We start from the raw sequence: 56,286 nt of genomic DNA on the forward strand, positions 1-56,286 counted from the left end.
CTCGCCGACGAACTGGCCACCGTCGCCACCGTCGAATCGGCCGGCGCCGCGATGGTGTACCGCATCAGCGAGCAGTCGATCCGCCACGCGCTCGATGTCGGCAGGACCCGCGACTGGATGCAGAGTTTTTTCACGCAGCACTCCAAAACCCCCGTACCGCAAGGGCTGACGTACCTGATCGACGACGTCGCGCGCCGGCATGGCCAGCTGCGGATCGGGATGGCCGCGTCGTTCGTGCGCTGCGAGGACCCGGCGCTGCTGGCCCAGGCGCTGGCGGCGCCCGCCGTCGAAGGGGTTCAGTTGCGCGCCCTGGCGCCGACGGTGGCGGTGTCGCCGGTGCCGATCGCCGACGTGCTCGCCGCGTTGCGGACCGCCGGCTTCGCCCCGGCCGCCGAGGATTCCTCCGGCTCCATCGTCGACGTCAGGCCGCGCGGGGCGCGGGTGGCCACACCGCAGCGGCGCCGGCCGTACCGCCCCGCGCCGCGGCCCAGCGCCGAGACGCTGGACGCCGTCGTGTCGGTGCTGCGCAAGGTGACCGCCGCACCGTTCGGGAACATCCGCGTCGACCCGACCGTTGCGATGTCGCTGCTGCAGCGCGCGGCAAAGGATCAGGAGACGCTGGTGATCGGCTACCTCGACGCCGCCGGCGTGGCCACCCAGCGGGTGGTGTCGCCGATCACCGTCCGGGGCGGTCAGCTGGTGGCGTTCGACTCGGGCTCCGGGCGGCTGCGTGACTTCGCCATTCACCGCATCACGTCGGTGGTGTCGGCCCACGGCCGATAATGGATCACGTGACAAAACAGAGGAGGAGCGGCTGTTGTGACTGACGGACCTTTGATCGTGCAGTCCGACAAGACACTGCTGCTGGAAGTGGACCACGAGCAGGCCGGCGCGGCGCGCGCCGCCATCGCGCCGTTCGCCGAACTCGAGCGCGCGCCCGAACACGTGCACACCTACCGGATCACGCCGCTGGCGCTGTGGAACGCACGCGCCGCCGGGCACGACGCCGAGCAGGTCGTCGACGCGCTGGTGTCGCACTCGCGGTACGCGGTGCCGCAGCCGCTGCTGGTCGACATCGTCGACACCATGGCCCGCTACGGCCGCCTGCAGCTGGTCAAGCACCCGGCGCACGGTCTGACCCTGGTGAGCCTGGACCGCGCGGTGCTCGAGGAGGTGCTGCGCAACAAGAAGATCGCGCCGATGCTGGGCGCGCGCATTGACGACGACACCGTCGTCGTGCATCCCAGCGAGCGCGGCCGCGTCAAGCAGATGCTCCTCAAAATCGGTTGGCCCGCAGAGGATCTCGCCGGTTACGTCGACGGCGAGGCGCATCCGATCAGTCTGCAGCAGGACGGCTGGGCGCTGCGCGACTATCAGCAGCTGGCCGCGGACTCGTTCTGGGACGGCGGCTCGGGGGTGGTGGTGCTGCCGTGCGGCGCGGGCAAGACCCTGGTCGGGGCGGCGGCGATGGCCAAAGCCAGTGCCACAACGCTGATCCTGGTGACCAACATCGTCGCCGCCAGGCAGTGGAAGCGCGAACTGGTCGCCCGCACGTCGTTGACCGAGGACGAGATCGGCGAATACTCGGGCGAGCGCAAGGAGATCCGGCCGGTCACCATCTCGACGTATCAGATGGTCACCCGCCGCACCAAGGGCGAGTATCGCCATCTGGAGCTTTTCGACAGCCGCGACTGGGGGCTGATCGTCTACGACGAGGTGCACCTGCTGCCGGCGCCGGTGTTCCGCATGACCGCCGACCTGCAGTCCAGGCGGCGGCTGGGCCTGACTGCCACCCTGGTCCGCGAGGACGGCCGTGAGGGCGACGTGTTCTCCCTGATCGGGCCCAAACGCTATGACGCGCCGTGGAAGGACATCGAGGCGCAGGGCTGGATCGCGCCGGCGGAGTGCGTCGAGGTCCGGGTGACGATGACCGAGAGCGAGCGGATGGCATACGCGACCGCCGAACCCGAGGAGCGCTACAAGCTGTGCTCGACCGTGCACACCAAGATCGCGGTGGTCAAGTCGATTTTGGCGAAACACCCCGGCGAGCAGACCCTGGTGATCGGCGCCTATCTTGACCAGCTCGACGAACTCGGCGCCGAGCTCGACGCGCCGGTGATCCAGGGATCCACCAGGACCAAGGAGCGCGAAGCACTGTTCGACGCCTTCCGGCGCGGCGAGGTGTCCACACTGGTGGTGTCCAAGGTCGCCAACTTCTCCATCGACCTGCCGGAAGCCTCGGTGGCGGTGCAGGTTTCGGGGACATTCGGATCGCGCCAGGAGGAGGCCCAGCGGCTGGGCCGGCTGCTGCGGCCGAAGTCCGACGGCGGTGGCGCCGTCTTCTACTCGGTGGTGGCGCGCGACAGCTTGGACGCCGAGTACGCCGCACACCGGCAGCGCTTCCTCGCCGAGCAGGGCTACGGCTACATCATCCGCGACGCCGACGACCTGCTCGGACCGGCGATTTAGATGGTAGCGAGATCGCCGCTGAGCACACCGGCCGCGATATTGTTCACTTCGAAGCGATCGTCGCGTTGGTCGTTGTCGTAGACCCGAACCGGGCACGGCATCCAAGTGCCGATGGCGCCCTAGTGCAACTATTGCATAGTGCTATCGTAGCCCTTAGGGACTGCGCCAACGAAGATGCAGTCGCACGGATGTTCTTGGTTGTTGGCTGTGCGGTAGGGCCACAAGCCAACCCTGATACCCGAGTACGCCGTGTAAGCCGGCCCCGACGATCGCCGAGGCTCTCCTCCAAGCCATGTGGCTCTCGTCAAATCTGATATCACCCGTGGCATCAAATCTGAGATTCAAGCACGGCCCTGGCCTGGACAGCGACGATCTCGAATTTACAGCGACAGGATCGTGGCCGACGCGGTGCCCGGTGCGCCGTAGACCTGGGCCAGGCCGACGCGCGGGTCGCCCGGCACCTGACGCTCGCCGGCCTCGCCGCGCAGTTGTCGCACCAGCTCGTGCATCTGCCGCAGCCCCGACGCGCCGATCGGCTCGCCGTTGGCGATCAGTCCCCCGTCGGTGTTGACCGGGATCGAGCCGTGGATCTCGGTGGCGCCGTCGGCCACCAGCTTCTCCTGTTCACCGTCGGCGCACAGGCCCGTCTCGGCCATGTGGATGACCTCGGCGCCGGCGTCGGTGTCCTGCAGTTGGGCCACGTCGACGTCCTCGGGCCCGATGCCCGCGGCCTCGTAGGCGGCCCGGGCCGCGTAGACGGTCGGCGCGGCATCGCCGTCCAGCGGTGCCGAGGTGGCGTGCACCTCGTAGGCGCCGTAGCGGCGCGTGCGAATCTCGCACGCGCGCACATACACCGGCTTGTCGGTGAACCTGTGCGCGATGTCGGCGCGGCACATGATGACCGCGGCGGCGCCCTCGTCGGGCGCGCAGAACATGTACTGGGTCAGCGGGTAGTTGAGCACCGCCGAGTTGAGGATCTCCTGCTCGGGGATCGGCTTGCGCCGGAACGCGTTCGGGTTGAGCGCACCGTTGCGGAAGTTCTTGGCGGCCACCTTGGCCAGCGTGGCCTGGGAGACGTTGTGATCGTGCAGGTACTTGTTGGCCTTCATGCCGAAGAACTTCGTGGTGACGAACTGCCCGTTCTGGGCATACCACTGCGGCAGCGCCAGCTTGGCCGGGTCGTCGGTGAACGCCCCGCGCGGGTGCTTGTCCATGCCGATGGCGATGCCGATGTCGTACTTGCCCAACCGGATGGTGTCGGCGGTCTGCTGGATCGCACTGGCCGAGGTCGCGCAGGCGTTGAACACGTTGGTGAACGTGATGCCGGTCAGCCCGACCAGTCGGGTGACGGCGTCGGGGTTGGACACCTCGTAGCTGCCGCCGAAGCCGAACTGGATGTCCTTCCAGTCCATGCCGGCGTCGGTCAGCGCGGACTGGATCGCCTCGGCGCCCATCTGCATCGCGGTCTTGTCGAACCTGCCGAACGGGTGCAGGCCCACGCCCACGATGGCTACGTCGTTGCTCATTTCAGGCCCCCTCTGCGATCGGCCGGAACGCGAACGTCACCACTTCGGCGCCTTCCTCGTCGGTGGTGAACGGCACCATGGTCAACTCGACCTCCTGACCGAACCGGATCTTGGCCGGGTCGTTCTCGGTCAGCCGGCCCTCGACCCGGATCACGTCATCGAGCTGGACCAGTCCGACGCCGAACGGAACGAAGTCCTTGCCGGACGGACCGGCGTAGGGCGCCCCGGGCGGGAAGCCCTGCGTGGTCCAGGCCACCAGGGTGCCGCGGCGCGGCAGCAGCACCTCGCTCATCTCCCCGGCGCTGCAGCGCGGGCACCACTGCTGCACGGGAAACGTTGTGGCGCCGCAACTGCCGCACCTGCTGCCGATCAGCTGCGGGTTTTCGTCGGGCCAGGTGGAGATTTCGGGGGCGAGTGCTCGTTGCATCGAGAGTCCTCCAGCGATCATCCGCGCGCGAGAATGCGCTCACGCAAAGGTACAACAGCATTAAACGAAAACGGAAATTACATTCTCGCCGATACGACGGTCGCGTGCCGGGCCACCGGGCGACGCGTCGAATCGTCGGCGACTATTTTCAGAGAGCCGCCACAGCAAGGGAGACGACATGCCGGTCACCGTCATACTGGAACTGAGATTCAGGCCCGACGCGGTTCCCGCGGCGCGCGACGTGATGGGCCGTGCGCTGCAGGACACCCGGGCGTTTGCGGGAAACCTCGGCACCCACGTGCTCGTCGACGAGGACGACGAGGCACACTGGCTCATCTACGAGATCTGGGCGACGGTCGAGGACGACGAGGCCTACCGCGCGTTTCGCTCCGGCGAAGGAAAGCTGACCGAGCTGCCTCCCCTGCTGGCCGCGCCTCCGGTCAAGACGCGGTACCGCACCAGCGATATCTAGCTCAGCGCGGGGATCACTTCGCGTTCGAACAACTCGATACCGGAGCGGTCGTAGGCCGCCTCGGGGAAATAGCAGATCGCGTACTCGCACCCGAGGTCGCGAATCCGGGTGATCCGCTCGATCACCTTGTCCGGTGTGCCCGTCGCCGAATCCGGACCGCTGGTGCCCGCGATCATCGCGTCGGCCGCGGCCTCGGGGAGGTGACGCACCAGGCGGTCGCGGACGCGTCGCGTCCGGTCGGCGACGTCGGCGGCGGACGCGCCGACCACGGCGTTGATGTTGACCGAACGCACGATTGCGCCGAAGTCGGTGCCCACCTCGCGGCAGTGCTGCGCCAGCACCTCGGACTTGTGGGCGAACGCCTCGGGCTCCGGCGTGAAGTTGGTGTACCGGGCGTACTGCGCGGCGATGCGCAACGTCACCTTCTCGCCGCCGCCGGCGATCCACAGCGGTATCCCGTTGTCCTGCAATGGCTTCGGCGCGACGATCGCACCGTCAACCTGGTAGTGCCGGCCGTCGAAGCTGACTTTGCCGTCGCGCCAGGCGGCACGCATGATCTGCACGCCTTCGTCCAATCGGCCCAGCCGCACCCCGGCCGACGGGAACCCGTAGCCGTAAGCCCGCCACTCGTGTTCGTACCAGCCGCCGCCGATGCCCATCTGGATGCGGCCCCCGGAGATGATGTCGGCCGTGGCGGCCACCTTGGCCAGGTACACCGGGTTGCGGTAGCTCATCGCCGTGCACATCTGCCCCAGCTTGATCCGCGACGTGATGGCCGCGTAGGCCGCCATCAGCGACCACGCCTCGTGGGTGGCCTCGTCCGTCGGCAGCGGGACGGTGTGGAAGTGGTCATAGACCCACAGTGAGTCCCATGCGCCGCCACCGTCGGCGTAAGCGGCCAGATCGCGCATCACCGGCCAGTGCTCGCCGGGTGCGATGTCGACCAGATCCATCCGCCAGCCTTGCGGGATGAAAAGCCCAAAGCGCATGGCGCCGACTCTAGCCTGGACCGAGTAGGCTGCGCGCGATGCGAATCCTCATCTCCGGTGCCAGCATCGCCGGGCCGGTCCTGGCGTACTGGCTGAACCGGTACGGCTTCGACGTCACCGTCGTCGAGCGCGCACCGGCCCTGCGCAAGGCCGGCGGCCACGCCGTCGACCTGTTCCGACCGGCGATGGAGATCTCGGCGAAAATGGGCGTCCTGCCGCGCATCGAGCACCGCGCCACCGGAACCGACCGGCTCACGATGCACCGCGAGGGACGCACGCCGCCCACCGAGATCGACCTCGCCAAGATCTACGGCGCCACCTCCGACCGGCACGTGGAGATCATGCGCGACGACCTCAGCGAGATCTACTACGCCGCAGGCCGCGACGACGTCGAGTACCTGTTCGACGACTCGATCACATCGATCGACGTCGACGGCGACGTGACCTTCGAGCACGCGCCCGCCCGCGCGTTCGACGTCGTCGTCGGCGCCGACGGGTTGCACTCCAACGTGCGGCGCCTGACGTTCGGCGAGGAGGGTGAACTCACCCGCTTCCTCGGGGGATATCTGGCCGTGCTGTCGGTGCCCAAGGCGCTGGCCGACGCGGGGCGCATGATCGGTCACGTCGGCGTCGGTCGCCTCGCGGCGCTCTACACCGCAGCCCACCTGGACGACGCGCGCGCGGCCTTTCTGTTTCGCAGCAAGGCAGAACTGGCTTGCGGGCATCGGGATTTGCCGCGGCAGCAGCAGATTCTGCGCGACAGGTTCGCGGGCATGCATGCGCAGGTGGACCGCTGGCTCGACGAACTCGAGGCGACGCCGGCGTTCTACTTCGATGCGATAACCCAGCTGCGACTGGACAGGTGGTCGCGCCGGCGGGTCACGCTGGTCGGCGACGCCGGCTACTGCCCGGGCCCCGCGGTCGGCGGCAGCACCAGCCTCGCGGTGCTCGGCGCCTACGTGCTGGCCGGCGAACTGGCCCGCGCGGACGGCGACCAACTGCGCGCGTTCGCCGCGTACGAACTGGCGATGCGCGAGCCGGTGCTGCGCAGCCGGGCCTTCGCCCGCGGCGCCGCCAAGAGCATCATTCCCGGCTCGCCGGCCGGCGTCTGGGCACTCACCCGCGGTGCCCGGCTCGTCTCGCGGATGCCCGCGCCGCTTTCCCGCGCGCTGGCCGCACTCAACACCAAGGGTCTGCGACTCTTCGACTCGATGCAGGTGCCCGACTACTCCCAAGTCGACGTCTGACAGCATGGCCGTAAACCCCTGACGGAAGGAATGACCTGCATGGAACTCACCGGTGTCGGGATCTGGAGTAGCCAGCTGCGTTACGGCGACGCATCCGAATCCGCGGAGGCGGCAGCGGAATTGGACGAACTCGGCTTCCCGGCGCTGTGGATCCCCGACGTCGGCGGGCCGTTGTTCGACGCGGTCGGCCGGCTGCTCGCCGCGACCAGGCGCACGGTGATCGCCACCGGGATCCTGAACCTGTGGATGCACTCGCCCGGCGACGTCGCCGAATCCCATGCGGAGCTGACCGCCGAGCACGGGAATCGGTTCCTGCTGGGCATCGGGGTCAGCCATGCGCCGCTGATCGACGCCAAACAGCCCGGCCGCTACCGCAAGCCGCTGGCCGCGACGGCGTCGTTCCTGGACGGCCTGGACGCCGCGCCGCGCCCGGTGCCCGTCGAGAGCCGGGTGCTTGCCGCGCTGGGCCCCAAGATGCTGGAGTTGTCGGCGATCCGCTCCCGCGGGGCCCATCCCTACCTCGTCACCCCCGACCACACCGCCTTCGCCCGCGAGACTTTGGGCGAGGGCCCGCTGCTGGCGCCCGAGCAGACCGTGATCTTGTCCGACGACGCCGACGAGGCACGCCGCATCGGTGCCGGCATGCTGCGGTCGTATCTCTCGATGCCGAACTACGCGAACAACATGCTGCGCAGCGGCTTCTCCGAGGAGGACGTGACGCAGGTGAGCGACCGGCTCTTGGACGCGGTCATCGCCTGGGGCGACGAAGAGGCGATCCTGCGCCGGGTCGCCGAGCACCACTCGGCCGGCGCCGACCACGTCTGCGTCCAGGTGCTCACCGACGACCCGACGGCCTTCCCCCGGGAGGAATGGCGCCGGATCGCCGCCGCCCTCTGACCGCGAGCAGTCGCAAAAGCCCCCGAACACAGCGTGTTTCGGGGGCTTTTGCGTCTGGTCGCGCGGCCGTTAGGTCAGCGAGGCCGGCGGCAGGAAACGCTCGCCGTACTTCGCGGCCAGCTCCTTGGCCCGCGCGACGAACCCGGCCTTGCCGCCGTGCGGGTAACCGGCGATCAACTGCGCGGCGCCACCGGTCCAGGGCGGGAAGCCGATGCCCATGATCGAGCCGATGTTGGCGTCCGCGGTCGAGGTGATGACGCCCTCGTCGATGCACTTCTGCGTCTCGAGCGCCTCGGCGAACAGCATCCGGTCGATCATGTCCTGCAGCGGCGGCTCCGAGGTGCCCGACTTGAAGGTCTCCCGCAGGCCCGGCCACAGCCGGGTGCGCTTGCCGTCGACGTACTCGTAGAAGCCGGCGCCGGAAAGCCTTGACGGGCGGCCGATCTCGATCATCTTCTCCACGACGGCCTCGGCCGGGTGCGGCTCGTATGTGCCGCCGGCGTCCTCGACGCCCTTGCGGGTGGCGAGCGCGATCTTGTGCATCAGCTCCAGGTTGAGCTCGTCGGAGAGCTGCAGCGGCGGTGCCGGGTATCCGGCCTGCGAACCGGCATGCTCGATCGAGGCCGGCTCCACCCCCTCGCCGAGCATCGCCAGCGCCTCGTTGACGAACGTGCCGATGACCCGGGAGGTGTAGAAGCCGCGGCTGTCGTTGACCACGATCGGGGTCTTGCCGATGGCCAGGGTGTAGTCGAACACGCGGGCCAGCGCCTCGTCGGAGGTCTTCTCGCCCTTGATGATCTCGACCAGCGGCATCTTGTCGACCGGCGAGAAGAAGTGGATCCCGATGAAGTCCTCCTGCCGCTTGACGCCGGTGGCCAGACCGGTGATCGGCAGCGTGGAGGTGTTCGACCCGAGGATCGCGTTCGGCTCGACGACGTCCTCGATCTCCTGGAAGACCTTGTGCTTGAGGTCCTGGTTCTCGAACACCGCCTCGACGACGAAGTCGACGCCCTTGAGGTCCTGCGGGTCGGCGGTCGGGGTGATGCGCGCCAGCAGCGCATCGGAGCGCTCCTTGGTGGTCTTGCCCCGCTCCAGCGCCTTGGCCTCGATCTTCTCGGAGTAGCCCTTGCCTTTTTGCGCCGCCTCGAGGCTGACGTCCTTGAGCACGACGTCGAAGCCGGCCTTGGCCGAGACGTAGGCGATGCCGGCGCCCATCATGCCCGCACCCAGCACACCGATCTTGTTGATCTTGACCGGCTCGATGCCGTCGGGCCGCGAGCCCCCGGAGTTGATGGTCTGCAGGTCGAAGAAGAACGCCTGGATCATGTTCTTGGCGATCGGGCCGGTGACCAGCTCGGTGAAGTAGCGGCTCTCGATGCGGGTCGCGGTGTCGAAGTCCACCTGCGCGCCCTCGACCGCGGCGGCCAGGATGGCCCGCGGCGCGGGCATCGGCGCGCCCTTGAGCTGCTTGCGCAGCAGCGACGGGAACGACGGCAGGATCGCCGCCAGTCCCGGCGACGACGGGGTGCCGCCGGGCATCTTGTAGCCCTTGGCATCCCACGGCTGGGTGCAGGCCTCGGGGTTGGCCTTGATCCACGCCTTGGCCGCCGGCACCAATTCCTCGACGCCGGAGACCAATTCGTCGACCAGTCCGTTGTCCTTGGCCGCGGCCGGCTTGAAGCGGGTGCCCTGGCTCAGCACGTTGACGAAGGCGTTCTGGATGCCCAGCATCCGCACCGTGCGGGTCACCCCGCCGCCGCCGGGCAGCAGGCCCAGCGTGACCTCGGGCAGGCCGATCTGCACACCCTTGACGTCGGCGACGATGCGGTGGTGACAGGCCAGCGCGATCTCCAGCCCGCCGCCCAGCGCCGCGCCGTTGATGGCGGCCACCACCGGCTTGCCCAGGGTCTCCAGCGTGCGCAGGTCGCGCTTGATGTCCTCGACCTCGGCGAAGATCTCGCCGGCGTTCTCCGGGCCCGCGGTGATCATGCTCTTGAGGTCGCCGCCGGCGAAGAAGGTCTTCTTACCGCTGGTGATCACCACGCCGGTGATCGAGTCCTTTTCGGACACAAGGCGTTCGACGGCCTTGTGCATGGACTCCTTGTAGTGCTCGTTCATCACGTTGGCCGACCCGGTCGGGTCGTCCAACGTGAGCGTGACGATGCCGTCGGCGTCCTTGTCCCACTGAATGGTGTTCTCTGCCATGGTTTTTCCTTAGACTCGCTCGATGATGGTGGCCACGCCCATGCCGCCGCCGATGCACAGTGTGATCAGCGCGCGACGGGCGTCGCGGCGCTCGAGCTCGTCGACCATGGTGCCCAGGATCATGGCGCCGGTGGCGCCCAGCGGGTGGCCCATCGCGATGGCGCCGCCGTTGACGTTGAGCTTCTCGTCGGGGATGTTCAGGTCCTTCTGGAACTTCAGGACGACCGACGCGAACGCCTCGTTCAGCTCGAAGAGGTCGATGTCGTCGACGGTCAGCCCGGCCCGGTCCAGCGCCTTGACGGTGGCGGGGGTCGGCCCGGTCAGCATGATGGTCGGGTCGGCGCCGGTGGTGGCGGTGGCCACGATGCGGGCGCGCGGGGTCAGGCCCTGCGACGTGCCGGCCGCCTCGTTGCCGACCAGCACCAGCGCGGCGCCGTCGACGATGCCCGAGCTGTTGCCGCCGGTGTGCACGTGGTTGATCGATTCGACCCAGTGGTACTTCTGCAGCGCCACGTCGTCGAAGCCGGCCATGGCGGCCAGGCCCTCGAAGGCGGGCTTCAGCTTGCCGAGCCCCTCCTTGGTGGTGTCGGGGCGCATGTGCTCGTCGTGGTCGAGGATCAGCAGGCCGTTCTGGTCGCGCACCGGCACCACGGACTTGGCGAAGTAGCCGCCCGACCACGCCGCGGCCGCGAGCTCCTGGGAGCGCAGCGCGTAGGCGTCGACGTCCTCGCGGGAGAAGCCCTCCATGGTGGCGATCAGGTCCGCACCGATGCCCTGCGGGACGATGTAGTGGTCGTAGGAGGTGGCCGGGTCGGCCATCATCGCGCCGCCGTCGGAGCCCATCGGGATGCGGCTCATCGACTCCACGCCACCGGCGAGCACCAGGTCGTCCCAGCCGGAGCGGACCTTCTGGGCGGCGATGTTGACCGCTTCCAGCCCGGAGGCGCAGAAGCGGTTGAGCTGTACGCCGCCGACGGTGTCGGGCATGCCGGAGGCGATCACCGCGGTGCGGGCGATGTCGCCGCCCTGGTCACCCACGGGCGAGACGCACCCCAGGATGACGTCGCTGATCAGGTTCTCGTCGATGTCGGGGTTGCGCCTGCGCAGCTCCTCGATCAGCCCCACGACCAGGTTCAGCGGCTTGACCTCGGTCAACGATCCGTTCTTCTGCTTGCCGCGCGGGGTGCGGATGGCCTCGTAGATGAAGGCTTCTTCGGACATGACGAACTTCCTCTTCGCAGTTGGCTTCGGGGGTCAGTGTTCAGGTTAGGCCGGGCTACCAGCACCCTAACAGGGCTCCCGTCCAACCTGTTGGTTGGGCCGACGGCGCACGGCCGTCCCCCGAGCCACCGAGCAGCACGCTCGAAGCCCCGCGCCGCCGGGCCTCAGGCCGCCGACTTCTCCAGGATGTGCACGCCGCAGGCCGACCCCAGGCCGATCACGTGGGCCAGTCCGACCTTGGCGCCGGCGATCTGGCGGTCGCCGGCCTCCCCCCGCAGGTGGTGGCAGATTTCCCAGATGTTGGCGATGCCGGTGGCCGCGATGGGATGGCCTTTGGACTGCAGCCCGCCGGACACGTTGACCGGGGTGGAGCCGTCGCGCCAGGTGGCGCCGGAGTTGAAGAAGTCCGCGGCCCCGCCTTCCTGGCACAGCATCAGGTTGTCGTAGTGCACCAGTTCGGCGGTGGCAAAACAGTCATGCAGCTCGACCAGGTCCAGCTCGTCGGGGCCGACGCCGGCCTGCTCGTAGGCGGTCGCGGCGGCCCTGCGTGTCAGGGTGTTGACGTTGGGCAGGACCTGGCAGCCCTCTTCGTAGGGGTCGGTGGTCAGCACCGACGCCGACACCTTCACCGCGCGCCGGCGCTGTTCGAGCGAGAGCGACTTCAGTGTTTCGCCGTTGCACACGATCGCGGCCGCCGCCCCGTCGCAGTTGGCAGAGCACATCGGCCGGGTGTTGGGGTAGGCGATCATGACGTCGCCCATGATCTGCTCGAGGGTGAACCGCTTCTGGTAGGCCGCCAGCGGGTTCAAGGTCGAGTGGGCGTGGTTCTTCTCGCTGATCTTGGCGAACAGCTCGAAGCTGGTGCCGCCGTACTTGTGGCCGTACTCGGTGCCGATCTGGGCGAACACCCCGGGCATGGTCTCGGTACCGATGCGCCCGTCGACCGGGGCGACCGCACCGTAGCGGCCCTTGGGCGCCCAGACGTCGTCGGACTTCTGCTGGCTGCCCCCGGCCAGCAGCCCTGCGCCGGAGAGCTTCTCCACGCCCACGGCCATGCCGTAGTCGACCTCCCCGGCCTTGACCGCCATGATCGCGGTGCGCAGCGCGGTGGCCCCGGTGGCACACGCGTTGGCCACGTTGTACACCGGGATGCCGGTCTGGCCGATCTGCTTCTGCAGCTGCTGACCGACCCCGGCGTGGGCGTTCATCAGGTTGCCGGCCGCCAGCACACCGATGTCGGCCATGCTGACCCCGGCATCGGCCAGCGCGCCCATCGCCGCCTCGGTCGCCAGGTCCACGGTGTCGAGGTCGGGGTGCTTGCCGAACTTGGTCATCCGGATGCCCAGGATCCAGATCTCGTCGCTGGCGCTCATCGTCGCTGCTCCTTCGAAGTGACTCGGTTGCTCAGGCGGCGGGCTCGAAACCGAAGCCGATCGCCTCGGTGCCCTCGGCGTCGGCCCCCATCGAATAGGTGGCCAGGCGCACCTTCATCCCGTCGCGCACATGCTCGGGGTCGGGCTTGACGTTGATCAGGTTGGCGCGCACCTGGGTGCCGTCGCAGTCGACCACCGACGCGACGAACGGGGTCGGGATCCCCGGCGCGGCGAAGGTGACGATCGTGAACGCGCGCACGGTGCCCTCGGTCGCGACCGGGACGGTCTTGAACTCCGTGGCAAAGCAGCTCGCGCACGCGTTGCGCCGGTCGAAGAACCGGGCCCCGCAATGGGTGCATTCGTGCGCGACGAGGTGCGGTTCGCCGTCGTCGAGCACCAGATAGTCGACCAAAGGAATCTGCCCGGCCATGACAACCTCCGTCCCGTGTGTAAACGACCGTAGCCCATCCCGGGCCGTGCGGGACGCATCGGCAACACGTCTTAAGCTCGACCATCATGACGGTGTCGCGACTGCGTCCGTACGCGACCACGGTGTTCGCCGAAATGTCGGCCCTGGCCGCGCGGATCGGCGCGGTCAACCTCGGCCAGGGCTTCCCCGACGAGGGCGGGCCCCCCGCCATGCTGAAGGCCGCGCAGGACGCCATCGCCGGCGGCGCCAACCAGTACCCGCCCGGGCTCGGCATCCCGGCGCTGCGGCAGGCCATCTCCGCCCAGCGGCGGCGGCGCTTCGGCATCGACTACGACACCGACACCGAGGTGCTGGTCACGGTCGGGGCCACCGAGGCCATCGCCGCGGCGGTGCTCGGCCTGGTGGAACCCGGCGCGGAAGTCGTGCTCATCGAGCCGTTCTACGACTCCTATGCACCGGTGCTGGCGATGGCCGGCGCACACCGGGTGGCCGTGCCGCTGGTCCCCGACGGCCGCGGCTTCGCCCTGGACGCCGACGCGTTGCGCCGGGCGGTCACCCCGCGCACCCGGGCGCTGATCGTCAACTCACCGCACAACCCGACGGGCGCGGTGCTGAGCAGGGCCGACCTGCAGGCAATCGCCGAAATCGCGGTCGCGGCAGACCTTTTGGTGATCACCGACGAGGTGTACGAGCACCTGGTGTTTGACGGCCACGAGCACCTGCCGCTGGCCTGCTTCGACGGCATGGCCGAGCGCACCGTCACCATCTCCAGCGCGGCGAAGATGTTCAACTGCACGGGCTGGAAGATCGGATGGGCCTGCGGCCCGGCGCCGCTCATCGCCGGCATGCGGGCCGCCAAACAGTATCTGACCTACGTCGGCGGTGCCCCGTTCCAGCCGGCCGTCGCCCTGGCGCTCGACACCGAGGACGCGTGGGTGGCCGAACTCCGGAGCACGTTGCAGGCCAGGCGGGACCGGCTGGGCGCGGGCTTGGCCGAGATCGGTTTCGAGGTGCACGACAGCTACGGCACGTACTTTCTGTGCGCCGACCCGCGCCCGCTCGGCTACGACGACAGCACCACGTTCTGCGCGGACCTACCGCAGCGGGTGGGCGTGGCCGCCATCCCGATGTCGGCGTTCTGCGACCCGGACGCCCCGCACGCCGCGGAGCGGGCCAAGGTGTGGAATCACCTGGTGCGCTTCACCTTCTGCAAACGTGACGACACCCTGGACGAAGCGCTCAGGCGACTCGCGGCGCTGCGGGACCGGCCGGCGGGGTAACCGGCGGCCGGTGCTCATCCCGCGGCGGGCGGGCGGGCCAGCACGGCGGGACGGAACCCGTACCGGGGGGCCGCGGTGAACGCGCCGTGCATGCCCTGCGTGGCCATGTTCGTGATCGGCGTCATCGGCGGCAGACCCATCGACGCGGCGGCCTCGCCCGGGAGGGATCCGAACCCGGCCCCCGGCAACCCCGCGGCGAAGGGGTTGGCTATCTGCGCGGGCGACCACGCCTGCGGCACCGACAGCGCGCCGACCGTGACGGCGCGGCCCAACCCCGCCGACACCGCGCCCGGGCCCCCACCCAGCCCCAGGTTCACCGTGCCCAGTGACCCCAGCGCACCCGAGCCCACACCGTGCGACAGCGCTGCCCCGGCGGCGGGAAGCGCCTTGGCGGCAGCGCCGACCGACGACATCAACGACTTCGACATGTTCGCCATCGACAGTCCCCGCATCGGCATCATCGACACGATCGACGCGGGGTAGAGAACCGTCTTCAGGTTGTTCATCGAGGTGTTGACCATCGACGTCAGCGTCGACGTGGACGGCAGCGACGACGCCGACGACAGCGGCGAGGCGAGTCCCTGCAGGGTCTGCGGCAGCGCCGTCATGGCCTCCTGCAGTGTCGTCGGGGTGTTCGCCGCCGCTGTCGTGGCGGCGTGCACCGCCGCGGTCTGACTGACCAGACCCGCCGGGTTGCTGACCTGCTGCGGCCCTTGGAACGGCGTCAGCCTCGTGGCGGTGGCCGAGGAGGCGGCATAGCCGTACATGGCGGCGGCGTCCTGCGCCCACATCTCGCCGTATTGCGCCTCGGCCGCCGCGATCGCCGGGGTGTTCTGACCCAGAAAGTTGGTTGCGATCAGCGACGCCACCGAACTGCGGTTGGCCGCGATCACCGGGGGCGGCACCGTCATCGCGAACGCGGCCTCGTAGGCGGCCGCCGCGGACCGCGCCTGGGCCGCCGTCTCCTCGGACTGGACGGCGGTGGTGTTCATCCATGCGACGTAGGGTGCGGCCGCGGCGACCATCGAGGCCGCCGCCGGCCCCGTCCACGAACCCACCAGACCCGAGATCACCGAGTCGTACGAGGCCGCCGTGACGCGCAGTTCGGCGGCCAGCCCGTCCCAGGCCGCCGCGGCCGTCAACAACGGACTCGAGCCCGGTCCCGCATACATCCGGGCGGAGTTGACTTCCGGAGGTAACATTCCGAAATCCATTGCGCAACACCTTTTGTGCTCGAGCCGGTCAGGTCCTCGTTCGACACAGACACTTCAAGGTGAAGCTGAAGCCCAGCTGAAAGAGGCGCCCCGAGGCGCCGACGCTCAGGCTCCCTTCAGGAAAGCGTCGTCACAATGGCCGTGTGCACGGACACCCCGCTCGGCAGCACTCGGACACCAACCCGCCCAGGGTGCTGGTGGTCGAGGACTACGGCGCCATCCGCGAGATGGTCGTGGAGGCGCTCGCCGACGCCGGGTATGTCAGCGGCGGACGGGTCGACGGCCGGGGGCTCGAGGACGCACTGGCAGCGTTTCGTCCCGACTTGGTGGTGCTCGACGTGATGCTGCCCGGCCGCGACGGCTTCGCCCTCATCGACGTGGTGCGCGGCTACGGCGATGCCGGCATCGTCCTGCTCACCGCCCGCGACGCGCTCCCGGATCGGTTGCGGGGGCTCGACGCCGGTGCGGACGACTACGTGGTCAAGCCGTTCGACGTCGCCGAGCTGGTCTCCCGGGTGGGCGCCGTGCTGCGGCGGCGCGGACGGGTGCCCTCGGCGATGCAGGTCGGCGATCTGGTGCTGGACGCCGACGGCGGGGTGGTGAGCCGGGCCGGCACCCTGCTGGACCTCACCGGCACCGAGTTCAAGTTGCTCAGCTACCTGGTGGAACAGCGGGGCCGGACGGTGAGCAAGGATCAGATCCTCTCGGCGGTATGGGGATACGACGCCTACGACACCAACCTCGTCGAGGTCTACATCAGCGCGCTGCGCCGCAAGCTGGAGGCACACGGCCCCCGGATGCTGCACACGGTCCGGGGAATCGGCTACCGGCTGTCGGCGGGCGATCCGTGACCGGGCCGACCACCCCCACTCCGTCGCTGCGCCGGCGGGTGACGGTGGCGACGGTGGGCCTGATCGCGATCCTGCTGCTGGCTCTCGGCGCGGCGATCGACGAGGTGGTCGAGGTCCAGCTCAACCGTGACCTCGAGTCCCGGCTGGCCGATGGCGTCGTCCGCGCCGCCAATCTCGTCAAGGTGGGTGTCGGCCCGGCAGAACTCGTCGCTCAGCTGCAGGCGCAGCGGATCCGGGTGCAGGTGATCGGCCCGGACGGCACCCGCTACGGTGACCGTTCGCTGGACACCAGCGCGTCCCCGCCGCCACCACCGCAAACCGGGCCGGTGCAGCCACCGACCGCCAAGGAACGGAGCAGCAAGGCGGTCACCCGGGTGCTGCGCGACGGGTCGACGCTCATCATGGTGGCCAAGACCAACGGCATCCAGGCCCGCCGGGCCCAGCTGCGGCGCGACCTCCTCATCGGCGGCACCGCCACCCTGATACTGATCGCGGTGCTGGTCAGGCTCGTCGTCGGCCGCGCGCTGGCACCGCTTCAGCGGATCACCTCGACGGCGGAGCAGATCACCCACGGCGACCGGGGACGGCGACTCCGGCCGGACCGGCCGACCACCGAACTCGGCCACGCCGCCGCCGCGTTCGACAACATGCTCGACGCGCTGGAGACCGCCGAGACCAACGCCCGCCGGGCCGCCGAGGCCGCGCAACGAGCCGAGTCCAAGACACGCCGCTTCCTCTCCGACGCCGCCCACGAGCTGCGCAGCCCGGTGACCGCGATCCAGGCGGTGGCGCAACAACTGACCGCCAGCACCGAGGGAACCGGCCATGACGACGCGTCCCTGTCTCGACTGCGCCGCTACGCCGCGCTGCTGGGCGGTGAGACCCGGCGGGCCGGCCGGCTGGTTTCCGACCTGCTGGACATCGCCGGCATCGACGCGGGAGCGGCATTGCGCAACGAGCAGGTGGACCTCGTCGACGTCGTCGCCGCCGAAGTGGAACGCGCCGCCATGCTCGCGCCGAGCGTGACGGTGCGACTGGTCGGGGACGACGCTCGCCTACCCATCCGCGCCGACCCCGGCCGGATCACCCAGATCCTGTCCAACGTGTTGGACAACGCCCGCCGCTACACCCCGCGCGGCGGTGAGATCACCGTGCGCACCGCGGCCCGCGACCGCACCGCGGAGGTGACGGTCGTCGACTCCGGGCCCGGCATTCCCGACGCGGACCGCGAGCGGGTCTTCGACCGGCTGGTCCGCCTCGACGACGCGCGCGACCGCGGCTCCGGGGGCGCCGGACTCGGGCTGTCGATCGCCCGCGGACTGGCCGAGGCCCACCACGGCACGCTGGAATGCCTGCCCCATGAACCCGGCGCGGCCTTCCGGCTGAGCCTGCCCTTGGCGCCGCCTTCCGCCCCCGCGGGGACCTGACCCGGCTATTCCGGCCCGCGGGCCCGCTGCGCGGCCAGGACCTGCTTGCGCAATCCCTCGGTTGCGGCGCGCACGACCGTCTTTCGCGCACGGTTGACCAGGAACTCCGGCAACGGCGCCGACGGTTCCAGGGTGATGTCGAATTGCACCCGCGTCTTGTCGACGCCGACGCGCTGCAACCGGTATTCGACGTGCTGGCCGTGCTGCTGCATGGTCTTCTGCGCGTCCCACACGACCCAGTCGGCGCCCCAATGATATTCCAGCACTTCATGATCGACGATGCCGAGCACCTTGACCGTGACTTTGACGTGGTGCGGGCGGCCGTCGGGATAGGCATCGATGATCTCGGCCTTCTTGTGCACCGAGGACCAGAGCGGCACCGCGCCGACGTCGGCGAGCACCACCATGATCTCTTCCGGGGGCGCATCAATGACGATCTGCGCCGATGCTTGTACGGCCACCGCTACCAAGTTAGCAATCGCGGTACCGGATGCGCCCAAAAAATTTCGATCAGCCGCCGGCGACGAGGTCGCTCAGGCCCTTCGCCGCAGCATCGAGGACCGATCGCGTCGCCCGCTTGACGATGAAGCCCGGGATGGGTCCGGCCGGCTCGACGGTGATGTCGAAGCGCACCCGGGTCTTGTCCGTTCCCTCCGGCTTGAGGTTGTACTCGACGTGCTGGCCGTGCTGCTGAGGGGTTCCCATGGCGTCGTAGACGACCCAGTCGGGGCCCCAGTGGTATTCCAGGACTTCTCTGTCGGTGAGGCCCAGGATCTTGATCGTGGCCTTGACGTGGTGGGGCCGGCCGTCGGGATAACGGTCGATCACCTCGACGCGCTTGTGCAGCGGCGACCAGGACGACAGCACGACGACGTCGGTCAGCGCCTCCATGACCACTGCCGGCGGCGCGTCGACGACGAACTCCCGCGATGCTTTTACAGCCACTGCGCTCAACCTAGCAACGCCGCACCGGGGGTGCGCGGGTTTCGCCGTAAAAGGTTTCCTACCAGTCGATTTCGGTCAGCGGTGTGGTGCCCGCCGGCGGCGTCCCCACCGGCGGGGCGGGAGTGCGCGAGAAGCGCGGGGCGGGCGCGGCCTGGTCGGCGCCGTGCGCGGTGATCACCGTGGACCGGGCCCGCAAGTGGTCGTCGGTGGCCGCCTCGCCCCACGTCAGCACCGGCGTGACACACGCGTCGGTGCCGGCGAAGACCCGCGTCCACTCGTCGCGGGTCCGGCCGGCGAACCTTTCGGTGAAAATCTCGAACATCCTTGGGTAGGAGGCGATGTCGCGCTGGCCGGGCACCTCGTCCGGCGACAGGCCGAGCCCGTCCAGCAACGCGGCGAAGAACTGTGGCTCGATCGCCCCGACTGCCACGTACTTACCGTCGGACGTCTCGTAGCAGCGGTAGAACGGCGCGCCGCCGTCGAGCAGGAACGACTCGCGCCGGTCGCGCAAAGACCCGGTCGACTTCATCGTCCACATCACCTGGGCGAGCAGACTGACCCCGTCGACCATCGCGGCGTCGACGACCTGTCCGCGGCCGGAGCGTTCCCGTTCGTACAAGGCGGCGACGATGCCCACCAGGACCAGCATCGAACCGCCGCCGAAGTCGGCGACGAGGTTCAGCGGCGGCAGCGGTGGGCGGTCGGCGTAGCCGAGCGCGGAGAGCGCACCGGTGCGCGACAGATAGTTGATGTCGTGACCGGCCGTCTGCGCCAGCGGTCCCTCCTGCCCCCACCCGGTGATCCGCGCGAAGATCAGGCGCGGGTTGACCGCAGCGCAGTCGTCGGGGCCGATGCCGAGCCGCTCGCAGGTGCCAGGCCGGAAACAGTCCAGCAGCACGTCGGCCCCGGCGGCCAGCTCCAGCAGCGCCCCGGGCCGCGCCTTGACGTCCAGGTCGACGATGCGCTTGCCGCGGTGGAGCAGGTCACGGTCCTCCGCCGGCATCGCGAGCCCGCCGGCCTGCCGGCGCACCCGCACCACGTCGGCGCCCAGGTCGGCCAGCATCATCCCGGCGTGCGGGCCCGGTCCGATGCCGCCGAGCTCGATGACCCTGACCCCGGCCAGGGGCCCGCCTCGACCCACCGGTCTACGCGTCCTTCTTCACCTTCAGCACCCGCTCGCGCAACGCCTTGGTCGCGGAGTCGATCGTCCCCCTGACGGCGCGTTTGAGCACGAAACCGGGTAGCGGCACGTTCGGGTCGGCGAGGAGCTCGAACTTCACCAAGGTCTCGTCACCCTTGGGCACCAGCGTGTACTTCCCGTCCTGCGCCTTCTGCTGGGAGGAGCTGACCAGCGTCCAGCTCACCTCGCCGTCGCCCCACGTGTAGGCCACCACCTGTTCGTCGGTGATGCCCGCGACCTTGACCTTCATCTTGACCTGGCTCGGCCGGCCGTCGGCACCGGTCTCGAGCACCTCCGCGCTCTGATGGGGTTCGGACCACTCCGGCATCGCCTCGAAGTCGGCGATGACATCCAGGATCTGCGCCGGGCTCGCTTCGATGACGATGTCGCGCGACTCTTTGATTGCCATGGCCGCACCATAGGACAATCGGAGCCCGGCCGGGAGCGATTCACAACGGCCACCGGGCGTAACGTCGACTTCGTGAGTGCTGCGCCCATCGATCCCGCCTACACCGTCGGCGACTACCTCCTCGATCGCCTTGCCGAGCTCGGCGTGTCCGAGATCTTCGGCGTCCCCGGTGACTACAACCTGGAATTCCTCGACCACATCGTCGCGCACCCAACCCTGCGATGGGTGGGCGGCGCCAACGAGCTGAACGCCGGCTACGCCGCCGACGGGTACGGGCGGCTGCGCGGAATGTCCGCCGTGGTAACGACGTTCGGTGTCGGCGAGCTGTCGGCGGCCAACGCGATCGCGGGCAGCTATGCCGAGCACGTGCCCGTGGTGCACATCGTCGGCGGCCCATCCAAGGACGCCCAGGGCACCCGGCGCGCGCTGCACCACTCGCTGGGCGACGGCGACTTCGAGCACTTCTTCCGGGTGAGCCGCGAAATCACCTGTGCCCAAGCCAATCTCATGCCCGCAACCGCCTGCCGCGAGATCGACCGGGTGCTGTCCGAGGTGCGGGAGCAGAAGCGGCCCGGATACATCCTGATGTCCACCGACGTGGCGCGCTTTCCCACCGAACCGCCGCGCGACCCGTTGCCCCGCTACACCGGGGGCACCAGCCCGCGGGCGCTGGCGGATTTCACCGAGGCCGCCGCCGAACTCATCGGCGAGCACCGGTTGACCGTGCTGGCCGACCTGCTGGTCCACCGGCTGCACGTGGTCAAGGAACTCGAGGCGCTGCTGGCCGCCGACGTGGTGCCCTACGCCACGCTGATGTGGGGAAAGAGCCTGCTCGACGAGAGCTCACCCCATTTCCTGGGCATCTACGCCGGCGCGGCAAGCAGCCTGCAGGTGCGCACCGCGATCGAGGAGGCGCCGGTGCTGGTCACCGCCGGGGTGGTGTTCACCGACATGGTCAGCGGCTTCTTCAGCCAGCACATCGACCCGGCGCGCACCATCGACGTCGGGCAGTACCAGAGCAGCGTGGCCGGACGGGTGTTCGCGCCGCTGGAGATGGGCGCCGCCCTCGACGCCCTGGCCGAGATCCTGGTGCGGCGCGGAACGCGTTCACCCGAGGTGGTCACGGCCCCGGCGGAACCGCACCCGGAAGCCGCCGGCGCGCCCGCGCGCGAGCAGGCGCTGACCCAGCCGATGCTGTGGGACCGGCTGTGCGCGGCGCTCACGCCGGGCAACGTGGTGCTCGCCGACCAGGGGACATCGTTCTACGGCATGGCCAACCACCGGTTGCCGCAGGGGGTCACCTTCATCGGCCAACCCTTGTGGGGCTCGATCGGCTACACCCTGCCCGCGGCGCTCGGCGCGGGGGTCGCACACCCGGACCGCAGGACGGTGCTGCTGATCGGCGACGGCGCCGCCCAGCTCACCGTCCAGGAGCTGGGCAACTTCTCCCGCGAGGGGCTCTCGCCGGTCATCGTGGTGGTCAACAACGACGGCTACACCGTCGAGCGGGCGATCCACGGGGAGACCGCGCCCTACAACGACATCGTCACGTGGCGGTGGACCGATCTGCCCAGCGCGCTGGGCGTCACCAACTACCTGGCATTCCGGGCCGAGACCTACGGCGAACTCGACGACGCGTTGACCGCGGCGGCGGAGGAGCAGAACCGCATGGTGTTCGTCGAGGTGGTGTTGCCGCGGATGGAAATCCCCGGGTTGCTGGTCGAACTCGTGCAGCCGACGTCACCGGACGGCAGCCCGCGCCGCTGAGGCGCGGTCTCAGCGCGGCGCGGAACCCGGGGCCGCCGAGCGCAGGATCGCCCGCACGGTGCGCCGGCAGCGCCCGCAGTCGGCGCCAGCGCCGCAGACCCGGGCGACATCCCTGGTCGTCGACGCCCCGGCCGCGATGGCCTCGCACACCGTCTGGTTGGTGACGCCGTTGCACAGGCACACGAACATTCCGGCGATCCGCTCAGTCCGCCTCGATGCGCATCATGTCGAAGAAGCGGCCGACGAACAGCGGCGGGTAGGCGCCGACGCCCGCCCCGGACATCCATTGGGCCGCGGCGTCGGGATGCTCGATCCACTCCAGCGCCTCCTCTTCGTCGGGCAGCTCCTGCAGGATGAGCACCTCGCGCTCGTCGTCGAACGCCTGGAACACCCAGGTTTTCCGGATCCCCGCGGCGGTGAACCGGTCCATCGCGACGCGGACCCCCGAGTTCAGCGTCGCCACGTCGTCGACGGAGGCGAAGGCGGCGACCACCACCCCCGGCGCTCCCGGGGTCGACGGCTGCTCGGCGACGAACCTGTCGACGATCTCGCCGGCGAACACCGCCGGGATGTCTTCGACGCCGGCTTCGTCGAACCAGTCGAAGAACACCCGCGAGCGCAGCAGTTCGACGATCGGCTCCCGGCTGTGCACGCCGATCATCACCAGCACACGCCCGTAGTCGTGCGTGGACATGTACACGAGGACGTGGTGGGCGCCGATGTCGGCGAGGGCCGATTTGTTGCGCTCGAGCAGCGGCCACACCCGCGTCGGATCGGGAACGCGGTAGTCCGTCGCGATGACCATCGAGTGGATGCCGTTCGTCATCGCCGGGTCCTACACCGGGTTGAATGACGAACCGGCGTTTTGTCTGCGGTCACGGCACAAACTCAACTTTCGACATCTTGAGCTGATCGCCGTCGCGGGTGACGGTCGCGATCAGCCGGTAGCTACAGGAATCCTGTTTGGAACCCGCCGCATTGGTGACCTCAGAGGTGGAGGCGACCACGACCACGGCCACGGCGGCGGCGGCGGACCATTTGGGTCGGCGAACTCGGCGTCGCGCCGGCTTCTCCGCCTCGACATCGGCGACCGGGGCACCGGGTTCCGGTTCCGCGGCGGCGTCCTCCGGACTTTCTTCGCCCTTGGTTTCCGACGGCCCGACCGCGGGGTCCTCGGCCAAGGATTCCCCGCGCGCGGCCTGTTGACGGTTGACTCCAGCGGCCTCGGCCCGCTCGATGTCCACGGCGGTACTGGGAGCTTCGTGTTCGTTCACCGGAACCGATCCCGTGCCAAACTCCTCTACTGCTCGCCAGCGATGACAAGTGTGCTTCGAGTCGCCCGCGGCCGACAACAGTGTCACTGTGTCCGACGTCGCCGTCGCCGTCGCCGTCGGACAACCTTACCCGGCATAGGCGTTCGCGCGCAGCACATGCGGCGACTTTCTGCGCGCGCCGGTACCACGACGAACTCAGCAGCTGAGAGGACCCGGTTATCACGCGCTGCCCCGCGTCCCCGCGGAATTTCTGACCCACCGGACGGCGCGATGCTCCGCACGCTGCGGAAACGCTTAGCGGAGTAGGTCTTTGACCACCTTGCCGGTGGCGTTGAGCGGGAGCGCTTCGAGGAACTCCACCGCTCGCGGCACCTTGAAACCCGCCATACGTTCGCGGCACCAGCCGATCAGTTCCTCGGCGCTCACCGCACCTTCCGTGACGACGAATGCCTTGCCCACCTGCCCGAGCCGCTCGTCGGGGACGCCGATGACCGCCGCCTGCGCGACGGCCGGGTGGTTGAGCAGGAAGCCCTCGATCTCGGCCGGATAGGCGTTGAACCCGCCCACGATGAACATGTCCTTTTTGCGGCCGACGATGCGCAGCCGGCCGGACTCGTCGAAGTTGCCCAGATCCCCGGTGTGTAGCCACCCGCCGCTGTCAATGGCCTTCGCGGTGGCCTCCGGGTCGTCGAGATATCCCTGCATCACGCCGTAGCCGCGTACCAGCACCTCGCCGTCGTCGGCGACGCGCACCTCGACGCCCTCGCAGGGCAGGCCCGCCGTGGTGGCCACGTCCTCGAAGGAATCGCCGGGCCGGGACAGGGTCACGTTGCCAGCCTCGGTGAGGCCGTAGCCGGTCATCAAGGTCTTGAACGGGAGTTCGCCGTGGATGCGGCGGACAAGTTCGACGGGGATGTCGGCGGCGCCGGTCACGCCGGCCCGCAGCGTGCGCAGCCTGTCCTTGTCAGAAATAGTCAGCAATGAGTGGTAGAGCGTCGGTGGCCCGGGCAGCATCGTGATGCGCTCGCGCTCAATGAGATCCACCACCGTTGCGACGTCGAAGACCGCGACCGGCAGCATCGTCGCGCCGCGCAGGAACGAGGTGACGAGTCCCGCTTTCAGGCCGAACGTGTGGAAGTAGGGGTTGATCTGCAGATAGCGGTCCCCCCGGCGCAGATCCGCGAGCGTCGCCCACTCCTCATACATGCGCAGGGTTTGCCGGTGATTCATCATCGCGCCCTTCGGGCGGCCGGTCGTGCCCGAGGTGAAGATGATGTCGGCGATATCGGTGCCGCTGACCGCCCGCTCGAACGGGCAGCCGCTGGAGAGGAAGTCCGACTTCAGATCGATGACCGGTATCCCGGCGGGCGCGGGGTAGTCCTGGCCCAGAAACCCCCTGTGCACCAGCACGGCCTTGGCTCCGCTGCGGACGATGACGTCGCCCGCCTCCTCCGCCTTGAACCGTGTGTTGACCGGCACCAGGACGCCGCCTGCGGTGAGCAGTCCGAACGCCGCGATGATCCATTCCGCGGAGTTGGGAGCCCAGATCGCAACCCGCTCACCCTTGCCGATCCCGAGGCCGGCGAAAGCGCCTGCGGCACTGCGTATCCGCTCGACGACATCGACAAAGGTGAGGCGTAGCGGACCGTCGACTATCGCTTCCGCGTAGCCGAAGCGGTCCGCCGCGCTCAAGACCATCTCGGGGATGGTCCGCCAGGGCGGCTTACTCAAATGTCGCGTCTCACACCGAGACGAGTCGACCGAGGTTGCCGCCCATGATCTTTGCCTGGTCGTCGACGGACAGGTGCGACAGAGCGTTGACGTAGAACGTCGGCTCCGCCAGCCCCTCCGGATGCGGCCAGTCCGACCCGTACAGCACCTGATCCACACCGACGAGGTTGACCAGATCGTCGATGCCGTCCTCGAAGAACGGGCTGACGTGGATCCGGTTCTTGACCATCTCGACGGGGTCGCTCGGGAAGGCTTCCGGGGCCTTCCGGAAGACCTCGGTCAGGCCGTCCAGCAGCGGGGTCATCCACTTCGAACCGGCCTCGACGATGGCGACCTTCAGCTTGGGATGGCGGTAGAGCGCGCCGTGGATCACCCACGAGCCCACCGCGTCCTGGATCGGCCGCCATTCGTTGAGGATGCCCATCGCGTTGGTCTGGAACGGGAGCATCTCCTGTTCGGCACCGTCCCATTCGGAGGTGTACCGGGAGTAGCCGCTGTCGCTGGAGTGCATACCGACCAGCACGTCGTGCTCGACGACCCGCTCCCAGAAGGGATCGAACTCGGGCACTGCGAACGACCGGGGGCCACGGAAGCCGGGAACCGGCGCCGGGCGGATCAGGATGCAGCGAGCGCCACGCTTGACCGCCCACTCCAACTCCTCGATCGCCTTCTCCACGATCGGCAGCGTGATGACCGGGGTGGTGAAGATGCGGTTCTGGTAGTTGAAGCCCCAGACCTCGTCGAGCCACTCGTTCAGCGCATGGATCAGGACATGGATGGCGAGCGGGTCGTCGCGCAGCCGCTCCTCGAGCAAGCTGGCCAGCGTCGGGAACATCAGCGTGCGGTCCAGGCCGAGTTCGTTCATCTTCTCCAGGCGCGGGCCGGGTTCGAAGAACGCCGGGATCGCGCGCATCGGCTCGCCGAACAGCTCACGCTTGCTCTTGCCCTCCGGGTTGCCGTACTTGAAGTACTCCTCCCAGGCGCCCGGGCGGGCGACGACCTCGAAGGTCGGGTTGGGGATGTAGTTGCTGATGTGGCCGCGGATCGCGATTTTGGTGCGACCGTTGATCTGCACGTACTGGACGTAGTCCTTGTACTCCTTGGGCAGGAACTTGGTCAGCGCCTCGGGCGGCTCGTAGAGATGGTTATCGGCGTCGAAGATCGGGAACGGGACGTCCTCCCGGTGTGACAATTGCCCCATGAAATCCTCCTTCTTGATTTGTGAGAATCTTATTCTCTTGGTGCTGCCTGCGCAATGCGCCGCCGGTAGGTCACTGGTGCCGCGCGGAAACCGGCGCCGCCACCCGGGCGTGGGCCTGCCCCGCGCCGGTCACGTGGCTGCGGTCAGCACGTAGCGATGATCTTGAAATCGGCGGACATGGGTTCATTCGGCTTGTCGGCTTTGGAGCCGTTGGCGGTGCCGGTGATGGTGAATTTGTCGCCGGTCATGCTCATATCGGCGTTGCCGCCGCCGCCGCGGGAATACATGCCGGTGAACCCACCCAGGTTGTGGATGCGCACCGACAGAGCTGACGCCGGTTGCGCCCCCTCGTCGACGACAACCTTGACTCCGGCGAAGTTGCCGCCGATATCGATCGTCCGGGTCCACTCCCGCTGATCGCAGTTCACGACGTGGAAATTCGTGTCTTTACCGTTGACGGTCACAGATGCCGAACTGGAGAGCTGGGCTGATGGTCGCGGCGTACATGCCCCAAGCAGAACGACAGCGAGAGCCGCCGCCACCCCGCTTCGGTTCCGCACCGGATCACCTCCTCCCCGCCGACGAAAGTTTTCGCCCGCCGTGATGTTATTCTCGCGAAAAGAGAATGCCAATATCAGGGCCCTTGCCCGAGGAGCGAAATCGCATGCTCGACCTGGAGATCGACGACGGTTTGGCGGTGCTGACCATCAATCGCCCTCACGCACGCAATGCCATCGCGCTCGACACCATGGAGCAGCTGGAAAACGCGCTCGATACAGCAGCCGGCGCCAAAGCCCTTGTCATCACGGGTGCCGGTGATCGGGCCTTCGTGTCAGGCGGCGACCTCAAGGAGCTGAGTTCGCTACGGACCGAAGAGGACGCCGCCGCGATGGCGAAGCGGATGCGGTCGGTCTGCGATCAGCTGGCGAACTTCCGCGCTCCGGTCATCGCCGCGCTGAACGGGCACGCCTTCGGCGGTGGCGCCGAAATCGCCGTCGCCGCCGACATCCGGGTGGCCGCCGACGACATCAGGATTGCCTTCAATCAGGTGGAGCTGGAGATCATGCCCGCGTGGGGCGGGGCCGAGCGACTGGCCGCGCTCGTCGGCAAGAGCAGAGCGCTTCTGCTGGCCGGTACGGGATCAGCCTTGACCGCAGCCGATGCCGAGCGGATCGGCTTGGTGGACAAGGTGTTGCCCCGCGCCTCCTTCGACTCACCCACCGAGGGGTGGCGACCGATCGCCAAGTCGCTGGCTCGTCACCCGGCGACCGAGATAAAGCGCGTAATCCACGGTGTTTCGCCTGATGAGGCGATAGCATCCTTTGCACGGTTGTGGGTTGCCGACGCGCATTGGCAAGCCGCAGAGCGGGTGATGAACCGCACCGCCAGTGCACGCCAGGCAACCGGAGGAGCGACATGACAGGCGTGTCCAGAATGTTGCAAGCCGGATCGGCGCTGACCCTGGCAGGGCTGTTAGCGGCTGCCGGTTCAGTTGCGAACACCGGACGGGCCCACGCGGACCCGATCATGCATCACGTCAAGTACACCGTCACCGCCCAGCATCCGATCTACACGGACATCTATTACCTGGACCAGCAACCGGCAAAATTCTCCGACTACAGCCACAACCCCTACTCGTTCACGCCCCACGTCGACGTCGATCTCGGTCCGGGCCAGCCATGGAGCTTCGATGTGGACATGTCGGACCCCGACCATTACGCGATGGTCGTGGCGAGCACGGGCACCGAACCCGGCGAACCGGGACTTCACTGTGAGCTGGCGGTGGACGGAGCCGTCGTCGTATCCAAGGATGGCGCCAAAGGCGTGCTTTGCTCGCTGCGGAACTGGTGAACCACCCAGGCCTCCGGCACACCCTCGATCGGCTGCGGTTCGCCTTCCAGGCGACGCAAGTAATCCTCGACCAATTGCACGGTTTCGGCGTGACCGCTGGACATGCCGATCGCCTGCTCGAGCACCAGAAATCTGGACAAGCTGGACATGAGCACGGTCACCGCGACCGGCGGCATCTCTTCTCTGGCCACTCCATACCGCTGCAGAGCCGTCGTCACCGCTTGCCGTTCCTCTTCCCGGAAACGCTCTGCGTAATAGGCGATTTCGGCTCGCAGTTCCTTGCGGTGATTGGCCAGCGCCATGAACTCCATGGAAATGCGGGTGAATGCGGGATCGGTGCCGAATCTCCACAGCGCCCACAGCGGCTGCGGCGACTTCATCAGCTGCGCATGCACCTCGAGCGCTTCTTCACCGCGTCGCCGGAAGACCTCGAGGAACAGGTCCTCCATGGTGCGGAAGTAGTAGTGCACCAGCTGCGGCTTGAGCCCCGCCTTGTTCGCGAGACGGCGGGAGGTCACTGCGGCGTAGCCCTCTTCGAGCATCAGCTGCTCGGCGGCGTCGAGCAGCAAGCCGCGGTTCTTGGCGTCCGGCGCCCCGATCCTGCGGGCCACGGAAGAAGATGCCATGCCCCTGCTCCGTACTCTCTGCCATCTGTTGCCGACCACACGGATCGTAGCGTGACGCGGCGCGGCCGCCTTGACCCTGACATTACCGCCATGCTAAGCAGGTGCTCAGCACTTCATGGACATCGGACCGCGGCGGCGCGGAGTCTCGCCGCCAAACAGTCATACGGCCAACGGCGGCTTTTTGGAGGCATGCACGACATGAGCAATTTCGACACGATCGACTTCTTCGCGGATCCCTCCCTGGTCCCCGATCCGCACCCGTATTTCGACCACCTGCGCAGTCAGAATCCGGTGCTGCGGCTGCCGCACTACGGGGTCGTCGCCGTCACCGGCTACGACGAAGCCACCGAGATCTACAAGGACCCCGACACGTTCTCCAACATCGTCGCGCTCGGCGGCCCGTTCCCCCCGCTGCCGTTTACGCCGGAGGGCGATGACATCAGCGCGCAGATCGAGGCGCACCGCAGCTACTTCCCGATGAACGAGCACATGGTCACCATGGATCCGCCGGACCACACCAAGGCCCGATCCGTGCTGAGCAAGCTGCTCACCCCGAGCCGGCTGAAGCACAACGAGGAATTCATGTGGCGCCTCGCCGACCGCCAGCTCGACGAGTTCCTGCACAACGGCGAGTGCGAGTTCATCGCCGAATACTCCAAGCCGTTCGCCACTTTGGTGATCGCCGACCTGCTCGGTGTACCCGAAGAGGATCACAAGGAATTCCGGAGCGTCTTGGGAGCCGACCGGCCCGAGGCGCGGGTCGGCGCCCTGGACCACGAGTCGGTCGGCATCAACCCGCTGGAATGGCTCGACGACAAGTTCTGCGCCTACATCGAGGACCGGCGGCGCGCACCCCGCAATGACGTGCTCACCTCGCTGGCGGCGGCGAAGTACCCCGACGGGTCGACCCCCCCGGTGATCGAGGTGGTCCGCTCGGCGACGTTCCTGTTCGCCGCCGGGCAGGAAACCACCGCCAAGCTTCTCAGCGCCGCGCTGCAGGCGCTAGGCGACCGGCCCGACATCCAGCAGGAGCTGCGCGAGGACCGCAGCCTGATTCCCGGGTTCATCGAGGAGTCGCTGCGCATGGAGAGCCCCGTCAAGAGCGACTGCCGGCTGGCCCGGCGGGCCACCCGGATCGGCGGTGTCGACATTGCCGCCGGCACCGTGGTGATGGTGCTGCCGGGTGCGGCCAACCGCGACCCGCGCCGGTTCGAGAACCCGCACGAGTTCGACCTGCACCGCCGGAATGTCCGCGAGCACATGGCTTTCGCCCGCGGCGTGCACTCGTGTCCCGGCGGGCCGCTCGCCCGGGTGGAGGGCCGTGTCTCGATCGAGCGCATCCTGGACCGGATGTCGCACATCGAGATCGACGCGGCCCACCACGGGCCGAGCGCGGACCGTCGCTACACCTACGAGCCGACCTACATCCTGCGCGGACTGAGCGAGCTGCACCTGACGTTCACGACCGCCGATTCCGTCGCGTCGGTGGGCTGAATCAGATCGTCATCCCTACGAAGTAGCAGCCGAGCAGCGCCGCGGCCATGATCCCCACCCAGGCATCGGTCAGGCGACACAGCAAGGCCGGTGCGTTTCGCACCTCCATGAACTCGCGAAAGATGATGCGCACCTTGATGAGTGCGATCACGATCACGCTGGAGGTGACCAGCGCGCTGGGCCGCAGCGCATCGGTGTGGTCGATGCCCAGGTAGCCCAGCGTGAGAGACGCCAGGACGAGCCACACGACCAACAGCCTCTTGTTGAACTTGATCACCGATCACCTCACCACGTAGAGCAATGCAAAGATCAGCACCCAGAGGAAGTCGACGGTGTGCCAGTAGGTGGCACAGGTCTCGACGAGTTCCTGGGAGCGCCTCGCCGGGCTCCGTACTTGGTAGACGACGATCCCGAGGGCGACGAAACCGATGAGCAGGTGCACGAAGTGGATGCCGGTGAGAAAGAAGTAGTAGGTGAAGAAGTCGTTGCTGTCCAGCCCGTTCCCCGTGCGGACCAACCGGACCCACTCGAAAATCTTGAAGAACAAGAACACCGCGGCGAACGCGGCCGTGAGCAAGGCGTCTCGCAGCGCCGCCCGGTAGGCGCCGGCCCGGCACGACTGGACGCACCGCGCCACCGACCAGGAGCTCAGCAACAACACCAGGGTATTGATGATCCCGACGCGCAAGTCGAGCTGCGCCTGCGAGTGCAGGAAAAGCCCGCCGTTTCGGGCGCGGTAGAACAGGTAGAAACCGAAATACGCCGTGAAGATGAAGGTTTCGAACAGTACGAAGACCCACATGTCGGGCTGGCCGGGCACGAACCTGGTGCGTTCGCTCTTCTCGGTCAGGTCCGTCATCGCGCGGCCCCCGGTTCGCGGGCGAGGGCGGGCCCGAGTTCGGGGAGAGGCCCGGTACCGAAGTCCTCGCGCTGGATCATGCGCATCAGCATGAATATGAAAACCCCGGTGTAGATGCCGAACACGACCACGTCCAGCCACCAGGCGATCTGGCCGTTCCACGCCAGCACGCCCCGCCGGAAGATCCAGCACGGTGCCACCACGACCTCGGTGAGCGCGTTGCACAAGTTGAGGTAGCCGAACCACTTGGGGAACACCCGGTTCTTGTCGATCAGAATCGCGAGCAACCAGATCAGCGACCCGATCAAGAAGACACCCATCGTTCCGTCGAAAGACAGGAACGCGAAGTCGTAGAGCCAGCCGATCGCCTGGGGGTCCCGCTCGGGGCGCAGGGTCCCGACGATCAGCGCGATACAGAGCAACAGCATTCCGGGAACAGCACTGAGCGAATAGATGATCAGGTACGAATACGCGAACACCGGGCTGACCGACATCCGTCGCATCGAATACGCGATGAGCGCATTGTTCACCGCGATGATGCCGCCGATGCCGAAAATGATGCCGAAGCCGACGGGTATCCCGAGGTGACGTTCGTGGAACCAGTGCACCTGCGTCGCGAGGTCCCAGGCGGGCTGCGGCGGGGGCTGGACCCGGGTCACCACGAAGAAGATCGGGAAGAAGAAGTTGTAGAAGACGACAAGCGCCCCCCAGGCCAGCCACAACTCGCGCTTGGGGTGGTGCCGGCACTGCCAGGCGATGCGCCGAAGCATCGGGCCGGTGGGCACCGCCGGTGACGGTCCCTCGGCTGTCGTCGTCGCGCTCACTGGACTACCTTCCTGAGGTCATCGCTTCTGGATGAAGCGTTGATGCACCCGAGGTGCCACCAGGTCACTGCCCTGCTCGCTTGACGCGGTTGATGTCCAGTATGAGATCTGCAGGCCCTGGTGGTTGCCCGGGGCGTGTCGACCGTCGATAGGGCTGAGCGCCAACGCCGCGTCTGGCTGCGAGCGCCGATCAGTGAGCGGACCGGCAACCACGTCCCGGCACCAGCGGCACCAGAAAAGATGGGTGCCTCCCCACTGGGACTAGCAGCGAGGAGGCTGACGTGAAGTCTGCCAGCAATACCCCGACCGATACCACCCTGCCGCAGGAGCCGCCGGGGGGTGTGACCGCCGGTCTGGACTGGGCCCGCGACGACCACGCGGTCAGCGTCGTCGATGACCGGGGCCGCGAACTCGACCGAGCCACGGTGCCCCATAGCGCGCCCGGACTGCGGGAACTCATCGCTTTCCTGCGCCGCCATGGAGTGGGTGAGGTCGCCATCGAACGTCCCGACGGGCCAGTCGTCGACGCCCTGCTGCTCGCCGGTCTGGCCGTGGTGGTGATCTCGCCGAATCAGGTCAAGAACCTGCGCGGCCGCTACGGCTCGGCCGGCAACAAGGACGACCGGTTCGACGCCTACGTGCTCGCCGACACCCTGCGCACCGACCGCGCCCGGCTGCGGGCGCTGATCCCCGATACCGACGCCACCGTCGCCCTGCGGCGCGCCTGCCGCGCCCGCAAGGACTTGGTCAATCACCGTGTGGCCGTTGCCAATCAGCTGCGCGCACACCTGCGCAACGTGCTGCCTGCCGCCGTCGGATTGTTCAAAGACATCGACTCCGCGATCAGCCTGGCGTTCCTGACCCGATTCGACACCCAGGACAAGATCGACTGGCTGACCCCCAAACGGCTCGGCGACTGGCTCGCCAAGCAGGGCTACTCCGGCAAGGTCGACCCCGCCGTGCTGCACCACCGCATCCTTGACGCTGCCCCCGGCGCAACCGGTTCTCACGGCAGCACCCAGGCCCACATCACCGCCAGCTACGTCGCACTGCTGGGCACCCTGGTCGCACAGATCAAAGCGCTCTCGACCCAGATCGAGGCACAACTGGACACCCACGCCGACGCCCACATCTTCACGTCCCTGCCCCGCGCCGGACGGGTCCGCGCCGCGCGCCTGCTTGCCGAAATCGGGGACTGCCGTGCTCGATTCCCCACCCCGGAGTCGCTGACCTGTCTGGCCGGCGCCGCGCCCTCTACGCGCCAGTCCGGCAAATCCCGCATTGTCGGATTCCGCTGGGCTTGCGACAAACAACTCCGTGACGCCGTCACCGACTTCGCCGCCGACACCCGACTGGTCAACCCCTGGGCCGCCGACCTCTACGACAGGGCCCGAACCCGCGGGCACGACCACCCCCACGCCGTACGCATCCTCGCCCGCGCCTGGCTGCACATCATCTGGCACTGCTGGCAAGACAACCTCGCCTACGCCCCCGACAAACACCGCGCACTCCAACGAATCCTCACCCAAGACGAGGCGGCTTGACATAGGGCTTCTCATACGCCGACCAGTTCTGCGCCTTGGCGGCGACGTTCGGCGCGCTCGCGATAAACGGCCCGCCCCACGACGACACCCATGACGACGAGCCACACGGCGATGGCGATGTTCTTCAGCCAGAAGGACAACACGCCGTCCCACGCCAACGGGCCGGACAACGACAGGCCCGCGAACGACGCAGGCACCAACGCGCCGGCCACAAAAAGGTTGAAGTGGGCCACCCAGCGGGGAAATATCGGGCGCGGCTGGTCGTCGAAATAGATTGCCAGCGCGAGTATCACGCTCTGCCCGATCAGAAAGGGGACCAGGATGGTGAACGTGATCCAGCCGAAGTCGTTGAACATTTGCGTCAGTTCCGGGCGCCGTTCCGGGCGGAAGGCGGCCAGCAGCCAGCAGACGTTCGCGACGAGGAACAGCGTCGGTCCGCCGGCCACGCAGCCCAGCAGGGCGTAGGCGAAGATCGGCGTGCGATGTGCCATCCTGCGGACCTGCATCACGATCAGGGTCAGGATCGGGATGAGGCACACGCCGAACCAGTTGAACACGATCATGCTGTAGCGGATCTCGGGCAGATGGGCCGGGTCACGGTAGAAGGCGGCGACCTGCTCGGCCGTCATCGTCGGTGACATCGGCGGGTCGAAGCCCGGAAACAGCAAAAAGGCGGCGACCCAGATCGCCACCGTCACCGGCAGCGTCCACAGCAGGATCAACTCACCTTCGTTGCGCCGCAGGGCGATTCGCGCGGATCGACGCTCGCCTGCCGCGTTTCCGCCGACGTCGGACATCGGCACTCCTTCCACACGAATCGCCGCCGAACTCGACTAGTGTGGAAAGCTAGCCGATCGGCTAGCTTTGGTCAATACTGTCGTCTAGCCCGGATTTTTCGCGGAATGCCGACGTAGCTGTGTGTTGATGCGCGAAAGTGCCTGTCCTGCAACGCATAATGGGAATTCTCTAGGTTTCCATATGGCGAGCGGAAGGCACTTCGCACGTGAAGGGTATCGCGGTGGCGCGGCGGGTGAAAGTATCGGCGGACGGTCGCGGGGTGGTGTCGCACGCCGGGATGGGGCTGTTGCGGGAACTGGCCGATCTGACCGGGTTATCAGCGCAGGTCACGGCGGTGTTGGCCGATACTTACAAGGGGCCGTGGACTTATGCCCCGGGTGCGGTGTTCGCCGATCTTGCCGCGGCGGTGGCTGACGGGGCGGACTGCATCGACGGGGTCGGCCAGTTGTGTGGGGATCGCGAGCATGTGTTCGGGGCCAAGGCCTCGACAACGACGATGTGGCGGCTGATCGATTATCGCATCGATGCCGCGCACCTGCCGAAGGTTCGCACCGCGCGGGCATCGGCGCGGGCGGCGGCCTGGGCGGCCGGGGCCGCGCCCCCGGCGGGTGTGCCGCTGTACATCGACATCGACGCCACGCTGGTCATCGACCATTCCGACAACAAGGCGCAGGCGGCGCCGACGTGGAAGAAGTCGTTCGGCCATCACCCGCTGCTGGCGTTTCTGGACCGCCCGGAGATCGCCGGCGGTGAGGCCCTGGCCGGGCTGCTGCGCAAAGGCAACGCCGGATCCAATACCGCCGCCGATCACGTCACGGTCCTTCAGCAGGCTTTGGATTCGCTGCCGGCAGATTGGCGTCCCGGCCCGCAGAACCCGGCTGCGCCGGCGGTGGTGGTGCGCTCAGATTCCGCCGGAGCCACCCACAAGTTTGCCCAGGCCTGCCGCGATCACGGGGTCGGGTTCTCCTTCGGGTTTCCCGTCGATGCCCGGGTCCAGGACGCCGTGGACACCCTCAACCTCGGCGATGGCTGGTATCCGGGGATCGACTCCGATGGGCAGATCCGGGACGGGGCGTGGGTGGCCGAGGCCACCGGCCTGGTCAACCTGTCGGCCTGGCCTGCCGGGACCCGGCTGGTGCTGCGCAAAGAACGCCCACACCCCGGGGCGCAGCTGCGCTTCACCGACATCGACGGCATGCCTCGATTTTTCACGGGGATGGTCGGCTTTGGGGTGTCTTAGACGCGAAAAGTGCACTCGCTCAAGGATAATCAGGGTTGTTAAGGCTCGGAAAATCCAGAGAACGGGTGCACCTTTCAGATGCAGGCTACAACAGAATGGTCCCGGCACCTCGACGTGGAGGTCCGCGGCGACGATGTGGTGTCACACACCGGCAGTGTGATCACCCGGATGTTGGCCGATAAGACGGGGCTGACCGGCGCATTGTCGGATGCGCTGTACCGGCCGGACGTGGTCCACGACCGGGGAGCGGTGATGCGGGACCTGGCGGTGGGGATCGCCGACGGCGCGACCAGCATCTGCGACATCGCGGTCCTGGGCGATCAAAAGCGGGTGTTCGGGCCGGTCGCCTCGACCACCACGGCATGGCGGGCACTCAACGAACTCGACGACGCGGCGCTGGGGCGGCTGGCGCTGGCGCGGGATCGGGTCCGCGCCCGGGTATGGGAGCGCATCGAGGCCCGCCACGGGAAGATTCCGCCGGTGGCCACCTGCTACGGTGATCTCGATGATGTGATCTGCATCCGCATCGACGCCACCTTGATCACCTCGTACTCCGATAAGGAATCGGCAGCGGGAAATTTCAAGGGCGGATACGGTTTTCATCCGCTGACTGCGTGGTGTGACAATACCGGCGAGCTGCTGGCCATCATCGCGCGAGCCGGTAACGCCGGCTCCAACACCGCCGCCGATCACATCGCCATCATCGACGCCGCGATCGCCGCGATCCCCGCCAAGTGGCGGCACAACCTGCTGATCACCATCGACGGTGCGGGCTCCAGCCACAAGGTGATCGACCACATCACCAAGCTCAACACCCGCGCCGGCTACAGCATCGCGTACTCGGTCGGCTTCGACCTGGATGCCCGGGTGCGTGCCGCGCTGGCGCTGCTGCCCGAGACCGGGTGGGAACCAGCACTGGATGCCACCGGCACCCCGCGCGAGGACGCACAGGTCGCCGAGGTCACCGGCCTGCTGCGGGAAAGCCACGGCGGCGACAAACTATCCACCTGGCCAGCGGGGATGCGGATCCTGGTGCGCCGCGAACCCATCGAGACCGGAGCACAACTCTCGCTGTTCGAGCAGACCAACGGCTACCGCTACCAACCGGTGGCCACCAACACCGCCGGCGGGCAAGCCCAGCGTCTGGAAGCCCGCCACCGGGTGCACGCCCGCGTCGAAGGATTCATCCGCTGCGCCAAAGACACCGGCCTGGCCAAATGGCCGTCATCGTCCTATGCGATGAACCGCGCGTGGGTGGCCGCAGTCGCCCTGGCCGTCGACCTGCTGTGCTGGACCCGGCTGCTGCTGCTCGATGGCACCCTGGCCGTCGCCGAACCACAGACCCTGCGCTACCGGCTGCTGCACACCGCAGCCCGCATCATCAGCCATTCCCGCAAACAAATCCTGCGAATACCCCAAACCTGGCCCTGGGCAACAGCACTGGAAACCGCGTTCCACCGCGTGCTGGCGATCCCCTGACCACCTGGCACCTGTCCGAACAACCCCAGGAAGGAGCAACACCCACCGGGACCAAGGAACCCGGCGCCACCGCACGACACGCGGCGCCGGCACCTCCCCTGCGACCGAAAACCACGCCCACCAGCAGACCTCAGCACACCTCACGGGAGCACCCGACCCACCATGAAAAATCGAGGCATGCGGGTGACCGCCTTCATCACCGACACCCCACCGGGGATGGTTCCCGGGCAGCTGGCCGGTCTGGAACTGCGCCACCGCCAGCACGCCCGCGTCGAGGACCGCATCCGCGAAGCCAAAGCCGCCGGCCTGGCCAACCTGCCCTGTCATGATTTCCAGTCCAACGCCGCCTGGCTCGAAATCGTCCTGGCCGCCGCCGATCTGGTCGCCTGGGCCCAACTGATCGGATTCACCGACGCCCCGCAGCTGGCCCGCTGCGAGATTACCGCCTTCCGCTACCGGGTCCTGCACGTCGCGGCCCGCATCACCCGCGGCGCCCGCCAACTACGGCTGCGCATCGACGCCACCTGGCGCTGGGCCGGTGCCATCGCAACCGCCTGGCAGCGCATCCGCGCCGCCTTCCCCTGACCACCGCAAACCCGCCCCGACGACCCGAAAGACCCACCGGCCATAGGAAAGCCCGCCCACCCCGGCGACACGGGACGGCCAAACACACCCCAAGCCCAAAATCGCTATCGCTCAGCGATCTTCATGGCTCAGCACCCCCGAACCCCACCAGTGCGAAAAATCGAGGCTAGTCTCGTTGCGTGGGAACAGGACGGCAGCCGCTTGACGGCGAGGAGTTGAGAGTGGCCGAGCACAGCGCGGCCCGAACACGCGTGCTCGATGCCGCACTGGATCTGTTCGCCACGCATGGGGTCAGCGGCACGTCGCTGAAGATGATCGCCGACACCGTCGGTATAACGAAAGCCGCTGTCTACCATCAATTCCACGCTAAAGAACAGATCGTCATCGCGGTCACCGAACGCGAACTCGGGCGGCTACTTCCCGCGCTCGAGGAAGCGGAGGCCCATGCCGACGGATCGCAGGCGCGCGATGCGCTGTTGGTGCGCACTATCGAAATGGCAGTTCGCGACCGCCGGCTGGTGCGCACGCTGCAGTTCGATCCCGTCGTCGTCCGGTTATTGGCCGAGCACAAGCCGTTTCAACTTTTCATGGACCGCCTGTATCGGGTGCTGCTGAGCGATGCGGGTCTGGACGGCCGGATCCAGGCGGCCATGTTCTCCGGTGCGATCAGCACCGCTGTTATGCATCCACTCGTCGCGGACATCGACGACGACACCCTGTTCACCCGGCTTGTCGACATGAGCCGGCGGCTGTTGGGTCTGCACCGGGAAGCACCCAAGTGAGGCGATGTGTCATTCCGCTGAACGAAAACGGCGCGGCTACGTGTCGGCGCGGATCCAGCTCATGATGCCGTCGTGGGCAAAACAGATGAGGAACAGACCGTCGGGCGCCTGCGCCACATAGTTCTGGTAGTTCTGGCACGGCGCGCCTTCGTCTTTGACCCCCGCCATCGGAGGCGACCGGAACCATCGCGGCTGGTATCGCCTCGGCGAGCCGCAGAACATCAGCCGTCCGGGCTGCGCGGCGGGGGGAACGGTGCTGTCATCGACGCCGAAGGCGTAGTAGGTGGTGTTGTCACACGGCGCGCCTAAAACCCGATGCGGCAAAATGCCCGGGGTGCAGGCGGGGTAATCGCAGACGGTCGGCCCAGCGAAGGACGGCGGCGCCGCGAGCAGACCGGCGCCGAGCAACGCGGCTAACAGGGCCACGATTGATCGCACCCGACTACTTTGCCATACCCGAAAAGAAAATTCTTCTAGTTGGTGAAGATGGTAGGGCGTCAGTTTGGACGTCAATGCCCTTCCCCGCGCGGCTGGTTGGCCAGAAAACACTGCACTCGGGTAACGGCATCGCTCGGCTTGACTCCCATTTCCACCAATCTCTGAGCCACTTGGGCGGAAGGCACACCAGAATCGAGATCCGTCTGTATCACGTGAACGCTGGGAAACCAATCTTCTGCACTTACCCCCGGCGGCGGGGGTTTCGTGTCGCCTCCAACGCAACGAGCGTAACCATCGAGGCCAGTGTCAGCGTGAGCAGACAACGCCCCCGTCAGCACGGCCGGGGCGATGAGCAGGGCGGTGATGGCCATGCCGACCGCCGCAGCGACATGGCCGGAACGGCCCTGACAGCCGGCGCAAGTTCCTCGGCGGCCGCTGCTGAAATCGGCGATCCGCATGGTGATCTTCTCCCTCGAGGTCGGATAGTCCGCATCGCACATGATCGCTTGACGCTACTCGCGTTCGACCTGACCCACTAGAAGATCGCCTGAGCGAATTCGGCCGTGTGAAGCACCCCAGATTCTCCGCCACCCGCCCCCCTGACAAGCGAGTGTTTCCGCAGGTAAGAGCCACAAGACAGCCCCCCGATCACGGCATCGAGCCCAGACCGAAGTGATAGGCTTTTTCACCGTGCACGATCCGGAGCCGCCTGACGCCGACCGTCGTGGTGAGCCCATGGATGTGACCGCTCCCGACGAACCACAGCCGCGCTCCGGGGTCCACTCCGACGCCGAAGCGCCCGTCTCGGAGACGGAAACAGAAGCCGACGTCGCCGAGGCTGAAGCGCGCGCCGCGGCGGCTCGCGAACGCCTCGCACGGCTGCGCAGGGCAGCAGAATCCGGGGACGCTGATGACGACGCAGGGTTTCCAGGCGCCGAGCAGCGTCCCGCAAAGTCGGCGCGGGCGCGCCTACGTTTGCCGCGGCACCCCAGGCGGCCGCGGTGGCTCCGCCGCCCGGGGCGGAAAACTATGGCTGTCGGCGTCGGCGTCGTGCTCGCCTCCGCTTCCCTCGGCGCGACCGGTTACATGGTGTGGCAGCACGACACCGCGGTGCACAAGCGGCAGCTCGCCGCGGAGTTCAGTGCAGCGGCCCGGCAAGGGGTTACGACGCTGATGTCGATTGATCCCGATCACGCCAAGGACAGCGTCCAGCGCATGATCGATGCCTCCACGGGCGACCAGAAAAACCGGCTGTCAGTGCTGTCAACCCTGATAGTCAAGAAGGCCGAGGATACGAAGGTCGGCAGCAAGGCCACCGTGGAAGCCGTCGCCGTCGAGTCGCTGAGCGCCAATTCGGGAGTCGTGCTCGTGGCGGCGAAAACCGAGGCCACTGGGCCGGATAACGACAAACCGCCGCCGGCCTTGTTTCGGCTCAGTGTCAACATGGAGCGTGACGACGGTCAACTCAAAATGTCGAAAGTCGATTTCCTGCAATGACTGTCGAGCATGGCTCGTCGCTGGACAGCACCGAAGCGGCGACTGACGACGGACAGATTCCGCACGCCGACGAGGATGGGCTGCCACCCGCCGGCGAGCGATCGGCCCGGTGGCGTCGGCCGGCAGCGATCCGGCACTGGGCCCGCCTCTGTTTGGCAAGGTGGCGTTCGATAGTCGCGACAACGCTGGTCATTGCCGCCGTGGGAGTCGCTGCCGGTGTGTACTTCATTCTCTATAGGCCGGATCAGCGGGTCGATGATGCGACGGCACACCGGGCGATCCAGGCGGCGTCGGATGGTGCCGTGGCCGTGTTGTCGTATTCCTACGATCATTTGGATCGCGATTATGCCAACGCGAAATCGCGTCTGACCGGTGGCTTTTTGACCTACTACACCAAATTCACCGATAATGTCGTCGCACCGACTGCGCAGCAAGGGCAACTGACGGCGACCGCCAAGGTGATTCGGGCCGCCGTTTCGGATTTACATCCCGATTCGGCTGTCGTGCTGGTTTTCGTCGACCAGACCACGGCAAGCCCGAAAAAGAAAGAGCCGGCGAAGACGCAGAGCAGCGTCCTGGTCACGCTGACAAAGGTCGACGGTTCCTGGCTGATCGGGAAATTCGACCCGGCCGGATGAGCGCGGCAAATCTTGTTCTAGCTAGCCGTTACCGGATCGGTCCAAGCGGTGTAACGTCAACGCTCGAGAACGCCGCAACCGATGGCGAGAAGCTGTCAGAGGCACTGTCGGATTATGCGCTTCAAGGAGCACCTGATGCGTTCAGCAAAAACGCTCACCACCGCAACTCTATTGGCTGCCACTACGTTCGGCGGTTTGGGCACCGCATCCACGGCCCAGGCGACAACCAAGGAAGAAGTAGCCATCAACGGCACGTTTCGCGCTACGTCCATCGGCGATTGGGCCCAGCGAAACGATCAATACTTCGGCGAGCCGACGGTCTACCAGATATGGACCATCAGTTCGACATGCGTCACATTCCAGGAATGCCACGGCACGGTGAAAAGCGACCAGGGATGGAGCGCGCCCCTATATATGGATGACGGGGAGATGTGGAAGGTAAGGCGCGAAGTGCCGAACTGGGAGCGGTGCGAAGACGGTACCGCGTTCCCCGGGCAGCAGACCTACTTGTTCTTCCCGGTGAACGACAATGGTGGATTCCAAATCGGGTCGCCGACCTTCTCCGGCAAGGACAAGACGGTCGGCCCAAGCGGTGCCTGCGGGCAAAACCAGTGGCTCGATATCGCGATGCCGTTGCGCTTGGACCGGCTGTCCTGACCGGGCGGCCGTAACTTCGCTGCCGGCCCGGCCGCAGACCGTCCTTAAGTGGGAAGCATGTCCTTCCACGTTTTCGGCGCTTTCGAGGTCACGAGGTCCGACTGCTGGTACAGCTTGCCGTCCGGTCCGACATAACGACCAGTGCGCGGATCGTACGTTGCCACCACGACCGAGGGCGCGGGCTTAGGCGTCTTCGCTCCGAACGAGCTTGGCGCGGCTTGCGGCTGTCCACCGTCGATCTGATCTTGTGGTGCAGGGGCAGCGGGTGGTGGTGGTGCGGGAAGTTCCCCCTGTGCAGGAACGTCGAGTGGCGCTATGGGCGGAAGGTCGGCCGACATTGGCGACATGGGCGCCAGCGGGGGCGGCCCCGACGACGGCACCGGCGGAACAGCTGCCCCCAGCGTGCCCGCTGGTGGATTTTCGCCCCGCGGCCCCGCCAGCGCGCCGCGCGGCACCGCCCCCGGCGGCAGCGGCGTTCCCTCCACCGGGCCGAAGATCCTGTCGTTGGCGGTGATCCGGTCGTCGGGCGGGACGCCCTGGGCGAGCAGGTTGGGATCCAGCGGGTAGGGACCCAGGGTGTGCTGGCGCATCGCCAGCGGCATGAACGGCTTGTCGCTATTGCAGATTTCGACGGTAGGCGCCCGCTTACCCGGGTGACCCATGCAGGGATAGTTGCGGGCACCGCGAACCGCGAGCGGCGAATCCTGCGGGAGTTTGCAATACAACCCGTCCGGTGTGTCGATGTCGCTGAGGTCGTCGGGGGATCGCCACGTGTTGGGCGGCATGAAGCCGACCGTGCAAATAGGCGGATCGTCGATCGTGAGTGCGAAGTCACCCATGGCCTTGCCATCGGGATGGTTTTCGCCCTGAGCAGCTTGCTCGATGGCAACCGCCGACGGCAGCAACACCAGCAGCTGCTCAATCGAGGGGTGGTAGGTGACGCCGATCTGACCGATGGTGGTCAGGTTGGCGAGCAACACCGGCAGCGTCGGTTTGACTTGTTCGAGAAGCCGGGACGCCTCGTTCGCTGCCTCAGATCCGTTTTGCAGCAGCGCGCGGAAGTGAGAGTCGTTGTTTACCAACACATCTGAAATGCCGGCGAAGCTGCGTGCCCATGTCCTGATCGAATCGGTGGTGTGCGCTTGCGTATCCAACAGCGGCCCAGTGTCTTCGGTGAGGGCTCGAGTGCGATCCACAACGCTGTTGGAGTCGCGGGACAGTGTTTCCGAGGAATCGAGCAGTGACCCCAAGTCGTAACCGGAACCGTTGAAACCCTGGAACGTCTCGTCGAGCAATTGGCCAAGTTTGGTCTTCGGGATGCTTTGGACCAAGGCATTCACCTGGTCGAGCATCGGGCCGACCGGCTGCGGAATCGTCGTTTGGCGCGCGAAGATAACCGAGCCGTCGTGCAGGTAGGGCGGCGAATCGGTCTTGGGCCGCAGGTCCACGTACTGTTCACCCACTGCTGAGACACTGAGCACCTCGGCGGTCAGGTCGGCGGGGATCTTGGGCGAAGAGCTCAGCGACAGCGTCGCTTTCGCGCCCGTCGGCGTCAACCCCACCGAGGTGACCTTGCCCATCTGGACCCCGCGGTAGGTCACGTTGGAAAACCGGTACAGGCCGCCGGTCGCCGGCAGCTCCAGCGTCACCGTCATCCGGCCGATGCCCAGCAGGGTCGGCGCTTGAATGTAGAAGAAGACCATCGCAATCACGCCAACGGTCCCGGCGATCGCGAAGATCGCCAGCTGGATGCGAATGAAGCGCGTCAGCATCTATCCACCCGCTCCCGTCGAAGGCGCCGCCGCCGGCGACGGCGCTTGACCGAGATCCGCCTCAGGCATCGGAGCCGCGGTGGGCGGCGGGCCGGGCAGTGGGGCCGCGGTGGGCGGCGGGCCGGGCAGTGGGGCCGCACCCGGCGGCGGCCCGGGCAAGGGCAGCGCATTGGGATCGACCCACGGTGGCCTCAGGGGGTTATGCAGCGGATCGAGTGTGTAATTCATGCGATACGGGTCCCCGGGCTCCGGTACCACTGGTTCGTCGAGCTGCCCCCAGTGGGTCCCCAGCATCAGACCACGCTTGAGCCGTGGAATCGAGATGTCCAGGTCGACATGGAGGTTGAAGTAGTCGCCTCGCACCGCTCGGTCTACGAAGTTCTGGGTGAATGGGAACACGAACCCCGCCGCGATCGCCGCGCCGAACTCCGGCCCTACATCGGCGAGCGCTTTGATAGTTGGCTCCAGGTTTTTGAGGTTCTTGACCAGGTCGGCCTGGGCGCCGTTGACCAGCCGGGTGGCGGTGTTGCTGAAGACGCGAAGTTTATCCAGCGCAGCCGTCAGGCGCGGCCGCTCCTTGATCAGCACATCGAGCGCCGGCGGTATCTTGCGCAGCGCCTCGGTGAGCACGTCGCGTTGTCCGGCGAATGTGGCGGCAAGCCGGTTCAGCGCCTGGATGGAGTCGACCAGGTTGTCCCGCTGTTGGTCCAGTGTTCCCACGAACGTGTCGAGGCGAGTAATCAGATCACGCACCGCGCCCTCGCGTCCGGACAGGGCGGCGGAGAAATTGTGGACGACCTCCCCGATCTGTCCCAGCCCCCCGCCGTTGACAACCGCTCCCAGCGACGACAGCGTCTGCTCCGTCGACGGGTAGGCCGATGACCGGCTCAGCGGGATCGTGGCGCCCGGCTGCAGCCGTCCGCTCCCCGCCTGGCCGAGGGGTGTATTGAGCTCCACATGCATCGACCCCAGCAGGCTGGTCTGACCGACGACGGCTACCACGTTGGCCGGGACGACGACGTCACGCTTTACCGAGATCTCAACGTCGGCGTGCCAACCTTTCACCCTCATCGTGCCGACACTGCCGACGACGACGTCGTTGACCATCACCGGCGAATTCGACTCCATCGTGCCGACATTCGGGAGCTCGACGTGGTAGATGTTGGCCCCCGGGCCGCGGCCGACCGCACCGGGCAGTGGTAGTGAATTCAGGCCGTGGAATGCGCATCCCGTCAACGTCAACATGGCGCAGGAGACAAGGGCGAGCGCCCGCCGACCCGGCACCCGGGCCCGGGCGCTCACGATTGCGGTCCTTCAGCCGGCAGCAGCATGCCTGACAGGCTCGGCGCTGCCGGTGGCGGTGGTGGCGGCGATTCCATCGGTGTGGACGGTGGGGGCGGCAGCGGCATCGCCGCGCCCGGAATCCGCGCCGGCGGCACCGCCCCCGGCGGTCCTACCGGATCACCCGGCAGGCCGGTATAGGCCGACACCTCGGGCGGGATCTCGGGTGGTCCGGGTTTCGGGCCTTCGCCGCCGGGCGCCAGCCGCGGTTCGGTGTAGAGGACCTTGGACGGATCCACGGACTTCTGCAGGAATGGGTTGATGGGAATCGGCGACTCATTGAAGTTGAGCACTCGCAATGCGGGACCCATAAACAAGGCGCACAGCTTGCCCGATTCGACCGCGGTGACGTTCTCGATGGCCCCGATTTGGGTGCAGCCCGGAACGGACAGCAGAAGCTGACCGCCCCACGTGGGGTTCGCGAAGTTCATCAGCCCGAACCCGCCCACGATGGTCCCGGTGTCGGCGTTGTAGTCGTTGAAGAAGTTGCCGAGCGCATTCGGGGAGGTGTGCAGGATGTTTTCCAGGGCCATGTGATTATCGACCAGGTTCTGTGTGACATCGGCCAACCTGGCAATCTGCTCGCTGGTCTGGTTGCGAGTTCCGGCGATGAATCGCTGCACCTCGCCGACCGCCGTCGACAGATCTGCCAGCGCCGCATCCAGGTCGGACTTGCTGTCGTTGACCACGTTGGTCAGCGTGGCCAGGCGGTCGTTGAACTGCACGATCTGGACGTTGCTGTCCCGCAGCGCGCCGACGAAGGTCTGCAGGCTTTTGATGATGTCGACGATGTTGCCGCTGCCGTTGGCAAGGATCCGGCCCACGCCTGACAATTGAGCAAGCGTTTGCCGCAGTTTGTCGCCGTTGCCGTCGAGAGCGTTGGCGGCGCTGTCGATGAACCGGCCCACGGACGTGCCCGATACGCCGCTCTTGGGTCCCAAATCCGTTGCCAGCCGCATTAACTGGGTTTTGACCTCGTCCCACTCGACCGGCACTGCGGTGCGTTCGACCGGTATGACCGCCCCATCGTGCATGACCGGCCCACTATCGCGATAGGCCGGTGAGAGCTGGACGTATCGGGCGGCCACCAGATTCGGAGCGACGATGACCGCCTTCGCGTTCGCCGGAATGGGCACGTCACGCTCGACCTCGAGGGTCATCTTGGCCTGTGTGCCCTGCGGCTGAATAGATTTGATGCTTCCGACTTTGACACCCGCCACCCGCACCTCGTCATTGGGGTAGATCGCGGTGGCGGTCGTGAAATATGCGGTGATCGTCCGTGGGCCGAAGAACGTATCGCGGACAAGCACGGCAGCGCCGGCAACGATGAGCCCCACCAGGACAACCGCCGCCACGGCCGTCAGCCGCTTGCGCTGAGTCGGGGGAATCCCAGAAATCATTGTGATCCGCCGATCCGTCCGCCCAACGTACAGCCGGGACACGCCGGAATAGCGTTGTACGGCCACGGTGTCAGCGACCGAGGCACCGGCGACGGGTAACCGGGACCGCGAGCCGTGTCGAAGGTGCGGAATCCCCAGAGATAGTCGAACAGCGGTTGGAAGAGTTGCGGCGCAAGGAAGTTCGGGACGAACGCCGAGTAGGCGTACATGCTGGAGATCCCCTCACCGACCGTGATCTCGAATTTTTTGAGACCATTCAACGATTTGGCGATGTTGTCGCGGTTCTTTTCCAGCATTGCAGTCACCGCATTGAGCCTCTCCAGCGTCGGTGCCAATGTGCTCTCGTTGTCGTGCACCAACGCCGTCAGCTGCTTGGCCACCGCCGACGTGTTGGCCAGCAGGTCCACGACCTCTTGTCGCCGCGCCACCAGGACTTGGAGCAGGGAGTCGGAGTTGAGGATGAGCTTGTTGACCTGCTGGCTGCGTTCGGAAAGAACGCCGGTGACGTCGCCCGCACTCTTGAAGAGGTCGCCCAGGTTCTTGTTACGACTGTTGAGGGTGCGTGATAACCGGCTGAGTGCGTCGAAGGCCGGCCCCATTTGGGGTGCAAGCTGATCGAGCGTCGCCGACAGCGTGTCCAACGACTGATTCAGGGCTGTGGTGTTGGTTCCCGCAGTGTCCGATGTGAAGTCGCTGACCGCTTCCGTCAACGAATAAGGCGAGGACGTCCGCGAGACAGGGATAAGAGCCATCGGATGTAGCGTGCCGCCGCCGGCCGACTCCAACGTCAGCATCCGCTCGCCCAGCAGCGAGCCGGTTCGGATATGCGCGGTGGTCTCCGACCCGAGCAGGACGTCGCCCTTCGTCTCGAACGTCACCAGAGCATCGCCGTGGCTCAGCGACACATCCGACACCGCGCCCACCTTCATTCCGGACACCGTGACGGGGTTGCCCACCGCAATGCCGCCGGCTTCCGTAAACAGCGCCTGGTACCTGACCATCGTCGCCCACGAAATGAACCGGTCGGGCGACAGGCCCACCAGGATGATCAGCACCGCCAGGACGACGCCGATGATTCCGGCCTTGACGAGCCCAGCTCCGCGATACTTGAGCATTAGGGTTCCGTGCACCTTCCCGCATCTGACCTGAAAATATTGGAGTGCACCGTCTTACCCTGCAGGTCCGTGCCGCGGAGCTCTAACTGGCAGAGGTAGTACGGGATGGTGGCTCCGGCAACGCCGAGCCGGACCAGCTTGCGGTAGTTCTTGGGCGCCTTCTGGATTGCGGTCTCGAGGCGGTCCTTGTCGCCGTCGAGTATCGGCGCCAGCCGATTCAACTGCGCTATGGTGCCGGACAGTGGCGGGCGCGCGCTGGCCAGCAGATCTGCCAGCGAGGCGGTTCCCTTGTCGAGCGCGTCAATCGCGGACCCGATGGTGTCGCGGTCGTTCGACAGCCCGCCGACTAGCTGGTCGAGGCGGTCGATCGCACCGGAGAACTTGGTGCCGTCCTTCGAAATCGTGCCGACCACGATGTTGAGGTTGTCGATCAGTTGCTGCACGGTTTGGTCGTTGTCAGCCAACGCGTCCGAAAACGAGGTCGTCTTGGCGAACAGCGACTCGAAAGTCCCGCCTTGCCCCTGGAAGACTTGCAGCAATCCCGAGGTCAGCGCGTTGACATCACGCGCATTCAGGCCCTGGGTAACGGGTTTCAGCCCGCCGAGCAGCAGATCGAGGTCGAGCGCCGGCGCGGTGCGGTTGATGGGAATCTGACCGCCGGCCGGCAGACGCTTGGTCGAGCCCGGACCATCGATGAGTTCGAGGTAGCGATCGCCAACCAGGTTGAGATAGCGGACCGCCGCCCGGGTGCCCTCGGTGAGGACCACGTTGCGGTCGGAGTCGAACTTCACCACGACCTTTTTGTCCGGCTGCAGCGAAACGCTGTCGACCGTGCCCACCCGGATCCCGGCGACCCGCACCGACTGCCCCGGCTTCAGGCGCGAGACGTCCGTGAACACCGCCGAATACCCGGTCGTCGAACCCGTCCGGTACTGGCCGAAGATGAAGAACAGGAAGGCGGTGAGGATCGCCATCACGACCGCAAAGATCGCGAACTTGATCAGGGTGCCGCGCGTTCTCATCCGGGTTGTCCGATCTGAGCGGGGTTGCGTGGTGGGCCGGCGATCGGCCCGTACAACAGCTGTTTGAGACCGTCGAAGTTGAGCAACAGCTGCGGGTTTCCGTACCCCACCGGGTCGGCGCCGATATCGGTGATCAACTGCGGCGGGTTCGTGTTGAACGGCAGCTTCGGCAGGCCCACGCACTGCGGGCCGCCCGTGGCCGCAACCTTCGGCAGGTTCGTCGGATACCGATAACGTTCGGAGCCCCAGGTCAGGCTTGCCGAGATGTTGATGCTCGGCTCCGACAATGGCGCACCGTGCCCGATCTGGATGAGCCCGCCGAAACTACAGGTGAGCGCCTCGTGATACTCATTGGTCAGATCCGTCGTCGGCACCAGCAGGTGTAGCACATTCGTCAGTGGTTCGCGGTTCGTCGACAACACGTCGTTGCCGATGTCGGCCAAGCCGATCGCGCTGATCAGCAACGCATCCAGGTTGTGCTGCTCATCGACGATCGTCTTACTGATCGTGGTTGCGTTGGCCGCGGTCTTCACCAGGTCCGGTGCCGCGTCGGCATAGGCGTTGGCCACCGCCGGTAAGACCGCGAGGTCATGCCTGAACGCGGGAAGGCTCGGCTCCAACCTGGACAGAAACGAATCCAGGTCGCTCAGGGATTGGCCGAGTTTCGGGCCTCGCCCACTGAACGCCTGTGCCAGCGCACCCAGTGACTCGTTGAGCTTCGGCGGGTCGATGTGGGACAGCACCGACACCAGTTGCTGGAACACCGTGTTGATTTCGACCATCACGTGCTGGCCCTGCAACGTCTGGCCAGCGTGTAGCCGCTGCACCGAGGGTTGGGCAGGTTCGACCAGCAGGACGGACTTCGCGCCGAACACCGTCGAGGACGCGATGTCGACCAACACGTTGCCGGGAATGAAGTGCAACTGCGACGGGTCCATCGCCAAGTGGATGGCCGCTTTGCCGTCGGGCAGCGGCTCGATCGAGGCAACCTTGCCCACCTGCACGCCGCGCATCTTGACCTTGGCCTCCGGGTTCATGACCAGGCCGGCGCGAGGTGACACCACGGTCACCGGCACGCTCGGTGTGAATTCACCTTGAAACAGGCCAATCGCAACGACGACGATCACTGCAACCATGACGACGGTCGCCAAACCCGCTAGCGGGCGCGCATACGATTGCGCCCCAAAGCTCCTGCCGGGTGAAGCCGCGACAGGCCCTGCGGAGGTAGCAGTTTCCGAACGGTCGATGGGGCCGGGCCCGAGGTGGTCCGTCACGTCAGGTCTCCTCTCCTACCCGGACAAGTTGAAGTTGCCGTTGGAGCCGTATATCGACAGGGAGACCAGCAGCGTCACGGATACGACCACGACCAGCGAGGTGCGCACTGCGTTACCGGTCGCTACGCCGACACCGGCCGGTCCGCCCGAGGCGAAGTAACCGAAATAGGTATGGATCAACAAGATGGTGAGCGCCATCAGCACGGCCTGCAGGAATGACCACAATAGGTCGATCGGGTTGAGGAACGTCGTGAAGTAGTGCTGATACAGCCCACCTGATTGGCCAAACATGACCACCGTGATGAATTGGCTGGCCATGAACGACAGGATGACCGCGATGGAATACAGCGGCGTCACCGCAAGCATTCCGGCGATGATCCGCGTGCTGACCAGATACGAAACCGGCCGGATGGCCATGGATTCCAGAGCGTCGATCTCTTCGCTGATCCGCATGGCACCCAGCTGCGCGGTCACGCCGGCGCCGAATGTGGCCGCCAAACCGATCCCCGCGACGATCGGCGCGGCAATCCGGACGTTGATGAAGGCCGATAGGAATCCGGTCAGCGCCTCTATGCCGATATTGCCGAGCGAGCTATAGCCTTGGACGGCCAGCACCCCACCCGCGGCGAGCGTCATGAAGCCGACGATTCCGAGTGTCCCACCAATCATCGCCAATGTCCCCGCACCCATGCTGATCTCGGCGACGAGACGGACGATTTCGCGCCGGTAGTGGGTAGCCGCGAACGGCACCGCCGCGAGCGCCCGGGCGTAGAACAGCGTGTGATCGCCGATCCGGCTCAACGTGCTGACGGGCTTCTCGAGTTGTCGCGTTAGACGCGGGTAGGTGGCGCGCAGGGTCATCACGGTCTGTCCTTAAACCTCCTTCGTAGCTACTTGGCCGAAAATCGGATGCCTATAGCGGTGACAACCACGTTGACGACCATCAGGGACATGAACGCATACACCACCGTCTCGTTGACGGCGTTGCCGACGGCCTTGGCGCCGCCGCCGCTGATCGTCAGCCCCCGATAACACGCGACCAATCCGGCGATCAGACCGAAAAGCGCTGCCTTGACGCAAGAAATGATCACCTCGGGCACACCGGTCAGCAAGGTGATGCCCGCAGCGAACGCACCGGGATTGACGTCCTGGACGAACACCGAGAAGACGTATCCGCCCACGATGCCGATGATGACGACCAGGCTGTTGAGCAGCAGGGCCACCAGTCCCGCGGCCAGCATGCGGGGGGTCACCAGGCGCTGGATCGGGTTGATGCCCAGCACCTCCATCGCGTCGATCTCCTCGCGGATCGTTCGCGACCCCAGGTCCGCGCACATCGCCGTGGCCCCGGCGCCGGCCACGATCAGCACCGTCACCATGGGGCCGACCTGGGTCACCGCGCCGAACGCGGCACCCGCACCGGAGAGGTCGGCGGCACCCAGTTCCCGCAACAGGATGTTGAGGGTGAAGCTGACCAGCACGGTGAACGGAATGGCCACCAGCAAGGTGGGCGCGATCGCGACGCGGGCGACAAACCACGACTGTTCCAAAAACTCTCGCCACTGGAAGGGCCGGCGGAACAAAAACCTGACCGCGTCGGCCGACATGGCGAACAGACCACCGATGGCCTCCATGGGCTTTGAGCCGCGCCCCAGCGAGATGCCCGCTGTCCAGCGCTCCGCGCCTCTACTCGCCATCGCTGCCACGCTCCTCCGGACTTGTGGTATCGGAACGAACCACGCTGTGCGCCAGACCGATCCGGGGCCGCCGGACGTGGCCGGCGGTTGCGGCTACAGCGTCGACCGTCCTCACGCCGGTCCTCCGTTCTGTTGCGTGAGTGGAAACTCCGAAACACGGGTGGCCGAACAAGCCCCCATGGCTTGAAGCGTCCGGCGATTATGACTCATGCGGCGTCCAGGCGGAACCCAAACCGCGCAACCGTTATCAGGCGGCCCGTATTCACAGAATCCGGGAAGTACCGCCACGTTCCAACGGATGTGGCGGTCGGCTCGAGCGTCGCTGGCACCGTTGGTCCTAGGTGACGGCGCCGGCCGTCTTGAGCTCGATGATGCGGTCCCAGTCGAGTCCGATTTCCATCAGGATCTCGTCGGTTTGCTCCGCGAATCCGGGCGCCGGCCCGCATTGCGGCGCGGTGACGTCAAACTGGACCGGGTTGGCGACGAGTTCGAGGTCGCCGGCGCGGACCATGTACTCGTTGGACCGGATCTGTGTGTCATCGGCGGCCTGCAGGGTGTCCTGCACCGGCGCCCACGGTCCCGCGAGCGTGGCGAAGCGCTCCCTCCACTCGGCCAGCGTCCGGCTCGCGATGGCCTTGGTCAAGATCTCGACCGCGTCCGCGGTGTTGCCGGCGATCTTCTCGTCGGTGGAGAACCGGGGATCGTCTGCCAGTTCCGGCAGGTCGACGTGGCGGCACACGTCGGCCCAGAACTTGGTCGGCTGCATCATCACCAAGGAGATGTAGCGGCCGTCGGACGTCGCGTAAACCCCCACCAACGGGTTGACCGGCGAGCCGTGCACACCGGGTGGCGGCGCCTCCAGTCGCTGCCCCAGGTGTGTCGTCAACGCCACCGTGTGTCCCATCGCCCATAGGCCGCTGCCCAGCAGCGAAACGTCGACGACCGACGGCTCGCCGGTGCGCTCCCGCTTGAGCAGCGCCGCGGCGATGCCACCGGCCAGGTTCGTGCCCGAGATCGTGTCGCCGTACGCGGGCCCGGGCGGCCCGATCATGCCCGGCGTCCCGGGCGGGGTGATGGTGGCCGCGGTCCCGGCCCGGCACCAGAAGGCGGTCATGTCATAACCGCCCTTCTCCGACTCCGCGCCGCGCGGGCCGAGCGCGCTGCCGCGCGCATAGATGATGTCGGGGTTGACCGCGCGGATGTCGTCGACGTCGATGCCGAACTTCTTGCGATGTCCCGGCAGGAAACTGGTCAGGAACACATCCGAGCGACGAACCAGCTCGTAGAGCACGTCCCTGCCCTCGGGTACCGACATGTCCAGCCCGATGCTGCGCTTGAGCCGGTTGGCGTGCTCGATGTTGGGATTCGGGTCGCCTTCGACGCGCAGCATGCCGGTCTGGCGCAGGCCGCGCTGCGGGTCACCGGTCACCGCGTGCTCGACCTTGATCACGTCGGCGCCCCATTCGGCCAGCACCGCGCCGGCCGACGGGACGAACCCGTACATGGCGACCTCCAGGACGCGGATGCCCTCCAGCGGCCTCACGCGTCACCCCCCATGACCGGGACGGCGAACGTCTTCGGTTCCAGGAACTCCTCGAGCCCGGCCACACCCATCTCGCGGCCCACGCCCGACTGCTTGAAGCCGCCGAACGGGCTGTCGGCGCCGAAGTAGTTGCCGCCGTTGATGGAGAACGATCCGGTCCGGATCCGGCGCGCCACCGCCAGCGCCCGGTCCTGGTCGCGACTGAACACCGCGCCCGCCAGCCCGTAGATCGAGTTGTTGGCGATGCGCACCGCGTCGTCGTCGTCGTCGAACGCGATCACGACGAGAACCGGTCCGAAGATCTCCTGCTGGGCGATCTCACTGTCGGGGTCGACGTCGGTCAGCAGGGTGGCCGCATAGAAGTAGCCGGGGTCCAGCCGCTTGCCGCCGGTGACCAGGGTGGCTCCCGCGGCGACGGCCCGCTGCACCATGGCGTCGACCTTGTCCCGCTGGCGCTCGCTGATCAGCGGCCCCATCAATGTCTTCGGGTCGGACGGATCGCCGTGGCGCACCTTGGCGAAGTTCTGCGCGATCATCTCGACGATCTCGTCGTGGTGGGATCTGGGCACCAACAGGCGAGACGTCAACGCGCAGCCCTGTCCCGCGTGGCTGACCATGCTGAACGCCGCGAACATGGCTGCGCCGCCGAAATCGGCGTCGTCGAGCATGATGACCGCCGACTTGCCTCCCAATTCCAGGAAGACGCGTTTGACCGTATCGCTGGCCGCGGCCATGATCTGCCGCCCGACGGGGGTCGACCCGGTGAAGGTGACGACGTCGACGTCGGGGCTGGTGGTCAGCGCGGCCCCGACGGCGGGATCCGACGAGCTGAGCACATTGACCACGCCGGCCGGGATGTCGGTGTGCTGGGCGATCACCTCGCCCAGGGCCAGCGTGACCAGCGGGGTGTCCGGCGCGCCCTTGAGCACGACGGTGCATCCGGCGGCGAGCGCCGGCGCCAGCTTGGCCAGCGCGAGTTGGTTCGGGTAGTTGTAGGCGATGATGGCGGCGACCACGCCGGCGGCCTCCTTCTCCACCCAGCGGTGATGGCGCATGCCGCGCGATTCCCGCTCGCCGAGGTCTTCGGAGAATTGATAGGTGCGCAGCAGGTCGGCGTAGAAACGCACGATGTTGATCGGCTCGTCGAGCTGGGCGCCGTGGGTGAGCGCGACGGTGGCGCCGACTTCGGCGATCGTCAGCTCGCGCAACTCCTCGGCGTGGTCGCGCAGCGCCTGGTGCAGCTGATCGAGGCAGCGGATCCGGAATTCGACATCGGTCGACCAGTTCGCGGCGTCGAACGCCCGCCGGGCGGCCGCGACGGCGGCTTCGGCTTCGGCGATGCCGGCATCAGGAGCGTGCCCGATGACGGCGCCCGTGGCGGGATTGATCGACGGGAACGTCGTGCCGGCGGTGACCAGCCGGCCGTCGATCAAGAGCCGGCGGTCGGCCAACGACTCGGGCGCGGCATCCGCAACTGCTTGCGCGGTGTCCTGCGCTGGCATTCGTACCCCCTATTGTGGTGCCGGTCACGAAAACTTGGTTCTCTTACCGGGCGAATCTTACATTCGCGTCTCGAGAATTCAAGAAAATCGCGCGAACGATATCGGCCCGCTGACCAGCGGCGCATTCGCCGCCACGGCGGCTCACCGCGCCCCTTGGCGCAGGCCGGGGATGGTTTCGCGGCAATCTTGCACGCCGATCCGCCGTGAGAGTAAGGTTCTCATAATTGTAAGGGAGATTCTTTGTGACTGAGATGGCCACGTTTGCAGCGGGGACTCGTCCGGCGATGGGCACATGAAGACCGCAGTGGTAACCGGTGGCGGGTCCGGCATCGGTCTGGCCGTGGCGAACCGCCTGCGCGCCGACGGTCTCGACGTCGCCACGATCGACCTCAATCCGTCCGACGCCGAGTTCGCTTTCACCGCCGACGTCACCGACCGCTCGCAGGTGGACGCCGCCCTCTCGGCGATCCGCGCGCAGATGGGCCCCGTGACGGTGCTGGTCAACGCGGCGGGCCTGGACGGCTTCAAGCGGTTCAGCAACCTCACGTTCGAGGAATGGCAGCGTGTCATCGACGTCAACCTCAACGGCGTCTTCCACATGATCCAGGCGGTGCTGCCCGACATGGTCGAGGCCGGATGGGGACGCATCGTCAACATCTCCTCGTCGAGCACGCATTCCGGGGTCCCCTACATGAGCCACTACGTGGCGGCCAAGTCCGCCGTCAACGGGCTGACCAAGTCGCTGGCGCTCGAGTACGGGCCCAGCGGCATCACGGTCAACGCCGTCCCGCCGGGGTTCATCGACACCCCGATGTTGCGCAGTGCCGAGAAGAACGGGTTCCTCGGCGACATCGAGCAGAACATCGCGCGCACCCCAGTGCGCCGGATGGGCAAGCCGGAGGACATCGCGGCCGCATGCGCCTTCCTGGTGTCCGAGGAGGCCGGCTACATCACCGGCCAGATCCTCGGCGTCAACGGCGGCCGCAATACCTGACACCCGGCAAGCAACTGGAGGGACAAAACGGTGGGAGACGGCGCAGTGGGACGCGTCAGCGGGAAGGTCGCCTTCGTCACCGGCGCGGCGCGGGGCCAGGGCCGCAGCCACGCGGTGCGGCTGGCCGAGGAAGGCGCCGACATCATCGCCGTCGACCTGTGCGCGAACCTGGACAGCATCGGTTACCCCTTGGCCGCCCCCGAGGATCTCGACGAGACCGCCCGGCTCATCGAGAAGACGGGCCAGTCGGTGGTGACCGCCCGGGCCGACGTGCGCGACGTCGGCCAGTTGCGCGCCGCGCTGGACAACGGACTCGCCGAATTCGACAAGCTCGACATCGTGGTGGCCCAGGCCGGTGTCGCCGGCATGAAGGGGCAGCCACCGCTGCAGGCGTGGTGCGACGTGATCAACACCAACCTGATCGGCACCATCAACGCCATTCAGGTCGCGCTGCCGCACCTGGGTTCCGGGGCCTCGATCATCGCGACCGGATCGACCGCCGCGCTGATGGACACCGCCAAGAAGGACAACCCGGGCACCGACCCCGGAGGCATGGCCTACATCCACTCCAAGCGCGGGATCGCGCACTACGTGCACGACCTCGCGACGGAGTTGGCGCCGTTGGGGATCCGGGCCAACGCCATCCACCCGACGAACACCAACACGCCGATGCTGCAGAGCGAGCCGATGTACCGCTCGTTCCGGCCGGACCTGGGACACCCGACGCGGGCGGACGCGGAGCCGGTGTTCGGTGTGCAGCAGGCGATGAAGATTCCCTA

At 67.1% G+C, this 56,286-nt stretch carries 55 protein-coding genes and 2 pseudogenes (2 of these 57 running past the window's edge); 22 read left to right on the plus strand and 35 right to left on the minus strand.

Annotated elements, in window-relative coordinates; all coding sequences use genetic code 11:
* A protein-coding gene (locus tag ACJ512_RS24930) for a helicase-associated domain-containing protein (protein WP_407687517.1) crosses the window boundary here: on the plus strand, nucleotides 1-783 show its 3' end. 1,485 nt of this gene lie to the left of the window's left edge; the window shows 783 of its 2,268 coding nt (coding positions 1,486-2,268); the start codon falls outside the window, past its left edge; its stop codon occupies nucleotides 781-783.
* Between the two features lie 36 nt (nucleotides 784-819).
* Nucleotides 820-2,469, plus strand: a complete 1,650-nt coding sequence (locus tag ACJ512_RS24935) for a DNA repair helicase XPB (protein ID WP_407687518.1) — start codon at nucleotides 820-822, stop codon at nucleotides 2,467-2,469.
* A gap of 380 nt (nucleotides 2,470-2,849) precedes the next feature.
* Here ACJ512_RS24935 and ACJ512_RS24940 read toward each other — a convergent pair whose 3' ends face one another.
* Nucleotides 2,850-3,995 (minus strand): thiolase family protein, encoded by a 1,146-nt coding sequence (locus ACJ512_RS24940; RefSeq protein ID WP_407687519.1) that lies wholly within the window; start codon nucleotides 3,993-3,995, stop codon nucleotides 2,850-2,852.
* A gap of 1 nt (nucleotide 3,996) precedes the next feature.
* Nucleotides 3,997-4,422, minus strand: coding sequence for a Zn-ribbon domain-containing OB-fold protein (locus tag ACJ512_RS24945; RefSeq protein WP_407687520.1), 426 nt, complete (start codon nucleotides 4,420-4,422; stop codon nucleotides 3,997-3,999).
* Nucleotides 4,423-4,600: 178 nt separating this feature from the next.
* On the opposite strand from ACJ512_RS24945, the gene ACJ512_RS24950 reads away from it, so the two are divergent.
* Nucleotides 4,601-4,894 (plus strand): putative quinol monooxygenase, encoded by a 294-nt coding sequence (locus tag ACJ512_RS24950; RefSeq protein ID WP_407687521.1) that lies wholly within the window; start codon nucleotides 4,601-4,603, stop codon nucleotides 4,892-4,894.
* On the opposite strand, the gene ACJ512_RS24955 is transcribed toward ACJ512_RS24950, so the two are convergent.
* Nucleotides 4,891-5,883 (minus strand): LLM class F420-dependent oxidoreductase, encoded by a 993-nt coding sequence (locus ACJ512_RS24955; protein ID WP_407687522.1) that lies wholly within the window; start codon nucleotides 5,881-5,883, stop codon nucleotides 4,891-4,893. The genes ACJ512_RS24950 and ACJ512_RS24955 overlap by 4 nt on opposite strands.
* Before the next feature lie 38 nt (nucleotides 5,884-5,921).
* On the opposite strand from ACJ512_RS24955, the gene ACJ512_RS24960 reads away from it, so the two are divergent.
* On the plus strand, nucleotides 5,922-7,130 hold the full coding sequence (locus ACJ512_RS24960) for an FAD-dependent monooxygenase (RefSeq protein WP_407687523.1): 1,209 nt from the start codon (nucleotides 5,922-5,924) through the stop codon (nucleotides 7,128-7,130).
* Between the two features lie 39 nt (nucleotides 7,131-7,169).
* Nucleotides 7,170-8,027, plus strand: coding sequence for an LLM class F420-dependent oxidoreductase (locus tag ACJ512_RS24965; RefSeq protein WP_407687524.1), 858 nt, complete (start codon nucleotides 7,170-7,172; stop codon nucleotides 8,025-8,027).
* Nucleotides 8,028-8,096: 69 nt separating this feature from the next.
* Here the strand turns inward: ACJ512_RS24965 and ACJ512_RS24970 are convergent, their stop codons facing one another.
* The 4 genes from ACJ512_RS24970 to ACJ512_RS24985 all read right to left on the minus strand — a co-directional run bounded on the left by ACJ512_RS24970 (nucleotide 8,097) and on the right by ACJ512_RS24985 (nucleotide 13,256).
* Nucleotides 8,097-10,232 carry a 3-hydroxyacyl-CoA dehydrogenase NAD-binding domain-containing protein gene (locus tag ACJ512_RS24970; RefSeq protein WP_407687525.1) on the minus strand — a complete coding sequence of 712 codons (2,136 nt, stop codon included), beginning with the start codon at nucleotides 10,230-10,232 and terminating at the stop codon, nucleotides 8,097-8,099.
* A gap of 9 nt (nucleotides 10,233-10,241) precedes the next feature.
* Entirely contained in the window at nucleotides 10,242-11,453 is a 1,212-nt protein-coding gene (locus tag ACJ512_RS24975) for an acetyl-CoA C-acetyltransferase (RefSeq protein ID WP_407687526.1), read from the minus strand.
* A gap of 164 nt (nucleotides 11,454-11,617) precedes the next feature.
* On the minus strand, nucleotides 11,618-12,826 hold the full coding sequence (locus tag ACJ512_RS24980) for a thiolase family protein (protein ID WP_407687527.1): 1,209 nt from the start codon (nucleotides 12,824-12,826) through the stop codon (nucleotides 11,618-11,620).
* A 31-nt stretch (nucleotides 12,827-12,857) separates the two neighbouring features.
* Nucleotides 12,858-13,256 (minus strand): Zn-ribbon domain-containing OB-fold protein, encoded by a 399-nt coding sequence (locus ACJ512_RS24985; protein ID WP_407687528.1) that lies wholly within the window; start codon nucleotides 13,254-13,256, stop codon nucleotides 12,858-12,860.
* A gap of 86 nt (nucleotides 13,257-13,342) precedes the next feature.
* On the opposite strand from ACJ512_RS24985, the gene ACJ512_RS24990 reads away from it, so the two are divergent.
* Complete coding sequence (locus ACJ512_RS24990; protein WP_407687529.1) at nucleotides 13,343-14,536, plus strand: pyridoxal phosphate-dependent aminotransferase; 1,194 nt, start codon at nucleotides 13,343-13,345, stop codon at nucleotides 14,534-14,536.
* A 14-nt stretch (nucleotides 14,537-14,550) separates the two neighbouring features.
* On the opposite strand, the gene ACJ512_RS24995 is transcribed toward ACJ512_RS24990, so the two are convergent.
* Nucleotides 14,551-15,750 (minus strand): PPE family protein, encoded by a 1,200-nt coding sequence (locus tag ACJ512_RS24995; protein ID WP_407687530.1) that lies wholly within the window; start codon nucleotides 15,748-15,750, stop codon nucleotides 14,551-14,553.
* Between the two features lie 143 nt (nucleotides 15,751-15,893).
* Here ACJ512_RS24995 and ACJ512_RS25000 point away from each other — a divergent pair, with 143 nt between their 5' ends.
* Together ACJ512_RS25000 and ACJ512_RS25005 are read left to right on the plus strand one after the other, a co-directional pair.
* On the plus strand, nucleotides 15,894-16,601 hold the full coding sequence (locus tag ACJ512_RS25000) for a response regulator transcription factor (RefSeq protein ID WP_407687531.1): 708 nt from the start codon (nucleotides 15,894-15,896) through the stop codon (nucleotides 16,599-16,601).
* Nucleotides 16,598-18,028: a sensor histidine kinase gene (locus ACJ512_RS25005; protein ID WP_407687532.1), complete on the plus strand. Its 1,431-nt coding sequence runs from the start codon at nucleotides 16,598-16,600 to the stop codon at nucleotides 18,026-18,028. The genes ACJ512_RS25000 and ACJ512_RS25005 overlap by 4 nt, the downstream gene beginning before the upstream one ends.
* 5 nt (nucleotides 18,029-18,033) lie before the next feature.
* On the opposite strand, the gene ACJ512_RS25010 is transcribed toward ACJ512_RS25005, so the two are convergent.
* The 4 genes from ACJ512_RS25010 to ACJ512_RS25025 are packed head-to-tail and all read right to left on the minus strand — an operon-like array spanning nucleotide 18,034 to nucleotide 20,562.
* A complete protein-coding gene (locus ACJ512_RS25010) occupies nucleotides 18,034-18,489 on the minus strand; it encodes an SRPBCC family protein (RefSeq protein ID WP_407687533.1) in 456 nt (151 codons plus the stop codon).
* A 49-nt stretch (nucleotides 18,490-18,538) separates the two neighbouring features.
* Nucleotides 18,539-18,973, minus strand: a complete 435-nt coding sequence (locus ACJ512_RS25015; RefSeq protein ID WP_407687534.1) for an SRPBCC family protein — start codon at nucleotides 18,971-18,973, stop codon at nucleotides 18,539-18,541.
* Nucleotides 18,974-19,031: 58 nt separating this feature from the next.
* Nucleotides 19,032-20,114 (minus strand): CaiB/BaiF CoA transferase family protein, encoded by a 1,083-nt coding sequence (locus ACJ512_RS25020; protein WP_407687535.1) that lies wholly within the window; start codon nucleotides 20,112-20,114, stop codon nucleotides 19,032-19,034.
* Between the two features lie 4 nt (nucleotides 20,115-20,118).
* Entirely contained in the window at nucleotides 20,119-20,562 is a 444-nt protein-coding gene (locus ACJ512_RS25025) for an SRPBCC family protein (protein ID WP_407687536.1), read from the minus strand.
* A gap of 72 nt (nucleotides 20,563-20,634) precedes the next feature.
* Between ACJ512_RS25025 and ACJ512_RS25030 the strand changes: the two genes are divergently transcribed.
* Nucleotides 20,635-22,329, plus strand: a complete 1,695-nt coding sequence (locus ACJ512_RS25030; RefSeq protein WP_407687537.1) for an alpha-keto acid decarboxylase family protein — start codon at nucleotides 20,635-20,637, stop codon at nucleotides 22,327-22,329.
* A gap of 9 nt (nucleotides 22,330-22,338) precedes the next feature.
* Here ACJ512_RS25030 and ACJ512_RS25035 read toward each other — a convergent pair whose 3' ends face one another.
* The 6 genes from ACJ512_RS25035 to ACJ512_RS25060 form a co-directional block, all read right to left on the minus strand.
* On the minus strand, nucleotides 22,339-22,518 hold the full coding sequence (locus ACJ512_RS25035) for a (2Fe-2S)-binding protein (protein ID WP_407687538.1): 180 nt from the start codon (nucleotides 22,516-22,518) through the stop codon (nucleotides 22,339-22,341).
* 13 nt (nucleotides 22,519-22,531) lie between these two features.
* Nucleotides 22,532-23,155, minus strand: a complete 624-nt coding sequence (locus ACJ512_RS25040) for a fatty-acid--CoA ligase (protein ID WP_407687539.1) — start codon at nucleotides 23,153-23,155, stop codon at nucleotides 22,532-22,534.
* 49 nt (nucleotides 23,156-23,204) lie between these two features.
* Nucleotides 23,205-23,603: a hypothetical protein gene (locus tag ACJ512_RS25045; protein WP_461480171.1), complete on the minus strand. Its 399-nt coding sequence runs from the start codon at nucleotides 23,601-23,603 to the stop codon at nucleotides 23,205-23,207.
* A gap of 294 nt (nucleotides 23,604-23,897) precedes the next feature.
* Complete coding sequence (locus ACJ512_RS25050) at nucleotides 23,898-25,301, minus strand: FadD3 family acyl-CoA ligase (protein WP_461479875.1); 1,404 nt, start codon at nucleotides 25,299-25,301, stop codon at nucleotides 23,898-23,900.
* A gap of 43 nt (nucleotides 25,302-25,344) precedes the next feature.
* Nucleotides 25,345-26,535 carry an amidohydrolase family protein gene (locus ACJ512_RS25055; RefSeq protein WP_407687541.1) on the minus strand — a complete coding sequence of 397 codons (1,191 nt, stop codon included), beginning with the start codon at nucleotides 26,533-26,535 and terminating at the stop codon, nucleotides 25,345-25,347.
* Between the two features lie 143 nt (nucleotides 26,536-26,678).
* Nucleotides 26,679-27,095 (minus strand): lipoprotein LpqH, encoded by a 417-nt coding sequence (locus ACJ512_RS25060; protein WP_407687547.1) that lies wholly within the window; start codon nucleotides 27,093-27,095, stop codon nucleotides 26,679-26,681.
* Between the two features lie 104 nt (nucleotides 27,096-27,199).
* Between ACJ512_RS25060 and ACJ512_RS25065 the strand changes: the two genes are divergently transcribed.
* Nucleotides 27,200-27,955, plus strand: a complete 756-nt coding sequence (locus ACJ512_RS25065) for an enoyl-CoA hydratase/isomerase family protein (protein WP_407687542.1) — start codon at nucleotides 27,200-27,202, stop codon at nucleotides 27,953-27,955.
* A 14-nt stretch (nucleotides 27,956-27,969) separates the two neighbouring features.
* The gene (locus ACJ512_RS25070; RefSeq protein ID WP_407687548.1) at nucleotides 27,970-28,386 is read left to right on the plus strand and encodes a hypothetical protein; all 417 of its coding nucleotides are present in this window, start codon (nucleotides 27,970-27,972) and stop codon (nucleotides 28,384-28,386) included.
* On the opposite strand, the gene ACJ512_RS25075 is transcribed toward ACJ512_RS25070, so the two are convergent.
* Nucleotides 28,302-29,012, minus strand: a complete 711-nt coding sequence (locus ACJ512_RS25075; RefSeq protein ID WP_407687543.1) for a TetR/AcrR family transcriptional regulator — start codon at nucleotides 29,010-29,012, stop codon at nucleotides 28,302-28,304. The two genes, ACJ512_RS25070 and ACJ512_RS25075, sit on opposite strands and share 85 nt — an antisense overlap.
* 198 nt (nucleotides 29,013-29,210) lie before the next feature.
* On the opposite strand from ACJ512_RS25075, the gene ACJ512_RS25080 reads away from it, so the two are divergent.
* Complete coding sequence (locus tag ACJ512_RS25080; RefSeq protein WP_407687544.1) at nucleotides 29,211-30,506, plus strand: cytochrome P450; 1,296 nt, start codon at nucleotides 29,211-29,213, stop codon at nucleotides 30,504-30,506.
* Nucleotide 30,507: 1 nt separating this feature from the next.
* Here ACJ512_RS25080 and ACJ512_RS25085 read toward each other — a convergent pair whose 3' ends face one another.
* Genes ACJ512_RS25085 through ACJ512_RS25095 form a run of 3 tightly spaced genes read right to left on the minus strand, consistent with a single transcriptional unit; the run spans nucleotide 30,508 to nucleotide 32,135 of the window.
* Nucleotides 30,508-30,780 (minus strand): cytochrome C oxidase subunit IV family protein, encoded by a 273-nt coding sequence (locus ACJ512_RS25085; RefSeq protein ID WP_407687549.1) that lies wholly within the window; start codon nucleotides 30,778-30,780, stop codon nucleotides 30,508-30,510.
* Nucleotides 30,781-30,786: 6 nt separating this feature from the next.
* A complete protein-coding gene (locus ACJ512_RS25090; protein ID WP_407687545.1) occupies nucleotides 30,787-31,365 on the minus strand; it encodes a cytochrome c oxidase subunit 3 in 579 nt (192 codons plus the stop codon).
* Nucleotides 31,362-32,135: a hypothetical protein gene (locus ACJ512_RS25095; RefSeq protein ID WP_461480153.1), complete on the minus strand. Its 774-nt coding sequence runs from the start codon at nucleotides 32,133-32,135 to the stop codon at nucleotides 31,362-31,364. Before ACJ512_RS25095 ends, ACJ512_RS25090 begins: the two co-directional genes overlap by 4 nt.
* Before the next feature lie 371 nt (nucleotides 32,136-32,506).
* Between ACJ512_RS25095 and ACJ512_RS25100 the strand changes: the two genes are divergently transcribed.
* A complete protein-coding gene (locus ACJ512_RS25100; protein WP_461480091.1) occupies nucleotides 32,507-33,733 on the plus strand; it encodes an IS110 family RNA-guided transposase in 1,227 nt (408 codons plus the stop codon).
* Nucleotides 33,734-33,744: 11 nt separating this feature from the next.
* Here ACJ512_RS25100 and ACJ512_RS25105 read toward each other — a convergent pair whose 3' ends face one another.
* Entirely contained in the window at nucleotides 33,745-34,530 is a 786-nt protein-coding gene (locus ACJ512_RS25105) for a hypothetical protein (RefSeq protein ID WP_461479876.1), read from the minus strand.
* 206 nt (nucleotides 34,531-34,736) lie between these two features.
* On the opposite strand from ACJ512_RS25105, the pseudogene ACJ512_RS25110 reads away from it, so the two are divergent.
* The 4 genes and pseudogenes from ACJ512_RS25110 to ACJ512_RS25125 all read left to right on the plus strand — a co-directional run.
* Nucleotides 34,737-35,729, plus strand: a pseudogene (locus tag ACJ512_RS25110) (IS1380 family transposase); the annotation flags it as partial.
* A 120-nt stretch (nucleotides 35,730-35,849) separates the two neighbouring features.
* Nucleotides 35,850-37,250 carry an IS1380 family transposase gene (locus ACJ512_RS25115; RefSeq protein ID WP_461479877.1) on the plus strand — a complete coding sequence of 467 codons (1,401 nt, stop codon included), beginning with the start codon at nucleotides 35,850-35,852 and terminating at the stop codon, nucleotides 37,248-37,250.
* A gap of 174 nt (nucleotides 37,251-37,424) precedes the next feature.
* Nucleotides 37,425-37,835, plus strand: a pseudogene (locus tag ACJ512_RS25120) (transposase); the annotation flags it as partial.
* A gap of 179 nt (nucleotides 37,836-38,014) precedes the next feature.
* The gene (locus tag ACJ512_RS25125; RefSeq protein WP_407689379.1) at nucleotides 38,015-38,617 is read left to right on the plus strand and encodes a TetR/AcrR family transcriptional regulator; all 603 of its coding nucleotides are present in this window, start codon (nucleotides 38,015-38,017) and stop codon (nucleotides 38,615-38,617) included.
* A 36-nt stretch (nucleotides 38,618-38,653) separates the two neighbouring features.
* Here ACJ512_RS25125 and ACJ512_RS25130 read toward each other — a convergent pair whose 3' ends face one another.
* Nucleotides 38,654-39,043 carry a hypothetical protein gene (locus ACJ512_RS25130; RefSeq protein ID WP_407689383.1) on the minus strand — a complete coding sequence of 130 codons (390 nt, stop codon included), beginning with the start codon at nucleotides 39,041-39,043 and terminating at the stop codon, nucleotides 38,654-38,656.
* An 83-nt stretch (nucleotides 39,044-39,126) separates the two neighbouring features.
* Entirely contained in the window at nucleotides 39,127-39,426 is a 300-nt protein-coding gene (locus ACJ512_RS25135; protein ID WP_407689382.1) for a hypothetical protein, read from the minus strand.
* Nucleotides 39,427-39,745: 319 nt separating this feature from the next.
* Between ACJ512_RS25135 and ACJ512_RS25140 the strand changes: the two genes are divergently transcribed.
* From ACJ512_RS25140 to ACJ512_RS25150, 3 genes are all read left to right on the plus strand, one after another.
* Entirely contained in the window at nucleotides 39,746-40,552 is an 807-nt protein-coding gene (locus ACJ512_RS25140) for a hypothetical protein (RefSeq protein WP_407689378.1), read from the plus strand.
* Nucleotides 40,549-41,190, plus strand: a complete 642-nt coding sequence (locus ACJ512_RS25145) for a hypothetical protein (protein ID WP_407689377.1) — start codon at nucleotides 40,549-40,551, stop codon at nucleotides 41,188-41,190. The genes ACJ512_RS25140 and ACJ512_RS25145 overlap by 4 nt, the downstream gene beginning before the upstream one ends.
* A gap of 135 nt (nucleotides 41,191-41,325) precedes the next feature.
* Nucleotides 41,326-41,847 carry an Rv2253/PknI dimerization domain-containing protein gene (locus ACJ512_RS25150; RefSeq protein ID WP_407689381.1) on the plus strand — a complete coding sequence of 174 codons (522 nt, stop codon included), beginning with the start codon at nucleotides 41,326-41,328 and terminating at the stop codon, nucleotides 41,845-41,847.
* 44 nt (nucleotides 41,848-41,891) lie between these two features.
* Here the strand turns inward: ACJ512_RS25150 and ACJ512_RS25155 are convergent, their stop codons facing one another.
* From ACJ512_RS25155 to ACJ512_RS25200, 10 genes are all read right to left on the minus strand, one after another.
* Entirely contained in the window at nucleotides 41,892-43,619 is a 1,728-nt protein-coding gene (locus ACJ512_RS25155) for an MCE family protein (protein WP_407689376.1), read from the minus strand.
* A complete protein-coding gene (locus tag ACJ512_RS25160; RefSeq protein WP_407689380.1) occupies nucleotides 43,620-44,864 on the minus strand; it encodes an MCE family protein in 1,245 nt (414 codons plus the stop codon).
* A gap of 53 nt (nucleotides 44,865-44,917) precedes the next feature.
* A complete protein-coding gene (locus tag ACJ512_RS25165; protein WP_407689375.1) occupies nucleotides 44,918-46,360 on the minus strand; it encodes an MCE family protein in 1,443 nt (480 codons plus the stop codon).
* Nucleotides 46,357-47,475: an MCE family protein gene (locus tag ACJ512_RS25170; RefSeq protein WP_461479878.1), complete on the minus strand. Its 1,119-nt coding sequence runs from the start codon at nucleotides 47,473-47,475 to the stop codon at nucleotides 46,357-46,359. The genes ACJ512_RS25165 and ACJ512_RS25170 overlap by 4 nt, the downstream gene beginning before the upstream one ends.
* Nucleotides 47,475-48,497: an MCE family protein gene (locus tag ACJ512_RS25175; protein WP_407687473.1), complete on the minus strand. Its 1,023-nt coding sequence runs from the start codon at nucleotides 48,495-48,497 to the stop codon at nucleotides 47,475-47,477. Before ACJ512_RS25175 ends, ACJ512_RS25170 begins: the two co-directional genes overlap by 1 nt.
* Nucleotides 48,494-49,633: an MCE family protein gene (locus tag ACJ512_RS25180; RefSeq protein ID WP_407687507.1), complete on the minus strand. Its 1,140-nt coding sequence runs from the start codon at nucleotides 49,631-49,633 to the stop codon at nucleotides 48,494-48,496. Before ACJ512_RS25180 ends, ACJ512_RS25175 begins: the two co-directional genes overlap by 4 nt.
* Before the next feature lie 153 nt (nucleotides 49,634-49,786).
* Complete coding sequence (locus ACJ512_RS25185; protein ID WP_407687474.1) at nucleotides 49,787-50,632, minus strand: MlaE family ABC transporter permease; 846 nt, start codon at nucleotides 50,630-50,632, stop codon at nucleotides 49,787-49,789.
* 29 nt (nucleotides 50,633-50,661) lie between these two features.
* Nucleotides 50,662-51,468, minus strand: coding sequence for an MlaE family ABC transporter permease (locus ACJ512_RS25190; RefSeq protein ID WP_407687475.1), 807 nt, complete (start codon nucleotides 51,466-51,468; stop codon nucleotides 50,662-50,664).
* A 337-nt stretch (nucleotides 51,469-51,805) separates the two neighbouring features.
* Nucleotides 51,806-53,011 carry a CaiB/BaiF CoA transferase family protein gene (locus tag ACJ512_RS25195; protein ID WP_407687476.1) on the minus strand — a complete coding sequence of 402 codons (1,206 nt, stop codon included), beginning with the start codon at nucleotides 53,009-53,011 and terminating at the stop codon, nucleotides 51,806-51,808.
* Nucleotides 53,008-54,513, minus strand: coding sequence for an aldehyde dehydrogenase family protein (locus tag ACJ512_RS25200; RefSeq protein ID WP_407687477.1), 1,506 nt, complete (start codon nucleotides 54,511-54,513; stop codon nucleotides 53,008-53,010). The genes ACJ512_RS25195 and ACJ512_RS25200 overlap by 4 nt, the downstream gene beginning before the upstream one ends.
* Before the next feature lie 292 nt (nucleotides 54,514-54,805).
* Here ACJ512_RS25200 and ACJ512_RS25205 point away from each other — a divergent pair, with 292 nt between their 5' ends.
* On the plus strand, nucleotides 54,806-55,507 hold the full coding sequence (locus ACJ512_RS25205) for an SDR family NAD(P)-dependent oxidoreductase (RefSeq protein WP_407687478.1): 702 nt from the start codon (nucleotides 54,806-54,808) through the stop codon (nucleotides 55,505-55,507).
* A gap of 45 nt (nucleotides 55,508-55,552) precedes the next feature.
* On the plus strand, nucleotides 55,553-56,286 hold the 5' portion of the coding sequence (locus tag ACJ512_RS25210) for a mycofactocin-coupled SDR family oxidoreductase (protein ID WP_407687508.1). The gene runs 127 nt beyond the window's last position; the window shows 734 of its 861 coding nt (coding positions 1-734); it begins with the start codon at nucleotides 55,553-55,555; its stop codon lies beyond the right edge, outside the window.

The sequence above is a fragment of the Mycobacterium cajalii genome (assembly GCF_045809005.2).
In the GTDB taxonomy this organism is placed as follows: Bacteria; Actinomycetota; Actinomycetes; order Mycobacteriales; family Mycobacteriaceae; genus Mycobacterium.

Coding starts and splice junctions, on each gene's coding strand:
- ACJ512_RS25185 (WP_407687474.1), bottom strand. CDS start 50,632: ATGACCCTGCGCGCCACCTACCCGCGTCTAACGCGACAACTCGAGAAG.
- ACJ512_RS24940 (WP_407687519.1), bottom strand. CDS start 3,995: ATGAGCAACGACGTAGCCATCGTGGGCGTGGGCCTGCACCCGTTCGGC.
- ACJ512_RS25175 (WP_407687473.1), bottom strand. CDS start 48,497: ATGAGAACGCGCGGCACCCTGATCAAGTTCGCGATCTTTGCGGTCGTG.
- ACJ512_RS25055 (WP_407687541.1), bottom strand. CDS start 26,535: ATGGGGCAATTGTCACACCGGGAGGACGTCCCGTTCCCGATCTTCGAC.
- ACJ512_RS24985 (WP_407687528.1), bottom strand. CDS start 13,256: ATGGCCGGGCAGATTCCTTTGGTCGACTATCTGGTGCTCGACGACGGC.
- ACJ512_RS25050 (WP_461479875.1), bottom strand. CDS start 25,301: ATGGTCTTGAGCGCGGCGGACCGCTTCGGCTACGCGGAAGCGATAGTC.
- ACJ512_RS24980 (WP_407687527.1), bottom strand. CDS start 12,826: ATGAGCGCCAGCGACGAGATCTGGATCCTGGGCATCCGGATGACCAAG.
- ACJ512_RS25065 (WP_407687542.1), top strand. CDS start 27,200: ATGCTCGACCTGGAGATCGACGACGGTTTGGCGGTGCTGACCATCAAT.
- ACJ512_RS25145 (WP_407689377.1), top strand. CDS start 40,549: ATGACTGTCGAGCATGGCTCGTCGCTGGACAGCACCGAAGCGGCGACT.
- ACJ512_RS25025 (WP_407687536.1), bottom strand. CDS start 20,562: ATGGCAATCAAAGAGTCGCGCGACATCGTCATCGAAGCGAGCCCGGCG.
- ACJ512_RS25105 (WP_461479876.1), bottom strand. CDS start 34,530: ATGTCCGACGTCGGCGGAAACGCGGCAGGCGAGCGTCGATCCGCGCGA.
- ACJ512_RS24960 (WP_407687523.1), top strand. CDS start 5,922: ATGCGAATCCTCATCTCCGGTGCCAGCATCGCCGGGCCGGTCCTGGCG.
- ACJ512_RS25135 (WP_407689382.1), bottom strand. CDS start 39,426: ATGGCCATCACCGCCCTGCTCATCGCCCCGGCCGTGCTGACGGGGGCG.
- ACJ512_RS24950 (WP_407687521.1), top strand. CDS start 4,601: ATGCCGGTCACCGTCATACTGGAACTGAGATTCAGGCCCGACGCGGTT.
- ACJ512_RS25115 (WP_461479877.1), top strand. CDS start 35,850: ATGCAGGCTACAACAGAATGGTCCCGGCACCTCGACGTGGAGGTCCGC.
- ACJ512_RS25170 (WP_461479878.1), bottom strand. CDS start 47,475: ATGCTCAAGTATCGCGGAGCTGGGCTCGTCAAGGCCGGAATCATCGGC.
- ACJ512_RS25095 (WP_461480153.1), bottom strand. CDS start 32,135: ATGCTTCGGCGCATCGCCTGGCAGTGCCGGCACCACCCCAAGCGCGAG.
- ACJ512_RS24975 (WP_407687526.1), bottom strand. CDS start 11,453: ATGTCCGAAGAAGCCTTCATCTACGAGGCCATCCGCACCCCGCGCGGC.
- ACJ512_RS24955 (WP_407687522.1), bottom strand. CDS start 5,883: ATGCGCTTTGGGCTTTTCATCCCGCAAGGCTGGCGGATGGATCTGGTC.
- ACJ512_RS25070 (WP_407687548.1), top strand. CDS start 27,970: ATGTTGCAAGCCGGATCGGCGCTGACCCTGGCAGGGCTGTTAGCGGCT.
- ACJ512_RS25080 (WP_407687544.1), top strand. CDS start 29,211: ATGAGCAATTTCGACACGATCGACTTCTTCGCGGATCCCTCCCTGGTC.
- ACJ512_RS24990 (WP_407687529.1), top strand. CDS start 13,343: ATGACGGTGTCGCGACTGCGTCCGTACGCGACCACGGTGTTCGCCGAA.
- ACJ512_RS25040 (WP_407687539.1), bottom strand. CDS start 23,155: ATGACGAACGGCATCCACTCGATGGTCATCGCGACGGACTACCGCGTT.
- ACJ512_RS25090 (WP_407687545.1), bottom strand. CDS start 31,365: ATGACGGACCTGACCGAGAAGAGCGAACGCACCAGGTTCGTGCCCGGC.
- ACJ512_RS24945 (WP_407687520.1), bottom strand. CDS start 4,422: ATGCAACGAGCACTCGCCCCCGAAATCTCCACCTGGCCCGACGAAAAC.
- ACJ512_RS25155 (WP_407689376.1), bottom strand. CDS start 43,619: ATGCTGACGCGCTTCATTCGCATCCAGCTGGCGATCTTCGCGATCGCC.
- ACJ512_RS24970 (WP_407687525.1), bottom strand. CDS start 10,232: ATGGCAGAGAACACCATTCAGTGGGACAAGGACGCCGACGGCATCGTC.
- ACJ512_RS25150 (WP_407689381.1), top strand. CDS start 41,326: ATGCGTTCAGCAAAAACGCTCACCACCGCAACTCTATTGGCTGCCACT.
- ACJ512_RS24995 (WP_407687530.1), bottom strand. CDS start 15,750: ATGGATTTCGGAATGTTACCTCCGGAAGTCAACTCCGCCCGGATGTAT.
- ACJ512_RS25205 (WP_407687478.1), top strand. CDS start 54,806: ATGAAGACCGCAGTGGTAACCGGTGGCGGGTCCGGCATCGGTCTGGCC.
- ACJ512_RS25180 (WP_407687507.1), bottom strand. CDS start 49,633: ATGGTTGCAGTGATCGTCGTCGTTGCGATTGGCCTGTTTCAAGGTGAA.
- ACJ512_RS25160 (WP_407689380.1), bottom strand. CDS start 44,864: ATGTTGACGTTGACGGGATGCGCATTCCACGGCCTGAATTCACTACCA.
- ACJ512_RS25035 (WP_407687538.1), bottom strand. CDS start 22,518: ATGTTCGTGTGCCTGTGCAACGGCGTCACCAACCAGACGGTGTGCGAG.
- ACJ512_RS24965 (WP_407687524.1), top strand. CDS start 7,170: ATGGAACTCACCGGTGTCGGGATCTGGAGTAGCCAGCTGCGTTACGGC.
- ACJ512_RS25075 (WP_407687543.1), bottom strand. CDS start 29,012: ATGGCATCTTCTTCCGTGGCCCGCAGGATCGGGGCGCCGGACGCCAAG.
- ACJ512_RS25200 (WP_407687477.1), bottom strand. CDS start 54,513: ATGCCAGCGCAGGACACCGCGCAAGCAGTTGCGGATGCCGCGCCCGAG.
- ACJ512_RS25190 (WP_407687475.1), bottom strand. CDS start 51,468: ATGGCGAGTAGAGGCGCGGAGCGCTGGACAGCGGGCATCTCGCTGGGG.
- ACJ512_RS25165 (WP_407689375.1), bottom strand. CDS start 46,360: ATGATTTCTGGGATTCCCCCGACTCAGCGCAAGCGGCTGACGGCCGTG.